57 protein-coding genes and 1 pseudogene (2 of these 58 running past the window's edge) are annotated in these 55,241 nt (G+C 66.0%); 15 read left to right on the top strand and 43 right to left on the bottom strand.

Annotated elements, in window-relative coordinates; all coding sequences use genetic code 11:
• Positions 1–435, bottom strand: partial view of a LysR family transcriptional regulator gene (locus tag BSL82_RS14685; protein ID WP_046193824.1) — the start only. The gene continues 459 nt to the left of window position 1, outside the view; 435 of the gene's 894 nt are visible here — the first part of the coding sequence; it begins with the start codon at positions 433–435; the stop codon falls past the left edge of the window.
• Between the two features lie 101 nt (positions 436–536).
• Here BSL82_RS14685 and BSL82_RS14680 point away from each other — a divergent pair, with 101 nt between their 5' ends.
• From BSL82_RS14680 to BSL82_RS14655, 5 genes are all read left to right on the top strand, one after another.
• Positions 537–2,168 carry an NADH-quinone oxidoreductase subunit L gene (locus BSL82_RS14680; RefSeq protein WP_072598057.1) on the top strand — a complete coding sequence of 544 codons (1,632 nt, stop codon included), beginning with the start codon at positions 537–539 and terminating at the stop codon, positions 2,166–2,168.
• Positions 2,165–4,732 (top strand): YbcC family protein, encoded by a 2,568-nt coding sequence (locus tag BSL82_RS14675; protein ID WP_072598056.1) that lies wholly within the window; start codon positions 2,165–2,167, stop codon positions 4,730–4,732. The genes BSL82_RS14680 and BSL82_RS14675 overlap by 4 nt, the downstream gene beginning before the upstream one ends.
• Complete coding sequence (gene cysD / locus BSL82_RS14670) at positions 4,729–5,634, top strand: sulfate adenylyltransferase subunit CysD (protein WP_072598815.1); 906 nt, start codon at positions 4,729–4,731, stop codon at positions 5,632–5,634. The genes BSL82_RS14675 and cysD overlap by 4 nt, the downstream gene beginning before the upstream one ends.
• A gap of 2 nt (positions 5,635–5,636) precedes the next feature.
• On the top strand, positions 5,637–6,500 hold the full coding sequence (locus BSL82_RS14665) for a DUF6671 family protein (RefSeq protein ID WP_046193822.1): 864 nt from the start codon (positions 5,637–5,639) through the stop codon (positions 6,498–6,500).
• A 350-nt stretch (positions 6,501–6,850) separates the two neighbouring features.
• Entirely contained in the window at positions 6,851–7,852 is a 1,002-nt protein-coding gene (locus tag BSL82_RS14655) for a LysR family transcriptional regulator (protein WP_226998483.1), read from the top strand.
• Here the strand turns inward: BSL82_RS14655 and BSL82_RS14650 are convergent.
• The 11 genes and pseudogenes from BSL82_RS14650 to BSL82_RS14600 all read right to left on the bottom strand — a co-directional run bounded on the left by BSL82_RS14650 (position 7,761) and on the right by BSL82_RS14600 (position 18,003).
• Positions 7,761–8,021 (bottom strand): DUF2274 domain-containing protein, encoded by a 261-nt coding sequence (locus BSL82_RS14650; RefSeq protein ID WP_072598055.1) that lies wholly within the window; start codon positions 8,019–8,021, stop codon positions 7,761–7,763. The two genes, BSL82_RS14655 and BSL82_RS14650, sit on opposite strands and share 92 nt — an antisense overlap.
• Before the next feature lie 3 nt (positions 8,022–8,024).
• On the bottom strand, positions 8,025–9,149 hold the full coding sequence (locus BSL82_RS14645; protein WP_200894509.1) for a TraB/TrbI/VirB10 family type IV secretion system protein: 1,125 nt from the start codon (positions 9,147–9,149) through the stop codon (positions 8,025–8,027).
• A 71-nt stretch (positions 9,150–9,220) separates the two neighbouring features.
• Positions 9,221–10,243: a P-type conjugative transfer protein TrbG gene (trbG, locus tag BSL82_RS14640; RefSeq protein WP_046193819.1), complete on the bottom strand. Its 1,023-nt coding sequence runs from the start codon at positions 10,241–10,243 to the stop codon at positions 9,221–9,223.
• Positions 10,240–10,923 (bottom strand): conjugal transfer protein TrbF, encoded by a 684-nt coding sequence (trbF, locus tag BSL82_RS14635; protein WP_024924691.1) that lies wholly within the window; start codon positions 10,921–10,923, stop codon positions 10,240–10,242. Before trbF ends, trbG begins: the two co-directional genes overlap by 4 nt.
• Complete coding sequence (gene trbL / locus BSL82_RS14630; protein ID WP_024924692.1) at positions 10,923–12,275, bottom strand: P-type conjugative transfer protein TrbL; 1,353 nt, start codon at positions 12,273–12,275, stop codon at positions 10,923–10,925. The genes trbF and trbL overlap by 1 nt, the downstream gene beginning before the upstream one ends.
• Before the next feature lie 3 nt (positions 12,276–12,278).
• Positions 12,279–12,575: a putative entry exclusion protein TrbK-alt gene (gene trbK-alt, locus BSL82_RS14625; RefSeq protein ID WP_024924693.1), complete on the bottom strand. Its 297-nt coding sequence runs from the start codon at positions 12,573–12,575 to the stop codon at positions 12,279–12,281.
• Positions 12,576–12,597: 22 nt separating this feature from the next.
• Entirely contained in the window at positions 12,598–13,359 is a 762-nt protein-coding gene (trbJ, locus tag BSL82_RS14620; protein WP_024924694.1) for a P-type conjugative transfer protein TrbJ, read from the bottom strand.
• Positions 13,356–14,633, bottom strand: a pseudogene (locus BSL82_RS14615) (TraG/VirB4 family ATPase); the annotation flags it as partial. The gene trbJ and the pseudogene BSL82_RS14615, both read right to left, overlap by 4 nt.
• Before the next feature lie 81 nt (positions 14,634–14,714).
• Positions 14,715–15,494, bottom strand: coding sequence for an IS21-like element helper ATPase IstB (istB, locus tag BSL82_RS14610; protein WP_072596180.1), 780 nt, complete (start codon positions 15,492–15,494; stop codon positions 14,715–14,717).
• On the bottom strand, positions 15,484–17,004 hold the full coding sequence (istA, locus tag BSL82_RS14605; protein ID WP_072598586.1) for an IS21 family transposase: 1,521 nt from the start codon (positions 17,002–17,004) through the stop codon (positions 15,484–15,486). Before istA ends, istB begins: the two co-directional genes overlap by 11 nt.
• A 300-nt stretch (positions 17,005–17,304) precedes the next feature.
• Positions 17,305–18,003, bottom strand: coding sequence for a class I SAM-dependent methyltransferase (locus BSL82_RS14600; protein ID WP_072598054.1), 699 nt, complete (start codon positions 18,001–18,003; stop codon positions 17,305–17,307).
• A 67-nt stretch (positions 18,004–18,070) separates the two neighbouring features.
• Between BSL82_RS14600 and BSL82_RS14595 the strand changes: the two genes are divergently transcribed.
• A complete protein-coding gene (locus tag BSL82_RS14595; protein WP_072598053.1) occupies positions 18,071–19,852 on the top strand; it encodes a hypothetical protein in 1,782 nt (593 codons plus the stop codon).
• On the opposite strand, the gene BSL82_RS14590 is transcribed toward BSL82_RS14595, so the two are convergent.
• The 12 genes from BSL82_RS14590 to gluQRS all read right to left on the bottom strand — a co-directional run bounded on the left by BSL82_RS14590 (position 19,839) and on the right by gluQRS (position 28,826).
• Positions 19,839–20,474 (bottom strand): MarC family protein, encoded by a 636-nt coding sequence (locus BSL82_RS14590; RefSeq protein ID WP_072598052.1) that lies wholly within the window; start codon positions 20,472–20,474, stop codon positions 19,839–19,841. The two genes, BSL82_RS14595 and BSL82_RS14590, sit on opposite strands and share 14 nt — an antisense overlap.
• A 10-nt stretch (positions 20,475–20,484) precedes the next feature.
• Complete coding sequence (gene folD / locus BSL82_RS14585; RefSeq protein ID WP_072598051.1) at positions 20,485–21,378, bottom strand: bifunctional methylenetetrahydrofolate dehydrogenase/methenyltetrahydrofolate cyclohydrolase FolD; 894 nt, start codon at positions 21,376–21,378, stop codon at positions 20,485–20,487.
• Entirely contained in the window at positions 21,375–21,695 is a 321-nt protein-coding gene (locus BSL82_RS14580) for a DUF167 family protein (RefSeq protein ID WP_072598050.1), read from the bottom strand. Before BSL82_RS14580 ends, folD begins: the two co-directional genes overlap by 4 nt.
• A complete protein-coding gene (locus BSL82_RS14575) occupies positions 21,692–21,994 on the bottom strand; it encodes a YggT family protein (protein WP_072598049.1) in 303 nt (100 codons plus the stop codon). Before BSL82_RS14575 ends, BSL82_RS14580 begins: the two co-directional genes overlap by 4 nt.
• Before the next feature lie 76 nt (positions 21,995–22,070).
• Entirely contained in the window at positions 22,071–22,982 is a 912-nt protein-coding gene (argB, locus tag BSL82_RS14570; protein WP_072598048.1) for an acetylglutamate kinase, read from the bottom strand.
• 86 nt (positions 22,983–23,068) lie between these two features.
• Positions 23,069–23,998 carry an electron transfer flavoprotein subunit alpha/FixB family protein gene (locus tag BSL82_RS14565; protein WP_072596889.1) on the bottom strand — a complete coding sequence of 310 codons (930 nt, stop codon included), beginning with the start codon at positions 23,996–23,998 and terminating at the stop codon, positions 23,069–23,071.
• Positions 23,995–24,744 (bottom strand): electron transfer flavoprotein subunit beta/FixA family protein, encoded by a 750-nt coding sequence (locus tag BSL82_RS14560; RefSeq protein WP_072596890.1) that lies wholly within the window; start codon positions 24,742–24,744, stop codon positions 23,995–23,997. Before BSL82_RS14560 ends, BSL82_RS14565 begins: the two co-directional genes overlap by 4 nt.
• A gap of 97 nt (positions 24,745–24,841) precedes the next feature.
• A complete protein-coding gene (gene egtD, locus BSL82_RS14555; protein ID WP_072598047.1) occupies positions 24,842–25,807 on the bottom strand; it encodes an L-histidine N(alpha)-methyltransferase in 966 nt (321 codons plus the stop codon).
• A complete protein-coding gene (egtB, locus tag BSL82_RS14550; RefSeq protein WP_072598046.1) occupies positions 25,804–27,072 on the bottom strand; it encodes an ergothioneine biosynthesis protein EgtB in 1,269 nt (422 codons plus the stop codon). The genes egtD and egtB overlap by 4 nt, the downstream gene beginning before the upstream one ends.
• Before the next feature lie 81 nt (positions 27,073–27,153).
• Positions 27,154–27,726, bottom strand: coding sequence for a cob(I)yrinic acid a,c-diamide adenosyltransferase (locus tag BSL82_RS14545; protein WP_072598045.1), 573 nt, complete (start codon positions 27,724–27,726; stop codon positions 27,154–27,156).
• Positions 27,727–27,733: 7 nt separating this feature from the next.
• Complete coding sequence (locus tag BSL82_RS14540) at positions 27,734–27,934, bottom strand: HIG1 domain-containing protein (RefSeq protein WP_072598044.1); 201 nt, start codon at positions 27,932–27,934, stop codon at positions 27,734–27,736.
• Between the two features lie 10 nt (positions 27,935–27,944).
• Complete coding sequence (gene gluQRS, locus BSL82_RS14535) at positions 27,945–28,826, bottom strand: tRNA glutamyl-Q(34) synthetase GluQRS (protein ID WP_158010918.1); 882 nt, start codon at positions 28,824–28,826, stop codon at positions 27,945–27,947.
• Between the two features lie 155 nt (positions 28,827–28,981).
• Between gluQRS and BSL82_RS14530 the strand changes: the two genes are divergently transcribed.
• The 3 genes from BSL82_RS14530 (at position 28,982) to BSL82_RS14520 (ending at position 32,999) form a co-directional block, all read left to right on the top strand.
• Entirely contained in the window at positions 28,982–29,548 is a 567-nt protein-coding gene (locus BSL82_RS14530; RefSeq protein ID WP_072598042.1) for an HNH endonuclease, read from the top strand.
• Between the two features lie 47 nt (positions 29,549–29,595).
• The gene (gene ppc / locus BSL82_RS14525; RefSeq protein ID WP_072598814.1) at positions 29,596–32,277 is read left to right on the top strand and encodes a phosphoenolpyruvate carboxylase; all 2,682 of its coding nucleotides are present in this window, start codon (positions 29,596–29,598) and stop codon (positions 32,275–32,277) included.
• Positions 32,278–32,366: 89 nt separating this feature from the next.
• On the top strand, positions 32,367–32,999 hold the full coding sequence (locus BSL82_RS14520) for a response regulator transcription factor (RefSeq protein ID WP_072598041.1): 633 nt from the start codon (positions 32,367–32,369) through the stop codon (positions 32,997–32,999).
• On the opposite strand, the gene BSL82_RS14515 is transcribed toward BSL82_RS14520, so the two are convergent.
• The gene (locus tag BSL82_RS14515) at positions 32,977–33,936 is read right to left on the bottom strand and encodes a zinc transporter ZntB (protein ID WP_226998482.1); all 960 of its coding nucleotides are present in this window, start codon (positions 33,934–33,936) and stop codon (positions 32,977–32,979) included. The genes BSL82_RS14520 and BSL82_RS14515 overlap by 23 nt on opposite strands.
• Positions 33,933–34,709: a precorrin-2 dehydrogenase/sirohydrochlorin ferrochelatase family protein gene (locus BSL82_RS14510; protein ID WP_072598813.1), complete on the bottom strand. Its 777-nt coding sequence runs from the start codon at positions 34,707–34,709 to the stop codon at positions 33,933–33,935. Before BSL82_RS14510 ends, BSL82_RS14515 begins: the two co-directional genes overlap by 4 nt.
• A gap of 63 nt (positions 34,710–34,772) precedes the next feature.
• On the opposite strand from BSL82_RS14510, the gene BSL82_RS14505 reads away from it, so the two are divergent.
• On the top strand, positions 34,773–35,090 hold the full coding sequence (locus BSL82_RS14505) for a hypothetical protein (RefSeq protein ID WP_072598039.1): 318 nt from the start codon (positions 34,773–34,775) through the stop codon (positions 35,088–35,090).
• Between the two features lie 44 nt (positions 35,091–35,134).
• Complete coding sequence (locus BSL82_RS14500) at positions 35,135–36,367, top strand: hypothetical protein (protein ID WP_226998481.1); 1,233 nt, start codon at positions 35,135–35,137, stop codon at positions 36,365–36,367.
• A gap of 3 nt (positions 36,368–36,370) precedes the next feature.
• Here BSL82_RS14500 and BSL82_RS14495 read toward each other — a convergent pair whose 3' ends face one another.
• From BSL82_RS14495 to serS, 8 genes are all read right to left on the bottom strand, one after another.
• On the bottom strand, positions 36,371–37,267 hold the full coding sequence (locus BSL82_RS14495; RefSeq protein ID WP_226998480.1) for a C40 family peptidase: 897 nt from the start codon (positions 37,265–37,267) through the stop codon (positions 36,371–36,373).
• On the bottom strand, positions 37,230–37,628 hold the full coding sequence (locus tag BSL82_RS14490; protein WP_418361258.1) for a MarR family winged helix-turn-helix transcriptional regulator: 399 nt from the start codon (positions 37,626–37,628) through the stop codon (positions 37,230–37,232). Before BSL82_RS14490 ends, BSL82_RS14495 begins: the two co-directional genes overlap by 38 nt.
• 110 nt (positions 37,629–37,738) lie before the next feature.
• Complete coding sequence (locus tag BSL82_RS14485) at positions 37,739–39,130, bottom strand: leucyl aminopeptidase family protein (protein WP_072598037.1); 1,392 nt, start codon at positions 39,128–39,130, stop codon at positions 37,739–37,741.
• 42 nt (positions 39,131–39,172) lie between these two features.
• Positions 39,173–40,507, bottom strand: coding sequence for a 30S ribosomal protein S12 methylthiotransferase RimO (gene rimO, locus BSL82_RS14480; protein ID WP_072598036.1), 1,335 nt, complete (start codon positions 40,505–40,507; stop codon positions 39,173–39,175).
• Positions 40,508–40,564: 57 nt separating this feature from the next.
• Positions 40,565–41,596 carry a potassium channel family protein gene (locus tag BSL82_RS14475; protein ID WP_072598035.1) on the bottom strand — a complete coding sequence of 344 codons (1,032 nt, stop codon included), beginning with the start codon at positions 41,594–41,596 and terminating at the stop codon, positions 40,565–40,567.
• Entirely contained in the window at positions 41,593–42,627 is a 1,035-nt protein-coding gene (locus BSL82_RS14470; RefSeq protein WP_072598810.1) for a M23 family metallopeptidase, read from the bottom strand. Before BSL82_RS14470 ends, BSL82_RS14475 begins: the two co-directional genes overlap by 4 nt.
• 78 nt (positions 42,628–42,705) lie before the next feature.
• Positions 42,706–43,470: a 5'/3'-nucleotidase SurE gene (gene surE, locus BSL82_RS14465; RefSeq protein ID WP_072598034.1), complete on the bottom strand. Its 765-nt coding sequence runs from the start codon at positions 43,468–43,470 to the stop codon at positions 42,706–42,708.
• The gene (gene serS / locus BSL82_RS14460) at positions 43,470–44,747 is read right to left on the bottom strand and encodes a serine--tRNA ligase (protein WP_072598033.1); all 1,278 of its coding nucleotides are present in this window, start codon (positions 44,745–44,747) and stop codon (positions 43,470–43,472) included. Before serS ends, surE begins: the two co-directional genes overlap by 1 nt.
• Positions 44,748–44,860: 113 nt before the next feature.
• Between serS and BSL82_RS14455 the strand changes: the two genes are divergently transcribed.
• Positions 44,861–45,304 carry a host attachment family protein gene (locus tag BSL82_RS14455; RefSeq protein WP_072598032.1) on the top strand — a complete coding sequence of 148 codons (444 nt, stop codon included), beginning with the start codon at positions 44,861–44,863 and terminating at the stop codon, positions 45,302–45,304.
• 101 nt (positions 45,305–45,405) lie between these two features.
• Complete coding sequence (gene wecB, locus BSL82_RS14450) at positions 45,406–46,497, top strand: non-hydrolyzing UDP-N-acetylglucosamine 2-epimerase (RefSeq protein WP_072598031.1); 1,092 nt, start codon at positions 45,406–45,408, stop codon at positions 46,495–46,497.
• Positions 46,498–46,621: 124 nt separating this feature from the next.
• On the opposite strand, the gene BSL82_RS14445 is transcribed toward wecB, so the two are convergent.
• From BSL82_RS14445 to BSL82_RS14420, 6 genes are read right to left on the bottom strand one after another with little or no spacing between them, the layout of a single operon-like run.
• The gene (locus tag BSL82_RS14445) at positions 46,622–47,962 is read right to left on the bottom strand and encodes an MFS transporter (protein ID WP_072598030.1); all 1,341 of its coding nucleotides are present in this window, start codon (positions 47,960–47,962) and stop codon (positions 46,622–46,624) included.
• A 28-nt stretch (positions 47,963–47,990) separates the two neighbouring features.
• On the bottom strand, positions 47,991–48,884 hold the full coding sequence (locus tag BSL82_RS14440; RefSeq protein ID WP_226998479.1) for a DMT family transporter: 894 nt from the start codon (positions 48,882–48,884) through the stop codon (positions 47,991–47,993).
• Positions 48,885–48,922: 38 nt separating this feature from the next.
• Positions 48,923–49,432, bottom strand: coding sequence for an NUDIX hydrolase (locus tag BSL82_RS14435; protein ID WP_072598029.1), 510 nt, complete (start codon positions 49,430–49,432; stop codon positions 48,923–48,925).
• On the bottom strand, positions 49,432–50,109 hold the full coding sequence (locus tag BSL82_RS14430) for a TPM domain-containing protein (RefSeq protein ID WP_335743895.1): 678 nt from the start codon (positions 50,107–50,109) through the stop codon (positions 49,432–49,434). The genes BSL82_RS14435 and BSL82_RS14430 overlap by 1 nt, the downstream gene beginning before the upstream one ends.
• A complete protein-coding gene (locus BSL82_RS14425; protein WP_083579230.1) occupies positions 50,109–50,882 on the bottom strand; it encodes a TPM domain-containing protein in 774 nt (257 codons plus the stop codon). Before BSL82_RS14425 ends, BSL82_RS14430 begins: the two co-directional genes overlap by 1 nt.
• Entirely contained in the window at positions 50,882–51,475 is a 594-nt protein-coding gene (locus BSL82_RS14420; RefSeq protein WP_072598026.1) for a LemA family protein, read from the bottom strand. Before BSL82_RS14420 ends, BSL82_RS14425 begins: the two co-directional genes overlap by 1 nt.
• Positions 51,476–51,624: 149 nt before the next feature.
• Here BSL82_RS14420 and mscL point away from each other — a divergent pair, with 149 nt between their 5' ends.
• Positions 51,625–52,053, top strand: a complete 429-nt coding sequence (gene mscL / locus BSL82_RS14415) for a large conductance mechanosensitive channel protein MscL (protein WP_072598808.1) — start codon at positions 51,625–51,627, stop codon at positions 52,051–52,053.
• 37 nt (positions 52,054–52,090) lie between these two features.
• Here mscL and BSL82_RS14410 read toward each other — a convergent pair whose 3' ends face one another.
• The 3 genes from BSL82_RS14410 to BSL82_RS14400 all read right to left on the bottom strand — a co-directional run bounded on the left by BSL82_RS14410 (position 52,091) and on the right by BSL82_RS14400 (position 55,012).
• Entirely contained in the window at positions 52,091–52,516 is a 426-nt protein-coding gene (locus tag BSL82_RS14410) for a VOC family protein (protein WP_072598025.1), read from the bottom strand.
• A 33-nt stretch (positions 52,517–52,549) separates the two neighbouring features.
• Positions 52,550–54,376: a DUF885 domain-containing protein gene (locus BSL82_RS14405; RefSeq protein WP_072598024.1), complete on the bottom strand. Its 1,827-nt coding sequence runs from the start codon at positions 54,374–54,376 to the stop codon at positions 52,550–52,552.
• Between the two features lie 96 nt (positions 54,377–54,472).
• Positions 54,473–55,012 carry an RcnB family protein gene (locus tag BSL82_RS14400; protein WP_072598807.1) on the bottom strand — a complete coding sequence of 180 codons (540 nt, stop codon included), beginning with the start codon at positions 55,010–55,012 and terminating at the stop codon, positions 54,473–54,475.
• Here BSL82_RS14400 and BSL82_RS21625 point away from each other — a divergent pair.
• A protein-coding gene (locus tag BSL82_RS21625) for a protein tyrosine phosphatase family protein (protein ID WP_335743894.1) crosses the window boundary here: on the top strand, positions 55,011–55,241 show its beginning. The gene runs 615 nt beyond the window's last position; the window shows 231 of its 846 coding nt (coding positions 1–231); the start codon lies at positions 55,011–55,013; its stop codon lies beyond the right edge, outside the window. The genes BSL82_RS14400 and BSL82_RS21625 overlap by 2 nt on opposite strands.

Here is a 55,241-nt window from a genome sequence, read left to right as displayed (position 1 = left end):
GACGTCGACCGTGTGCGCCTTAAGTTGGGCGAGTAGATCATACATCGTACCCGAGCGGACAATCAGCTCGACATCCGCGCGGCCGACCAGGGGACGGAGGAACTCCAGCTGGAAGTTGCGCGACAGGGTCGTCAACGCCCCGACCCGGAACGCCTGTCGCCGATCGAGCGGTCGTCCTTGCATAGTGCTGACGAGTTCATCGCCGGCCTGGAACACGGTGTCGGAGTAGTCGAGCGCGATGCGGCCCGCCTCTGTGAGCACGAGGCGCTTGCCTGTTCGCTCGAACAGCGGATGCCCGAGCTGCTGCTCGAGCTTTCCCAACTGCACCGAGAGCGCCGACTGAGACAGGTTGAGGCGTTCGGCGGCGCGCGTCAGGCTGCCCTCGTGGGCGATCGCCCAGAAGTATCGTAGATGGTGGTAATTGAGGCTGGCCATCGGCATAGTTTTATGGAAGCGAACGAATTCCCACAATCTTTATATTATCAAGAAGGGTGGATGGGCGCTAGGTAAGGGGTCGCTTCTCGCCGGAGACGACCATGACCTCAGCGCTGCCCTGGTGCCTTGCTCTCGGGCCCCTCGCACTCGTAGCGTCCGGCCTGGTGGCTGGTGCCGCCAAGCTGCCTCGCCGACAGGCCGGGACGAGCGCAGCCCTCGTGGCGGCGTTTGCACTGGCCGTGGCTGTCGCCGCGGGCGTTGCCGTCGCACTGCACGGTCCGTTCGCAACGGTCACCGTCGGGATCGAGGGCGTGGGGCTCGGCTTCTATGTCGATGCGCTGAGCGCGATCATGTTCGCGCTCGTCGCCTTCGTTGGCCTGATCGTGGTCGTCTACAGCCGAAACTATCTCGACGGCGATCCCGGCCAGGACCGTTTCACCCAGTGGCTGTGCCTGACGCTCGCGGCAGTGCTGCTGCTGATCGTCTCAGGCAATTTGTTCCAGTTCGCGCTCGCCTGGATCGCGACGAGCGTTGGTCTCAACAAGCTCCTGCTCTTCTATCCCGAACGACAGGCGGCCGTGCTCGCGGCACGTAAGAAGTTCATCGCCAGCCGTGTCGGCGATGTCTGTCTGGTCGCCGCGATGGTGTTGCTCCACCAGACGTTCGACAGCCTCGATTATGCGGTCCTGTTCGCCGGCGCCGAGGCGATGCGCGTCGCCGGAGTCGTTCCGGGCACAATCCACGCCGTCGCGGTGTTGCTGGTCATCGCCGCGCTGCTCAAATCGGCGCAGTTTCCGCTGCATGGCTGGCTGACCGAGGTGATGGAGACGCCGACGCCGGTGTCGGCGTTGCTTCACGCCGGCGTAATCAATGCCGGCGGCTTCCTGGTGCTGCGCTTCGCCGGCGTGATCTCGCTGTCGTCGCCCTCGCTGGAGGTCCTCGTCATCGTCGGCGGCTTCACGGCCTTGTTCGGCTCGACGGTAATGCTCACACAGACCAGCGTCAAAGTCTCGTTGGCCTATTCGACGATCGCGCAGATGGGTTTCATGATGCTGCAATGCGGGCTCGGCGCCTTCTCCGCCGCGCTGCTGCACATCGTCGCCCACTCACTCTACAAGGCGCACGCCTTCCTATCGTCGGGCAGCGTCATTGATCTGGCGCGGGCGTCGTGGTCACCGAGCCCTAGCGGGCGGCCGCACAGGGCGCGGATGGCGATGGTCGTTGGCCTCGTGCTGGCGGTGACGCTCGCGATCGGCACGTTGTTCGGCGCTACGATAACGCAGCAACCCGGCGTCTTCGCGCTCGGCGCGGTGGTGATGCTCGGCCTCGCTCATCTGGTCACGCAAGCGCTCGATGAACGGCCGAGCGTCTATGTCATCGGCCGCACGGTGGCGCTCGCAGTTGTAGTTGGGCTCGCCTATTTCTGGCTCCAGTTCGCGACCGAGCATCTACTGGCCGGCTCGCTGCCGCCGGTTCAGGCGCTACGCGGCCCCTTCGACCTCGCCATCGTCGCTCTGGTTGTGCTTGCCTTCGGCACGGTGACCGTTTTCCAGAGCCTGCTGCCGGGCCGAGCCGCCGCGCCGCGCTGGCAGGCGTTCTACGTCCACCTCGCCAACGGTCTCTACGTCAACACGCTCGCGAACCGGCTTGTGCTGCACTTCTGGCCCAGCCCGCCACCTGGTTACGGCGCACGATCCCCCTCCACTACGTCCGCCGGCGGGGTCCGCCCATGAGTATCGCCATCGCCTCCGAGACCGGTCCGCGAAGCCCCATCGCTGTAACCTGCGAAAGACCAGGCGCGAAGACAGCCTCGATCGAGGCGGCCATCGCCCAAGCGTGCGACAAGATCGCGCCGCTCTGGCCGCTCAAGCATTTCGTCGCGGTGAACCCATTCCTCGGCTTCAGTGACCAGAGCTTCGCTGCGACCTGCGCTACGCTTCGCCGGGTTGCCGGAGTCGATATGCTGATGCCGCGCGCCTTCTACCGCCAGGCGCTGGCGGCGGGGACCATCGAGGAGCACGACCTGGAGGCAGCCATGGCTGCTGCTACGTCCGGCCATCCGGCCTTCGCGCACGACGCCGCCTCGCTCCGCTTAGCCGCAGCGCGCGATCCCGTCTGGACCAGTCGGCCGGGCCCGGTCGTCGCGACCGTCGCCGAGGTCCTGGACGGCTTGGCGGCCGGCGACCGTCAGGCCTCGCGCACCGCGTTCATGGTCGACGAGATCTCGAAATGGTGCGCCGCCTATTTCGACGAAGGACAAGCCGCCTGGAAGCTGCCGTCGCGCGCGCTCCCGGCCTATACCGCGTGGCGTGCCGCGATGCGGTTCGACCGCAACCCGGAGACGATGGGCATCCGGGGCTTCCGCAAGGCCGTCGCCGCCATGCCCAAGGACCCACGCGAGGCGATCGCGGCGGTCGTCCTGGCGCTGGGCATCCCTGATCGCGCCATCGAGGATTATCTGCACCGGGCGCTGATCGATATCGGCGGCTGGGCGGCCTATGCACGCTATCTCGTCTGGGACAATGCACTTTACGGGCGCGACGACGATACGCTGGTGGAGTTGCTCGCGATCCGCGTCGTCTGGGGCTACGCGCTGTTCCTCGAACGCCCCGACACCGCGTTCACGGCGGCCTGGGCAAAGGCGATGGCCGACGCAGCGACACTGCCCAAAGACGAGCGGCTCGGCGACGATCCAGAGCTCGCGCTCGATCTCATCCTGCACGAAGCCTATGAAGCGGCCTACCGGCGTCGGCTGCTCGCGCGGCTGTCGCAGCATTTCGAGGCGCCCGTGTCAAAGCCCGCCGCCACGCGTAAGGCGTTCCAGGCGGCATTCTGCATCGACGTTCGCTCCGAAGTCTATCGACGCGCGCTCGAGACCGTCTGCCCCGACGCCGAGACGATCGGGTTCGCTGGCTTCTTCGGCTTCCCGATCGAATATGTGCCGATCGGCCGCGAGACCGGTGGGGCGCAGTGCCCGGTGCTGTTGAAGCCCGCCTTCGTGGTGTGCGAGGCAGTCGCCAATGCGTCGGAAGCCGAGGAGGCGGAGATCATGAACCTCCGCCTGCTGCGCCGCCGCGCGGCGAAGGCGTGGAAGGCGTTCAAGCTCTCGGCGGTGTCGTCGTTCACCTATGTCGAGACGGTGGGGTTGTTGTTTGCCGCCAAGCTCGTCGGTGACAGCGCGCGCCTGACGCGGACGGTCAGCGACCCCAATACCGATGGCCTCGACAAGGGTGTGATCGGCCGCATCGGACCGCGGCTCGAACCGGGCGCGGTGGGCGGTCGGGTCACCGGCTTCGACGACGGGCAGCGCGTCGCCATGGCCGAGGCGGTGCTGCGGGCGATGTCGATGACCCAAGACTTCGCGCGGCTGGTCCTGCTGACGGGACACGGCAGCACGACCGTCAACAATCCCCATGCTTCGGGGCTGGATTGCGGAGCGTGTGGCGGGCACACGGGCGAGGCGAACGCGCGGATCGCCGCCGCCATCCTCAACGATCCCGGCGTCCGGGTGGGGCTGGCCGCCAAGGGCATCGACATCCCGAAGGACAGCTGGTTCATCGGCTGCCTGCACGACACCACGACCGACGAGGTGCGCATCTTCGATGCCGATCGGCTGCCGGCGTCGCATGCCGGCGATCTCGCGCGGCTGCGCGAAGCGCTCGCCAAGGCCTCCTCGCTCGCCCGCGATGAGCGGGCACAGCTGCTCGGCATCGGCAAGAGCGAGGATGTCGATCGCGCGGTAAGGGCGCGCAGCCGCGACTGGGCGCAGGTGCGTCCCGAATGGGGCCTGGCAGGAAATGCCGCCTTCATCGCCGCGCCGCGCGAGCGCACGCGCGGGCTCGACCTCGCCGGCCGCGCCTTCCTGCACGATTACGACTGGCAGAAGGACGCCGGGTTCAGCGTGCTCGAACTCATCATGACTGCCCCCATGGTCGTCGCGAGCTGGATTAACCTGCAATATTACGCCTCGACCGTGAACAACCGCGCCTTTGGCAGCGGCAACAAGCTGCTCCACAACGTCGTCGGCCAGCTCGGCGTCCTCGAAGGCAATACCGGCGATCTGAAGGTCGGGCTGCCTTGGCAGTCGGTGCATGACGGGACACGCTTCGTCCACGAGCCGCTGCGGCTCACCGTCTTCATCGAGGCGCCCGAGGACGCGCTGAACCGTGTCATCGATGCGCACGCCAGCGTCCGGCAACTTATCGACAACGGCTGGGTCCACCTGTTCCGTCTCGGGGACGAGGGGTGGACAATCCGCCGCTATGCCGGCGATTTGCGATGGGAGGCCGCGACGTGACCGCCCGGCTCTCCCATCTCGCGCGACTGGAATCCGAAGCGATCCATATCCTACGAGAAGCGGTCGCCGAAGGACGCAAGCCGGTGATGCTGTTCTCGGCGGGCAAGGACTCGACGGTGCTGGCGCATCTCGCGCTGCGCGCCTTCTTTCCGGGCCGCCCGCCGTTCCCGCTGCTCCATATCGACTCCACCTGGGAGTTCCGGTCGCTCCTCGACTTCCGCGACGCGTTTGCGCGCGAGCATGGGTTCGAGCTCATCGTCCATGCCAATGAGGAGGGGCGAGCGGCCGGCCTCAATCCCTTCGACCATGGCGACCGCTACACGCTGGCGATGCGGACCGAACCGCTCAAGGACGCGCTCGACCAAGGCGGCTATGACATCGTCTTCGGCGGCGCCCGCCGCGACGAGGAGAAGTCGCGGGCGAAGGAGCGGATCTTCTCGGTCCGCTCTGCTGGCCACGCTTGGGATCCGCGCCAACAGCGCCCCGAGCTCTGGAGCCTCTATAATGCCCGTCTTGGCAAAGACCAGTCGGCGCGGGTGTTCCCGCTGTCGAACTGGACCGAAACCGACGTCTGGACCTACGCGCTTGCCCACGACATCGCGCTCGCCCCGCTCTACTTCGCGGCTCCGAGGCCGGTGGTTGAGCGGGGCGGGGGTTTGATCGTCATCGACGAAGAATCCCGCATGCCCCTCCGGACAGGGGAGACCGTCGAAACAAGGGCCGTGCGCTTCCGAACGCTAGGCTGTTGGCCGGTCACCGCGGCGATCGCGTCCGAGGCGACCGACCTCCCCTCCGTCGTCCAGGAAACCTTGGCGGCCTCGGGCTCCGAACGTCAGGGCCGGATCAGCGACGGCGAGGATGGCGGCTCGCTCGAGCAGAAGAAGCGCGAGGGGTATTTCTAGCGATGACCAGCGCGCCACGACCCTACGAGCGCACGGACGCCGTCCTCGCGACGATGCACGGCAAGGAGCGGGTAATCGCACCCCTCCTGGAGCGGGCACTGGGATTGCGGGTCGCCGCGACGACGAATGTCGACACCGACCGCTTTGGCACCTTCAGTCGTGACGTCGAACGAACCGGTTCGCAACTCGATGCGGCGCGGGCTAAGATCGCCGCAGCATTCGCGGCCGCGCCCGATGTCAACGTCGCGCTGGCCAGCGAAGGCAGCTTCGGGCCTCATCCCCAAATTCCCTTCGTCCCGCTCGGCCGCGAGCTCGTCGTAATGAGGGATCGCGTCAGCGGTCTCGAATTGATCGGTCATTATGCGGGCCTGTCGACGAATTTTGGCCACGCGGTCGTTACGGACCTGGCCGGCGCCAGTGCGTTCGCCGAACGCGCGCGATTTCCCGGACATGGGGTGATCGTCATGGGCTGCGTCGATCAGCAGCCGGCGCCCAGGCGCGCGCTGATCAAGGACATTGACGCTTGGGCCGAACTGCAAAGGGCGATTGAGGAGGTGATCACGATCTGCGGCGCCGCCTTCGTTGAGACCGATATGCGCGCCCATCGCAACCCCACCCGAATGCGCACCATCAAACGCGCGACGCTGGACCTTGTCCGCCGGTTTCGGAGCCCGTGCCCGATCTGCGCTCGACCCGGATTTGCCATCACCAAACGGCTATCCGGCCTGCCATGCTCATGGTGCGGAGGCCCAACGCTCGCGCTGAAAGCTGATGTCTATAGCTGTGAGGGTTGCGGTTACCGGGAAGAGCGCGCGGTGAAGGCGGCGACAGCGGACCCGGGGCAATGCGGGGAGTGCAACCCGTGACCAAGGGAACGAAGGGAGAGCAGAATGGCCGCTTCGCAATCGCCCGTTGAGCCTCTCCTCGAGGCCGAAAAGCAGATCGCGTGGGTGCTCGCCCATCCTGGCATGAGCGACTGGCTGAAGGACGCTCTTAGGACCGCAGTCGATCGCGATCCCGAGCACCTTCTGAATGACTTGGAGATACTATGTTTGCTTTTGAGAGCGAAGTCCCAAGCCGCCATAGATGAGCGGCTACGGTAGTCTCCAAGTCCGGTAGGTATCGGGGCGAATATTGAACTGCGTGAGGAGCGTCACAGAGATGATGAAATGCGTAGACGACGTCTACCGAGCGCTTCCGATGTATGCGGAACGCGGTGCGTTCTTCGACAGCGCTGTTTCCGCGCAGCGAGACGAGCGCTCTCGTGTCGATCGAGATTAAACATCTGCGATACGCTGAGGCGGCGGAACGCTGTGGCAGTTTTCGCAAGGCGGCAGATCTGCTCGCCCTCAAGCAGTCTAATCTCAGCCGACGAATCCGACATCTGGAGGAGCAACTCGGCGTAGCGTTGTTCGAACGAACGAATGGCGGCGTCAGGCCGACGGCGGCAGGCCGGGACTTTGTGAACGGCGTTCGCCGGGTTCTCAATGATTTGCAGATTGTCGTCGACGGAGCCAAGGCCGTCGGACGCGGCGAGGCCGGGTATTTGACGATCGGCTTCTACACGTCCCTCTCAGCCGGCAATCTCAGGGCAAGTCTTGTCGAGTACGGCCGTCGCTTTCCCCAGGTTGAGATCAAAACTATCGAAGGATCGCGAACGCGATTGTTCGACGGAATACAGAATAGCATGATCGACATTGCCATCGTCACCGGGGAGCCGGCTTCAGATTGCAATCGCTCGATGGTGCTCTGGAGCGAGCGCATCATCGTCGCTTTGCCCGAGGATCATCCGCTCGCAGCGAACGAAGTCATCTATTGGACAGACTTAAAGCATGAGCGCTTCTTGCTGAGCGAGCGCGATCCGGGACCGGAGATCCAAGACATCCTCGTTGCCAAGCTCAGTTCCCCTGGCGATCTGCCCGACGTCGTCCGGCACGATGTGAGCCCGGAAAACATCAAGAGCCTGGTTGGGGCCAACCGCGGCGTCAGCCTTATGTGTGAGGCGTGCATGGGAGCCAGCTATACCGGCGTCGTCTACCGCGAGGCGCGCGACGGCAACGGCTCGACCCGGATCGGGTATCGCGCCTATTGGCGAGACGGCAACGACAACCCAGCGCTCCGGAACTTCATTCGCCTCTTGGAGGAGCGCTTCCCGCCGGTTGCGAACGGGAACGGGCCGCGTGGCGCATCTTCGCGAATCCCCGATCCGTCGCCATAAAACGCTCAATCATTGGTGCGATCAGCTTAGCGGGCTCGACGGCTTGCCCGCTTTCTCGGCCAAGGATTTCTGCATATGCGATGAGATCGCGGTGAAGGGCGGCGGGCAGTTCCACCGAGATCTTCACCGGCTTGTCGTCTTCGAGCGGCCCGAGCTTCAGCTTGGCCATCGGCTAGCCTCCGTAAGGTTCGAGCACCAAATCCCGGGTGACAATCACGCGCACGGGAAAGCCCGGCCGGATCGTCAGCGTCGGCGCGACGTTAAGCTGACGGCGCACGATCTGCTGGCCGGCATCGTTGATAGTGTCCTGCCCGCCGTTGCGGATGGCCTGAATCAAGCGGTCATCGTCGTTGGCGGCGAGTTCGGCGCCGACGCTCAGCAGCGTGGAAAGCCCCGCTGCCTTGGCCAGCTCCCACCAGTGATAGTCGACGCCATCCTGAAGGCCGGCATAGCCCTCGGCATCGGCGCCGGGCTGACGCTCGAGAACGATCGAGCGTCCGTTCGGGAAGATCAGACGATTCCAGACCAAGAGGACGCGGCTTTGGCCGAACTGAACATTGTTGTCATACTGGCCAATGATCCGCGTGCCTTGCGGCACCAGGAGGATACGTCCCGTTGGGCTGTCATAGATGTTCTCCGTCACCTGCGCGGTGATCTGGCCGGGTAGGTCGGAGCGGATGCCGGTGATGAGCGCCGCCGCGATCACGGCGCCTGCCTGAAGGATGTAAGGCGACGCCGGTGCGGCGACGCGATCGGGTGCGACGGTGCGCCGATCGGCCGCCGCATTGAGAAATGCGAGCTGTCGATCCTGGGCCGATGGGGTGGCGGGTGGCGGCGCGAGGCCGAGGCCGGTGAGGTCCGGAGTGGGCGGCGGCGCGATCGTCGCGGCGCCGGGGCCCGTCGAGGCCATGGACCTGTTCTCGGCGCCGCTGAACAGCCTACTGACGCGGGCGGTCTCTATTTCCTGCAGCCGGCGTTGCTCCTCCGCGCTGAGGCCGGGCTGGTTTGGCAATGGCTGGCCACGATTTTGCGCGCCCAGAATGGGTCGCCCGAGGTCGCCCGGAAGCGGCGGACCCAATTGGGGAACACCGCTGTAATCGCGCGGCAATCCGGCCAGGCCATCGGCGGTCGACCGATTATCGGTCGAGTAAAGTTCGTCCGCCGGCCTCCCCGCGTCGCCGGTCTGGAGCGCATAGATCAACGCGGCGCCGATTCCGACGCTCGCCACGAGTCCGATGCCGGCGAGCACCTTTCGCGAGAGCCGTGTGACACGCGGCGCTTCCGCACGCAGCCGCATCGGGGCGGCCGCGTCGTCCGCCGACCCGGTCAGCGGCGCCTCGTCTTCTTCTTTCCGGGGTTCTGGCTCGCTCACGACGCCGGCCTCCCATCGGTGCGGACGATCCGGACGCGCTTCTGGCGGTCGCCAGCGCCGAAACGCAGCTCCGCGGCCGCGAACAGCCGGTCGACGATCATGTAGTTGGCACGGACGCGGTAGTTCACGAGCTCGGAGGTGTTGCCCTCCGGACCGACCACAAACAGCGGCGGCATCTCGCCCTGACCGATGCCACGCGGAAACTCGATGAAGACCTGGCGTCCATCATCGTAGGCGCGCAGTGGCCGCCACGGCGCACGATCGCCTTCGATGGCATAGCGGAAATTGATGTTGGCGAGGTCGACGCCGGTGGCGACGGGACTGCTGGCCTCGGCCTGCGCGTTCTGGCGGCGCAGCGCGATGAGCTGATCCTGCGGATACTGCCAGGACACCGAAGCCATATAGGTGCGTTCGGTCGAGCGCAGCTCCATGTGATAGGTGCGCAGATTGGTGTTGATGATGAGATTCGTCATCAAGTCGGCGCGGGTCGGCTTGACCAGGATGTGGACTTGTTGGGTGGCGCCCGAACCGCTCACCGTGTCGCCGATGATCCACCGCACGGTGTCGCCAGCGGCGACCGGGCCGGAGCCGACCAATTGTTCGCCCGGCTGGAGGGCGATGTCGGTGATCTGGCCGACGGCGGTGTAAACCTGATAGAGCGCGCCGCCCGTATAGGGATAAACCTGCATGGCGTTGATGAAGCCGTCGCGGACGGGCTGAACGCGCGCGGCGGCATTGGCCTGGTTGACGCGCGCTGTGGGCTCGGCCGGCTCCGGCGGTCGGCGCGTCGATTCAACGGGCTGCAGTTGCCCGGGCAGTGGGAGCGGCCTCGGGATTTCGACCACGCGCACGGGCGCCGGAGGATCAGCGCTTAGCGCCGCAGGGACGGCGTTGTCGTAGGAGATCTCCGGCGGCCTGTTCGCCGTGGCGCAGCCGGCGAGCGCCGACGTGCAGAGCAAAATCGCAAGTGTGGAAGTGCGGAAAGCCGGGTCGCCGGCTTTACGGAAAGACGGTTTCATTGCCCAAGCTCCCGTGACCAGTTGATGGCGTTGACGTAGATTCCGAGCGGGTTGGCGCGCAGCCGGTCGGCGTTGCGGGGCACCTGCACGACGATGGTGAGGATGGCGGTCCAGCGGGTCGTCTCGGCGAGCTGGCCATTCTCGTACCGGCGTTCGGCCCATGCGACGCGGAAGCTGTTGGGCGAAGCCCGGATGACGCTGGAGACGTCGACGGCGACCTGCTGCCGGCCGACCTTGGTGAAGGGGTCGTTCGATCGCGCGTAGTCGTTGAGCGCCATGGCGCCGCGATCCGTCGTGAAATCGTAGGCGCGCAGCCAGTTCTGCCGAACGATGATGGCGTCGGACGGAATCGAGCGCACCTGCTCGATGAAGCGTGCGAGATGAAAGGCGATCTGGGGATCGGTCGGACGATAGTCGGCGACCGCTGGCGCCACCGCCTGCGCCTGGCCGAGCCGGTCGACCTGCACAACCCATGGCACGATCGTGCCGCGGGCCGATTGCCAGACCAGCGCCGCCGCAAAGCTGGCGGACAGGACCAAAGAACCGAAGGCCATGAGCCGCCAATTCTTCGCCTGGACGCGCGCGGCGCCGATACGCTCGTCCCAGACCTGAGCGGCGCGCTGATATGGCGTCTCGGGTTCTGGTGCTTTGCCGTAGTGAGTAGAAGGTCTTTTGAACATCAGCGATCGCCTTGGGAGAGGTTGATGGAGGAGCCGCCGCCATGGCTGTCGCCGCTGCGAACGGCGTGGGCGGCGGCCGTCACACCGTGGCTCAGGGCTTGTGAGCGCTTCATGCGCTGGGCCCAGGCCGGCGGTCCGTCAGCCGCAACGGGTGACGCAGCCTCGGCCGCGCTTCCACCGATCGTGCCCATGGTCGACGTGCCGCCGGTGGCCGCGAACGCGGATTTGGCGCCCTCGGAGAAGCTCGACTTCATGCTGTCTGCTGCCTGGGAGGCCGCGCGACGCAGGGGTGACGTGGCGGCCGCGCCAGCGGCGCGAGCAACGCCACTGAGTCCAGACCCGACGGCAGACGCGCCCGACTGGCCAGCGGCGCCGAGGCTGTAGGCCGTCGAAGCGCCACCTGCCATCGCCGCGCCACCGCGCGCGGCCGCAGCGGTTCCGGAAAGAGCGGCGCCGCCGCCGCGCAGGGCCATTCCGCCCGCCGCGCCGGCCGCGACCAGAGCCCCGCCCGCCGCGAGTCCGGTTCCGACCGCGGCGCCCGCGCCCAGCTGCGGACCGCCGGAGACGAGGCCGTTGGCGATGCCAGGACCGAAGATGCCGAGTCCGAGCAGTGACAGCGCGGCGAGCACGATCGCCATGGCCTGGTCGATCGTCGGCGTCTGGCCAGCGAAACCGGCGGTGAACTGGGAGAACAAGGTTGAGCCGATGCCGATGATGACGGCGAGGACCAGCACCTTGATGCCGCTCGAGATGACGTTGCCGAGGACGCGTTCGGCCATGAACGCGGATTTGCCGAACAGGCCGAAGGGGATCAGCACGAAGCCGGCAAGCGTCGTCAGTTTGAACTCGATCAGAGTGACGAAGAGCTGGATGGCGAGAATGAAGAAGGCAAGCAGCACCAGGGCCCAGGCGAACAGCAGGCAGGCGATCTGGATGAAGTTCTCGAAGAAGGCGATCCAGCCCATCAGGTTGGAGATCGAATCGAGCAGCGGTCGGCCGGCATCGAGGCCAGTCTGCGCAACGCGGCCGGGGCGCATGAGATCTTCGACGGTGAATCCGGTGCCTGACGCTTTCAGGCCCAGCCCCGCGAAGCTCTCGAACACGATGCGCGCGAGGCTATTCCAGTTGCCGATGATGTAGGCGAAGACGCCGACGAACAGCGTCTTCTTGACCAGGCGCGCCATGATGTCGTCGTCGGCGCCCCAACTCCAAAACAGTGCGGCCAAGGTCACGTCGATGACGATCAGCGTCGTGGCGATGAACGCCACCTCGCCGCCGAGCAGGCCAAAGCCGCTATCGATATAGCGGGTGAAGACCTCCAGGAATTGGTCGATGACGCCGGTGCCGCCCATGGATCACCGCCCGTCGTCATGCTGCGGCGATGTCCGCGCTGGTGCGGGCGTAATGCCGAGGAATCGGTCGCGGGTTTCGGCCCAGGTGCGCAGGCATTCGGCATCGCGCGCGGCGGCCTCGCCAAGCAGTTGGCACCGCCGCTGCGCCTCGCGCAGAGGATCCGTCGGCGCGTCTTCGCTTGGCCGTGACGCTTGGCCGTGCGGTTGTTCCTCGTTCCGGGTCATCTCGATCGCCGTCGCGGTGATGGCGACGGCGACGAAGACGACGGCGCCGAGGCGCGCCAGGAGCTTGCCGTCCATGACCTGATCCTCGCGAGGGGCCTTAGTTGCCATTCGGGAACATGCGGGCGTTGCCGGGCTGATAGCCGCTGCCGGGGGTCAGGAAGCGGCGGCGCTGCTCGCGACCCTGCTCGGCAGCCGCCGCGCGCTCGGCTTCGGTCAGCGCCTGGGCCCGTCCGTTCGCAGCGACGACGGCCGTGAGATCGGCGAGCTGCTGGGCCTGGAGCGCGAGGAGCTGATTGCCGGCCTGCGCCGCCTGCAAGGCGCCGGTCGCGCCCTGGCTTTGGCCGATGAGCGCCGACATCTCGGCGCGGTTGGTATCGATGTTGCCGACGACGCCGGCCTGCACCCGCATGGCGTCCTGCAAGCCGCCGACCGTGTTCTGCCAGCGCTCGCGCGCTTGCGCGACGAGCTGCTGGTCGGACGCCGACATCGACGCATTGCCGTAAGTCGATGTGAACGCCTGGTCGATTTGCTGGACGTCGTAGGCGATGCGCTGCGTCTGGCCGAGGAGCTGTTGCGTCCGCTGCACGGACTGCTGCAGGCGTTGAAGCGAGGAGTAAGGCAGGCTTGCGAGGTTGCGCGCCTGGTTGATCAGCATCGTCGCTTCGTTCTGAAGCGAGCTGATCTGGTTGTTGATCTGCTCCAGCGCGCGAGCCGCTGAGAGCACATTCTGCACGTAGTTCGTTGGATCGTAGACGATCCATTGCGCGGACGCCGGCTGGACCATCACGGGCGACATCGCCACGGGAATGGAAAGGATCGACGCGGCAAGAAGCGCCGCGCGTGAGCGACGGAAGATCATGGCTGTGTCTCCAGGTTGTTAAGGTTGGGGATGAGGTCGGCGGCCCAGGCGACGCCACGCAGCCGCAGCCAGGCCGGCAGAAAGCCCTCGCGTCCATGTTCGGCGATGACGCGTTCGATGGCGGCTTGATCGGTCTTCGAGGAAGCGGCGCACAGCGCCAGCGCCACCTCGGACAGACCGAGCTCGAAGAGCCGGTTGCCCCGCCGGGATTGGCAGTAGTAGTCGCGCTTCGGCATCGCGCGGGCGAGGATCTCGATCTGGCGGTCGTTGAGTCCGAAGCGACGGTAGATCGCGGTGATCTGCGGCTCGATCGCGCGCTCGTTCGGCAGCAGCAGCCGGGTCTGGCAGCTTTCGACAATGGCGGGCGCGATCGCCGAGCTGTCGATGTCGGAAAGCGATTGGGTGGCGAAGACGACGGAGGCGTTCTTCTTGCGCAGTGTCTTCAGCCACTCGCGGAGCTGACCAGCGAAATCCTCGTCGTCGAGCGCCAGCCAGCCTTCATCGACGATGAGCAGCGTGGGGCTGCCGTCAAGGCGGTCCTCGATGCGGTGGAAGAGATAGGCGAGCACGGCCGGTGCGGCGCCGGTGCCAATCAGGCCCTCGGTCTCGAACGCCTGCACAGAGGCTTCGCCAAGATGCTCGTTCTCGGCGTCGAGCAGCCGGCCACAGGCGCCGCCGACGCAATAGGGCCGGAGCGCCTGTTTGAGATCGTTCGATTGAAGGAGGACGGCCAGTCCGGTGAGCGTGCGTTCGCCGACGGGCGCGCTCGCCAGCGAGGTCAGCGCAGTCCAGATGTATTCCTTCACCTCCGGCTCGATCGTCACGCCCTCGCGCTGCAGGATGGCGACGATCCAATCCGCCGCCCACGCGCGTTCCGGCACGTGGTGGATGCCGGAGAGCGGTTGCAGCGACACGCTGTCGGCCACGCCCTCGGTCAAACCGCCGCCGAGATCGTGCCAGTCACCGCCCATCGCGAGCGCCGCGGCTCGGATGCTTCCCCCGAAGTCGAAGGCGAAAACCTGTGAGTTGGGATAGCGCCGGAACTGGAGCGCCATCAGCGCCAGGAGCACGGATTTGCCGGCGCCCGTCGGTCCGACGACGAGCGTGTGACCGACATCGCCGACATGAAGGGAAAACCGGAACGGGGTCGAGCCTTCGGTCCTGCCATAAAGCAAGGGGGGTTGCCCGAAATGCTCGTCCCGCTCCGGCCCCGCCCACACCGCCGACAGCGGAATCATGTGGGCGAGATTGAGCGTCGAGATCGGCGGTTGTTGATTTCCGTTGAGAGTTGACCCGGGATTTTCATCGAGAAGTGACCCTGGTGGATGTGTGTCTCCCGCGTTGCGGGATGTGGGTCAAGCTGGTGATTTTTCCTTTCTGGTTTTGGGTGCGGCAGAACTCGCCCTGAACCGGAAGCTGTCGTTGCCGGTTTCCAGGATGTGGCAGTGGTGGGTGAGCCGGTCGAGCAGCGCGGTGGTCATCTTGGCATCGCCGAACACGCCAGCCCATTCGCTGAAGCTGAGGTTGGTGGTGATGATCACGCTGGTCTGCTCGTAGAGCTTGGAGAGCAAGTGGAACAGCAGGGCGCCGCCTGACGGGCTGAACGGCAGGTATCCAAGCTCATCGAGGATGACGAGGTCGAGGCGCAGCAGGCGCTCGGCAAGCTGGCCAGCCTTGTTCATGGCCTTTTCCTGTTCGAGCATGTTGACCAGGTCGACGGTGGAGAAGAACCGGGCCTTCCTGCGGTGGTGTTCCACGGCCTGGATACCGAGCGCGGTGGCCATGTGGGTCTTGCCCGTGCCGGGGCCGCCGATCAGCACGACATTATCGGCGCCGTCGATGAACTCGCCGCGATGGAGCTGGCGGACCAGGGCTTCATTGACCTCGCTGGAAGCAAAGTCGAACCCGGCGAGGTCCTTGTAGGCCGGGAACCGGGCCGCCTTGATCTGATAGGCGATGGATCGCACTTCGCGTTCCGCCATCTCGGCCTTGAGCAGCTGGGAGAGGATCGGCACGGCGTCATCGAAGGCCGGGGCGCCCTGGGCGATGAGATCGCTCACTGCCTGGGCCATGCCGTACATCTTGAGACCGCGCAGCATGACCTCGACGGCAGCGCTGGCGGGATCATGACGCACGGCGCAGCTCCCGCAGGTTATCATAGCGGCCGACGTCGGCGAGCGGTTCCTGGGCAAGGCGCAGGGCTTGCGGCGCATCGATCGGTGATGCTGGCGGCGCCTTGCCATCGGTCAGCCGATGCAGGATGTTGAGCACGTGGATCTTGGTCGGAACACCGCCCTCCAGCGCCAGCTCGACGGCGCCCAACACCGCCTGTTCGTCGTGGTGCAGCACAAGCGAGAGTATCTCGACCATCTCCCTATCGCCGCCCGGGCGCTTGAGAAGATGCCCCTGCAACTGGCGGAACGCATCGGGCATCTCGGTAAACGGCGCGCCGTTGCGCAAAGCACCGGGCTTACGCTGGATCACCGCCAGATAGTGCCGCCAGTCATAGACGATCCGTCCCGGCAGATGATGTGAGCGGGCGATGATCCGCCCATGCTCGCACAGGATCCGCCCCTCGGCGGCGATGACGATACGGTCCGGATAAACTCGCAGACTCACCGGGCGGTTGGCGAAGGAGGCCGGCACTGAGTACCGGTTGCGCTCGAAGTTTACGAGGCAGGTCGGCGATACCCGCTTGGTATGCTCGACGAAGCCGTCGAAGGGCCGCCCCAGCGGCATCAGGCTGGCGACCTCCGCGGCATGCATATCGGCGATGCTGCCGGGTAGCGCGCCGTGGGGGATATGGCTCCACTGGGCGATGCATTGCTCCTCGAGCCAGGCATTGAGCGCATCGATATCCGCAAAGCTGGGTATCGGCTGCCACAGCCGGCGACGGGCATCCTGGACGTTCTTCTCGACCTGCCCCTTCTCCCACCCCGAGGCCGGGTTACAGAACTCGGGCTCGAACAGGTAATGGCTGGCCAGCGCCGCGAACCGGGCGTTGACCTGCCGTGCCTTGCCACTGCCGATCCGATCAACCGCGGTCTTCATGTTATCAAAGATCCCGCGCTGCGGCACACCGCCCAGCACCCGGAACGCCTGCGTCAGCGCATCGAACAGCATCTCGTGGGTCTGGAGCAGATAGGCCCTGACGATGAACGCCCGGCTGTGCGACAGCTTGGTGTGCGCCACCTGTAGCTTGGTCTGCTTGCCGGCAATGATCGCCCAATCCTCGCTCCAGTCGAACTGGAACGCTTCGCCAGGCTGAAACACCAGCGGCACGAAGGTCCCGCGCCCGCTGGTCTGGGCATCACGCTGGCGGTCGGCCTTCCAACTGCGCGCAAAGGCCGCAACACGTCCGTAGGAGCCATCGAAGCCCAGGGCGACGAGATCGGCGTGCAGCTGCTTGACCGTGCGCCGCTGCTTGCGCGAGCGACCAGCCTCGATCCGCAGCCAACCCGCCAGCTTCCCTGCGAACGGGTCCAGCTTGCTTGGCCGTTCGGGAACCTTGAACCTGGGCTCAACCGTGCCCGCCCGAAGGTACTTGCGGATCGTGTTGCGCGACAGTCCGGTCCGTCGCTCAATCTCCCGGATCGGCATCCCCTCACGAAAATGCCAGCGCCGGATTACGCTCAGTAACGCCATGTCGATCACTCCAATGTCCCCCGACGCATCAGCCAGGGGGAAGGTCAGAACATGGGTCACTTCTCAGTGGAAATTTATGCCCCTCCCGGGTCAACTCTCAACGGAAATCAACATTCTTGAACATAAATGAATAGCTGGCTCCGAAACGGCGCGGAGTCAAAGCTGTTCACACACTTGTTCTGTATTGGTTCGCTAGAGAGCGTAGGGGCTCACCTCCCCGGCGCGGTTGGTACAGGGCAGACACAGCCGATGGTGGGCACCTGTAGCATCCGCCCGCCATGGCGGGGTCGCCCGGCAACGTCAGCCCATATCCTCGTGATAATAGATGTCGCGGCCCACGCTCTTGATCACATGGCGCGCTGGAACAGGCGTCGCATAGCGCAGGAAGCTGTGCGGATAGGGGAAGAAGTGCAGGTGCGGGTTGAAGGTGAAGCGATATTCGCGCTCCTGCGGCACCACGATGATGAGGCGCTTCGCCGCAACCCGGCGAAGTTCGGCCAGCGCACCCCGGAAATCCAGAATATGCTCCAGCACATGGGTGCAGATGACCGTGTCGAACGATTTGTCGGGGAACGGCAGCCGCTCGATGTTCGCCTCGTGGAAGCTGATGCCCTCGGCGCGCTTGCGGGTTTCGGAATCGATGATGAAATCGACGCCCGTCAGCTTCATTTCCGGCCTGCGTCCCGCCAGGACATGCAGCAGATAGCCGGTGCCGCACCCCACATCCAGCGCGGTTTCGCCCAGCATGTCGCGCGCGATCAGATCTATGCAGGCCCTGCTGTTGTCGGTCTCGCTTTGCACACGGGGCAGGCGCGCGTAGACATCGCGATATTCTTCGGGAGTGACGAACGGAATGCGCGCGCGAAAATCCTCAAGATCATCGACGAGACGCCCCCAATGACGCCGGAAAAGCCAGCGCATCGCCGCGGAATCGCGCACGAACGGGGGAAGCACCTCTTCCAGCAGGGTGCGGATGGCATTGGTCGTCTCGCGCCGCATTGCGCCTCTTTCCCTGAATCCGGCCGCCCGGCCAGTTTGTTTACCCCCGCGTGATAGCGAACCCCCAATGAATGACAAGAATGATGAAGCGCGGGATCGCCGCTGGCTGTTGCTGCTCGCCCTGTTCTGGCTGGCGGCGGCGATCTGGCTCGTCTCACAGAAATGGGCGGCGATAAAGGGGCTGGCGCTCCCCGACACCGACGACAACCTGCGCCTTCAACAGGTGCGGGACTGGCTGGGGGGCCAGGGCTGGTTCGATCTGCGCCAGCACCGCATGCTTCCTCCGGGAGGAGCGGACATCCACTGGTCGCGGCTCGTCGACCTGCCGCTGGCCGGGCTGATCCTGCTGTTCAAGCCGTTTCTCCCGATTTTCAGGGCAGAGCAGGTTGCGGTGACAATCGCGCCGCTCCTGCCGCTGGGCGTGATCGTCGCGTCGCTCGCCTTCATCAGCCGCCGCCTGATCGCACCCAATGCCTGGGCCATTGCGCCGGTGCTGCTCATGTTCGCCTGGTCCACGCTGGGCATGGTCGCCCCGCTCCGGATCGATCACCACGGCTGGCAGCTTGCGCTGATGATGGTGATGGTGTCGGGGCTCGTCATGCGAAGGCGGGCGGCAGGCGGGGCGGTGTCCGGGCTGGCGCTTGGGCTTTCGCTCGCCATTGGGATCGAGCTTCTCCCCTATCTGGGGCTGACGGCTGCGATCACGTCCCTGTTCTGGGTGGCGGACCGCGCCGAAGCGCCCCGAATGGCTGCCTTCGGCGCAGCTTCGGCGGGCGCGGCGGCCCTGTCGCTCATGCTGTTCATACCCCCTGACGCCAGATGGCTCGGCCTGTGCGATGCGCTGTCGCTCGCGCATGTGCAGGCGCTTGCCCTGGGCGGGGCCGGGCTGGTCCTGCTGGCGGCGCTGCCGCTCCCCAACTGGTGGGCGCGGCTTTCCGGCCTGCTGCTGCTGGGCGGCGTGGTGGCGGCCTCCACATGGGTCAGCCATCCTCAATGCCTTGGCGACCCGTCGGCGCTCATCGATGAGGACGCGCGGCGGCTGTGGCTGGGCAATGTCAGGGAGGCGCGACCGATCTACCGGCAGCCGATCCAGACGCTGATCGCCTCGATGTCCCTGCCGTTTCTAGGCCTGATCGGCTTCGGCCTGGCGATCTGGGAGAACCGGCGCAACCCGGCCCGCCTGCGCGGATGGCTGGCGGTGGCCACGCTTGCGGCATTTTCCTTCGCCTTCTGCTTGTTTCAGACGCGCGCCGCGCCCGCCGCCCAGGTTCTGGGCCTCAGCGGGGCCGCGATGCTCGCCTGGTCGCTCATCCGTCTCGCGCACCGGATGCGCCCGCCTTTCCGCGCCTTTGCGGTGGCTGGGGCATTTCTGCTTTCCTCCGGGCTGATGATCCAGCTTGCGGCCAAGGCGCTACCCGCCGACAAGCGGGGCAGGCTGGTGAGCAAGGCAGGCGTCGCGAACAAGCGCTGCGCCACGCTGGGCGCGCTGCGGCCGCTCAACCGCGTGCCGCCGGGCACGATGTTCACCTTTCTGGATCTGAGCCCGCGCCTGCTTGTCACCACCCATCATTCAGCGATCACCGGGCCATATCACCGCAACGGCAAGGCGATTGCCGATGTGATGAAGGCCTTCGGCGGCACGGCGGACGCGGCGCGGGCGATCGTCGGCCGGTATCATGCCGATTATGTGCTGATCTGCCCCGGCGTGGGGGAATCAACGATCTATGCCCGGCGCGCGCCAAACGGCTTTTATTCGGAACTCGCAGCCGGGCGCGCGCCCGATTGGCTGGAACCCATGCCGCTTGCGGGCGACACCCCCTATCGGCTGTGGAAGGTCAGGAAAAACTAGCGCGCAGGCCGTCGATCACGAACTGCGCGGCAAGCGCCGCCAGGATCACGCCCAATATGCGCGTGATCATCGCCTCCAGTCGCGGGCCGAGCAGCCGCATCAGCGGCGGCGCGGCGAGGAGAGCCACCAGCGACAGCAGCAGCACCGCCGCCAGCGCGCCCAGCACGGTCAGCCGTTCCGCGACATTGTCTGCGCGCGACATCAGCAGCATGGCGCTGGCGATGGAGCCCGGGCCCGCCAGCATCGGAATGCCCATGGGGAAGACGGAAATATCCTCCCACTCCCGCTGGCGCGCCTGTGCATCGCGGGCAACCGCCTCGGCCCGGTCTTCCCGCCGCTGGGTCCGCTTTTCGAACACCATTTCAAGTGCGATCAGGAAAAGCATGATTCCGCCGGCGATGCGGAAGGCGTCAAGGCTCACGCCAAGCGCGCCCAGAAACGCCTTGCCGAACAGCGCGAAGGCGAACAGCAGCGCCCCTGCGATTCCGACGGACCGCAACGCCATGGACCGGCGATGAGCGGCAGGGGCACCCGCCGTCAGGCTGGCGAATATGGGCGCGCAACCGGGTGGATCGATCACCACCAGAAAGGTGACGAGGGCGGAAATGAACAGTTCGGCCATGGCAGCCGCGTTAGATGCCTTCAGGCACGGGGAGGCCCTGCCGCAGGTGCGCGGCGACCAGCGTGTTGCGCAACAGCACCGCGATGGTCATTGGCCCCACCCCGCCCGGCACCGGAGTGATTGCGCCGACATGGCCCATCGCGTCGGCGAAATCGACGTCGCCGACCAGCCTTGTCTTGCCCGGTTCGGCGCCCGCAACGCGATTGATTCCCACGTCGATCACCACCGCGCCTTCCCTCAGCCAGCTTCCCTTCACCATTTCCGGCCGCCCGACGGCGGCGACGACAATGTCGGCGCGGCGCACCACATCCGACAGCGCCCGGGTGCGCGAATGGGCGATGGTGACGGTGCAGCTTTCCGCCAGCAGAAGCTGAGCCATCGGCTTGCCCACGATGTTTGACCTGCCGATCACCACCGCATCCAGCCCCGACAAATCGCCACGCTGCTCCTTCAGCAGCATCAGGCAGCCAAGCGGCGTGCAGGGCACCATGCCGCTCCGGTCGCCGACCGCCAGCTTGCCGGCGTTCACGACATGAAATCCGTCGACGTCCTTTGCCGGATCGATCGCGGCGATCACCGCCGCCTCATCGATGTGCGCTGGCAATGGAAGCTGCACCAATATGCCGTCCACCTGCGGATCGGCGTTCAGCAGGCGCACCACCTCCAGCAGTTCGTTTTCGGTCGCGCTGGCGGGCAGGCGATGCTCGAGGCTCAGCATGCCGGCAGCGGTGGTTGCCTTGCCCTTGGAGCGGACATAGACGCTGCTCGCCGGGTCTTCCCCCACCAGCACCACCGCAAGGCCCGGCGCGCGCCCTGCGGCGGCAGCAAAGCCCGGCACCGCATCGGCCACCCGCGCTCTCAGTTCCTCGGCGAACGCCTTGCCGTCGATGATTGCCGCCGTCATCTCTTCCCGCTCCCTGCAAGCGCTTCCAGCCGCGCCACGATCATCTCCGCCGGACCTTCCAGCCTCACCTGCTTGAGCCTGGCCGACGCACCCGAAACCAGCGAAGCCGAGCGCGGCGGCAGGTCAAGCGTCCGCGCGATCAGCTTCAAGACCGCCTCATTGGCCGCGCCTTCGCTTGGCGCGGCGCTGACCCGCACCGCAAGCGCCATCTTTCCTCCGCCGGTATCCGTCAGGCCTTCCACCGCTTCCCGGTTCGCGCGCGGCGTGACCTTCAAGGCCAGCTTCACGCCGCCATCGACAACGCGCCAGGCGGTCAAAGCGCTCCGGTGTCAAACAGGACGGCGGGCAGCAGCCGCTGCACCGCGATCAGGAGCAGGATCAGCACCATCGGCGAGAAATCGATCCCGCCCAGATCGGGCATGAATCGGCGGATCGGCCGCAGCAGCGGCTCGGTTATCCGCTCCAGCGCATGAAGCACGGTCCGCACGAACTGGTTGTGGACGTTGATGACGTTGAAGGCGACCAGCCATGACAGGATCGCCTGGATGACGATGATCCAGATCAATATCTGCAACAGCATCGTGATGATGCCGACCAGCGCGTAAAGCGTGTTCATCCTGCGGCCGCCCCTTTGAAATTCGTCCCCGACCTAGCGGTTTACGATCCGGCCGACAACCACCGGCGGCAGTGGTTCAATCCTTTGCGCGCACCAGCGTGCCCGCGCCCTGGCGGGTGAATATCTCGATCAGCATCGCGTGCGGCACCCGCCCGTCGAGGATGACGGCAGCGTCGACCCCGGCCTCCACCGCCGTCACGCAGGTCTCCAGCTTGGGGATCATGCCGCCGCTGATCGTGCCGTCGCTCCGCAAGACGGCGATGTCCGGCGGCGTGAGGTCGGTCAGCAGGTTCTTCTGCTTGTCCAGCACGCCCGCCACGTCCGTCAGCAGAAACAGCCGCGACGCGCCGACTGCGGCCGCCACCGCGCCCGCCATGGTATCCGCGTTGATATTGTAGGTCGCGCCATCCGTCCCGACGCCGATCGGCGCCACGACGGGAATCATGCCCGCCGCCGACAGCGTGTCGAGCAGGCTGCGGTCCACCTTCGACGGCTCTCCCACGAAACCGAGATCAACCGCCTGTTCGATGAGGCTGCCGGGGTCGCGGGTGGTGCGCTGCACCTTTGAAGCAGTGACGAAATTGGCGTCCTTGCCCGAAATGCCGACCGCGCGGCCGCCGGCCTGATTGATCCAGGAAACCAGTTCCTTGTTGATCGACCCGGCAAGCACCATTTCGGCGACCTGCGCGGTCGCGGCATCGGTGACGCGCAGCCCGTCGACGAAGCTGGATTCGATCTCCAGCTTCTTCAGCATCGCGCCGATCTGCGGGCCGCCGCCATGAACGACAATGGGGTTGATGCCGACCGCCTTCAGCAGCACCACATCCTCGGCGAAATCGCGGGCAAGTTCCGGATCGCCCATGGCATGGCCGCCATATTTCACCACGAACGTCCGCCCCGCATAGCGTTGCAGATAAGGCAGCGCTTCCACCAGGGTTTCCGCCTTGGCGAGCATTGCGGGCGTTGGCGTATGTTCGACCGGCGACATGGGCGTGCACCTGAAAGAGGCGAGGCCGGTCCCTGCGGCAACCGGCCCCTTGGATCAAGCGATGGATTTTCGGCCCCCGCCCTTTCTCACAATTTTTGTGTGAGTTCGGGGAGGATCTTGAAGAGGTCTCCGACGAGGCCGAGGTCGGCGACCTGGAAGATCGGGGCGTCCTCGTCCTTGTTGATGGCGATGATGGTCTTTGAGTCCTTCATGCCCGCAAGGTGCTGGATCGCCCCGGAGATGCCGACCGCGATATAGATTTCGGGCGCGACGATCTTGCCGGTCTGGCCGACCTGATAGTCATTGGGCGCATAGCCCGCGTCCACCGCCGCGCGGCTCGCGCCGACGCCCGCCTTCAGCTTGTCGGCCAAGGGATCGATCAGCGCATGGAACTGCTCGGACGAACCGAGCGCGCGTCCACCCGAGACGATGATTTTTGCGCTGGTCAGCTCCGGCCGCTCCGACTTTGCGATCTCGGCGCCCGCAAAGCTCGAAAGCCCCGCATCGCCCGCGCCCGACACGGCTTCCACCGTCGCGCTGCCGCCGGTCGCCGACGCCTTTTCGAACGCCGTGCCGCGCACCGTGATCACCTTCTTTGCATCCGACGTCTTCACCGTCGCAATCGCGTTGCCCGCATAGATCGGGCGGGTGAAGCTGTCCGGCCCCTCGACCGACAGAATGTCGGAGATCTGCGCCACATCGAGCAGCGCCGCCACGCGCGGGGCGATGTTCTTGCCCGTCGTCGTCGCAGGCACGACAAACGCATCATGGTGCGCCATCAGCCCCACCACCAGCGGCGCGACATTCTCGGCCAGCCCATGCTCATAGGCCGCGTCGTCTGCGACATGCACCTTGCCCACGCCCGCGATCTTCGCCGCAGCCTCCGCCACCGCGCCGCAGCCCTTGCCCGCAACCAGCAGATGCACTTCGCCCAGCTTGCCCGCCGCCGTCACTGCCGACAGCGTCGCGTCCTTCACCGAGGCATTGTCATGCTCAACCCAGACCAGCGTCTTCATGCGCCTACTCCCATTTCCTTAAGCTTGGCGACCAGCACGTCGACATCGGCCACCTTGATCCCGGCCTGCCGCTTGGGCGGCTCTTCCACCTTCAGCGTCGTCAGCCGGGGCGTCGCGTCGACGCCGTAATCCGCCGGCGTCTTGCTCGCCAGCGGCTTGGATTTCGCCTTCATGATGTTGGGAAGCGACGCATAGCGCGGCTCGTTGAGCCGCAGATCGGTCGTGACGATCGCCGGAAGCTTCAGGTCCACCGTCTCAAGGCCGCCGTCCACCTCGCGCGTCACCTTGGCGCGGCCGTCGGCAATCTCCACCTTCGACGCAAAGGTGCCCTGGCTCCAGCCGAGCAGCGCCGCCAGCATCTGCCCCGTCTGGTTCGAATCATCGTCGATCGCCTGCTTGCCAAGGATCACCATGCCCGGCTGCTCTTCCTCGGCGACCTTCGCCAGCAGCTTGGCGACCGCCAGCGGCTCCACCACGCCCTCGGCCTGGATCAGGATCGCACGGTCAGCGCCCATCGCAAGCGCCGTGCGCAGCGTCTCCTGCGCCTTCGCCTCGCCGATCGACACCACCACTATCTCCGACGCCGCACCCTTTTCCTTCAGCCGGATCGCCTCTTCCACCGCAATCTCGTCAAACGGGTTCATCGACATCTTCACATTCGCAAGATCGACACCCGTCCCGTCCGCCTTCACACGCGGCTTCACATTGTAATCCAGCACTCGCTTCACTGCCACCAACAGCTTCATGCGCGGCGTTCCTTTCTGCTTCCCCGCAGGGGGGTCCATCATTCAAAATTGGGAGCAGGGCTATACGTGCGCAGCCGCGCACGTCAACACGCGCAGGTCAGTCCTGTAACGACTTTTTGGTGCGCGACGCCAGATAAAGCGTGAACAGTCCAGCCTCGTCGCTCCAGTCCCGCAGGGGAGTCCAGCCGCCCGCGCGAAGCAGTAATCGTGCCTCGTCGACATTGTATTTATGACTGTTTTCAGTGTGAATCGTCTCACCCTCGGCAATGGCGAACGCTTCACCCGCGACGTGAAAACGCATGTTCCGCTCGGCCCGCAGATGCATTTCGATCCGATTATGATCCGTGTTCCATCGCACCTCGTGCCGGAATCCCTCGACCGGAATATCGCCGTCGAGCTCGCGGTTCATCCGCTCCAGCAGGTTCAGGTTGAAAGCGGCCGTCAGCCCCTGCGAATCGTCATAGGCCCGAATCAGCCGCTCCACCGGCTTCTTCCGATCGATGCCGATCAGCAGCATCGCGTCTTCGCCCAGCGTCTCGCCGATGGTCTGCAGCAGCGCCACGGCGCGGGGCGCGGCGAAATTGCCGATCGTCGATCCGGGGAAAAAGCCAAGCGCCGGCGACTGCGCGACTTCGCTAGGCAGGTCCAGCCTGTGCGTGAAATCCCCTTCCTGCGGGATGACGTTCACGCCCGGCATCGCCTCCGCCAGCGCCCGCGCCGATGCGCGCAGGAACTCGCCGGAAATATCGATCGGCACATAGACGCTCACGTCCATCGCGCCCAGGAGCAGCGGCGTCTTTCGCGACGAGCCGGAGCCGAACTCCACCACCGCCCGCCGCCCGGCAAGCTCCGCCACTTCGGCTGCGTGGCGCTTGAGCAGGCCGATCTCGGTCCGCGTCGGATAATATTCGGGAAGCCGCGTGATCTCCTCGAACAGTTCCGACCCCCGATGATCGTAGAACCACCGCGCCGGCACCGTCTTTTGCGGCCGGGAAAGGCCGGTCAGCACATCGGCGGCGAAGGCGGGGTCGCCGGACCGCGCCCGGACCGCAACCGCGCTCACAGGCTTTTCGCCAGCCGCAGGCCGGTGAACTGCCAGCGCTGATGCGGATAGAAGAAGTTGCGGTAGCTGGCCCGTGCATGGCCCCGGGGCGTGGCGCACGACCCACCCTTCAGCACGAACTGGCCGCACATGAACTTGCCATTATATTCGCCGACGGCGCCTTCGGCCGGAGCGAAGCCGGGATAGGGCAGATAGGCGGAGCCGGTCCATTCCCAGACATTGCCGAACATGTCGCGCAGCCCGTCTCCCGGGCCGGTCGCGCGCGGTCGGACCGGGCCGGCGTCATCGAGAAAATGCCCCGCGTCCGGCGTCAGGCCGGAGCCTGCGTGTTCCCATTCGGCCTCTGTGGGCAGCCGCGCCCCGGCCCAGCGGGCATAGGCGTCCGCCTCGTAATAATTGATATGCGTGACGGCGGCCGCCGGTTCGATCGGATGCAGCCCGTCCAGCCCAAAGCGCAGCCAGCGGCCCTTTTCAGCCGCCGGTGTCCAATAGAGCGGCGCTTCCGCGCCTTCTGCCTGAACCCAGGTCCAGCCGTCCGACAGCCAAAGCTCGGGCCGCCGGTATCCGCCGTCATCGATGAAGCTGCGCCATTCGGCATTGGTGACCGGCCTGTCGGCAAGCGCATAGGGCGCGAGCAGCGCGTCGTGCGCGGGCGCTTCACAGTCAAAGGCAAAGCCATCGCCTTCATGGCCGGCGCGGACGATGCCGCCGTCGAATGCGACCCAGTCCAGCGGCTCCGGAACCCCGTCCAGCCGATGCTCGGGCGCGGCATAGGCCGGGTGAAGCGGATTCTGCGCGAACAGGTGCAGCAGGTCCGTCAGCATCAGTTCCTGATGCTGCTGTTCGTGATTGACGCCCAATTCGGCGAGTTCGGCCTGTCGCGGCGATGGCGTCTGGAGCACGGCTTCCATCGCCGCATCGACATGGCGGCGATAGTCCAGCACCCGGTCCAGCGAAGGCCGGGTCAGCATGCCGCGCAGGGGCCGGGGCTGGCGCGCGCCTTCGCTCTCATAATAGCTGTTGAACAGATAGGCATAGCTCGGATCGAACGGCTCATAGCCGGCGACGTCGCGCAGGATGAACGCCTCGAAAAACCAGCTTGTGTGGGCAAGGTGCCATTTGGCGGGCGATGCGTCCGGCATCGACTGCACCGTCGCATCCGCGTCTGAAAGCGGCGCTGCAAGCGCGCAGCTTAACCGCCTGGTATCGTGGAAGCGGTGCGCAAGTGCTTCCTCACTCGCAGCGGCGCGTACAGTCCTGTGCATGTCCAGCGCTCTCCCCGCATCTTCGATGCCCTGTAACGGGCAGAAAACGGATTTGGTTGCGCGGGTGGGCGATAAAAGCCGTCAGCCGCGCGTCGCGCCGGGCTGCCAGAGTATGTCGCCGCCGGCGTCGGCATTTATGGCGCGCCCCAGCACGAATAGATGGTCGGAGAGGCGGTTCAGATAGACGAGCGCCGCAGGATTGAGGCCGCGCTCCGCGTTCGCGGCCACCGCGAGCCGCTCCGCCCGCCGCGCCACGGTACGCGCCTGGTGAAGTGCCGCCGCTGCCCGCAGGCCGCCCGGAAGGATGAAGGAACGGAGCGGCTCCAGATGTTCGTTCATCTCGTCCATCTCGGTCTCAAGACGCGTCGACTGGGCGGAAGTGATGCGCAGCGCGGCGCCTTCCGCCTCGCCCGCCACATAGGGAGTGGCAAGGTCTGCCCCGAGATCGAACAATTCGTTCTGGATGCGGCTCACCATCGCGCGGTGCCCATCGCTTTCGATGTCGAGCAGCGCAAGGCCAAGCACGGCATTGGCTTCCTCCACCGTGCCGATCGCGGCCATCAGCGGATCGGCCTTCGACACGCGCGAGCCGTCCACCAGGCCGGTCGTGCCATTGTCGCCGGTGCGGGTGTAGATGCGGTTGAGCTTGACCATCTGCCGCTCAGCGTCCGGAAGCGAACATCAGAAAGACGACCACGATCAATATCGTCACCGCCTGCAATATCACGCGGTTGACCATCAGCTTGTTCTGGCGCTTGCCGCCGACATCCTTGCCGGACGCCATCAGCACGATCCCGCGCACCAGTACGAAAAGTGTGGCAAGCGCCCCGAGCGCGATCAGAATGAAGAAGAAGCTATTCACGCCTTGGGGACTACGCTTTCTGGTACAGCCTGCCAACCGTCAAATCGCCGCTTCTGAGCCGTGCGAGCAACGCCGCCGGGTCGGCGTCCGCCCGCCGCATCTCCTCAAGCGTCAGCGCGCGATCTCTCTTCGCCAGGCGGCGGCCAGCGGCGTCCGTCACCAGCGGATGGTGGTGGTAGCGGGGTGTCGGCAGGCCCAGCAGCGCCTGCAGCAACCGGTGGACGTGGGTTGCGGCGAACAGATCCTGGCCCCTCACCACATCGGTTATCCCTTGTGCGGCGTCGTCCACCGTCACCGCCAGATGATAGGACGCGGGCGCATCTTTTCGTGCAAGGACGACGTCGCCGAACATCTCGGGACGCGCCGCGACCGTTCCCGCCCGGTCGTCATGCCAGTGGAGCGGCGCGGCCAGGGCGACCGCCGCCGTCATATCCAGCCGCAGGGCGTGGGGCGTATCCGGCAAAAGCCGCGCCCGTTCCTCCGTCGACAGCATGCGGCATGTGCCGGGATAGAGCGGCCCGTCCGGCCCATGCGGCGCGGCCCCGCTCGCCGCGATTTCCGCCACGATTTCGCTTCTTGTGCAAAAGCAGGGGTAAATGAGGCCCATGTCGCGCAACCGGGCGAGCGCATCCGAATAGAGATGCATCCGCGCCGACTGGCGGACGACTTCACCGTCCCAGCCGAGCCCGAGCCATCGAAGATCCTCGAATATGCCCTCGACAAAGGCCTCACGGCACCGGCCGGGGTCGATATCTTCTATCCTGAGTATAAAGCGCCCGCCGTCCGCGCTCGCCAGATCATGCGACAACACCGCAGACAGCGCATGGCCCAGATGCAGCCGCCCGGTGGGCGACGGCGCGAAACGGGTGACCGCAACTGGAGCTTGACGCATGACTCTTCCCCGTGCTGTCATGCGGATGTCACGTGGTTTAGGCAGTAGCGGCGTGACGAAAGTCGAGACGGCGGCCCGCGGCGGCTCCGGCTCTGGGTGCGACAGGCGCGGGGGTTGGACGGCGGTGAGCCTGACAACGGAGTAGTGCCCGCCCTATGTACCACCCCGACCTTATCCGGCATCCCGACAGCTGCCCCGCGCTTGTGCTGAACGCCGATTACACGCCGCTCAGCTATTACCCCTTGAGCCTGTGGCCCTGGCAGACCGCCATCAAGGCCGCGTTCCTGGAACGTGTCGATATCATCGCGGAATATGAGCGGGAAATCCACAGCCCCAGCCGCACCATGCGGTTGCCGTCGGTCATCGCGCTTCGCCAATATGTCCGTCCCGCCACGCATCCCGCCTTCACCCGGTTCAACCTCTTCCTTCGCGACCGCTTCCGCTGCCAATATTGCGGATCGCACGACGACCTCACCTTCGATCACGTCATCCCGCGCGCGCTTGGCGGCCGCACGACATGGGAAAATGTGGCGACGGCCTGCGCGCCCTGCAACCTGCGCAAGGGCGGCCGCACGCCGGCCCAGGCCCATATGGCGCTCGCCGCGCGTCCGGAACGGCCGTCGAGCTGGGAACTACAGGAAAACGGCCGCGGCTTTCCGCCGAACTTCCTGCACGAGACATGGCGTGATTACCTCTACTGGGATACCGAACTGCTTGCATGATCGGCCAAAGGGTCCGATGCTGTTGCGACGCAGCATTCGAGGAGCCGATGGTAAAAGCCCGGTCGCAGCATCTCAGCCAGAACGAGGACGTCCGTTATCTGGGGCGGCTGCTCGGCGACGTCATCCGCGCCTATGGCGGCGAAGAGTTATTCCGCCGCACGGAATATATCCGCCGCGCATCGGTTGACCGCCATCGCGGGATCAGCGGGGCGGACGCCGTCGACACCGGGCTGGACCGGCTGTCGCTGGACGACACGCTTTCCTTCGTGCGCGGCTTCATGCTGTTTTCGATGCTCGCCAACCTGGCCGAGGATCGGCATTCGCGCGCTTCGCAGCACTGGCCCAGTCTTGCCTCAGCGCTCGACATTCTGGACAAGCAGGGCGTCGCGCGCGCCGAGGTTATCCGGCTGCTCGACAACGGGCTGATCCGGCCGGTGCTCACCGCCCATCCCACCGAGGTGCGGCGCAAGAGCCTGATCGACCATCGCGCCCGGATCGAGGCGTTGATGACGCTGCGCGACAATGGCGCGTCGACGACGCCCGAAGGCGATGATCTGGAAGAGGCGATCAGCCGCCAGATCGCGCTGCTCTGGCAGACGCGGGCGCTCCGGACCGACCGGCTCTTCGTCACCGACGAGGTGGAAAACGCCGTTTCCTTCATGCGGGAAAGCTTCCTGCCGGCCATGCCGCGCCTCTATGCGGCGTGGGACAAGCTCCTCGAACACAGGCCAAAGAGCTTTCTTACGCTTGGCAACTGGATCGGCGGCGACCGCGACGGCAACCCCTATGTCACTGCCGATGCGCTTCGGCTCGCGCTCCGGCGGCAGGCCGAGGCGGTGCTGCAATTCTATCTCGATCAGGTCCATGCGCTTGGCGCGGAGCTTTCGATCGCCGTCGGGCTTGCGCCAGTGGACGAGGAGCTGCTCGCACTGGCCGAAGCGAGCGGCGACACCGCGCCCGCCCGGCTGGATGAGCCCTACCGCCGCGCGCTCTCGGGCATCTACGCGCGCCTCGCCACGACATATGAGCGGCTGACCGGCCATGCCCCGCCCCGCCGCTCTTCCTTGAAGGGCGAGGCTTATGCAGGGCCGGATGCGCTGCGCGGGGATCTGACCGTGATCGCCCATTCGCTGGGGCACAGCGGGGAGGGCCTGCTGGCGACCGGAGGCGCGCTGGGGCGGCTGATCCGCGCGGTCGAGACCTTCGGCTTTCATCTCGCCACGCTCGACCTCCGGCAGAATGCCGACGTGCACGAGCGGACCGTCGCCGCCTTGCTGGCCGCCGCCGGGGTGGAGCAGGACTATCTCGCGCTTGACGAGCCCGGGCGGGTGGCGCTGCTGCGCCGGGAGCTTGCGTCGCCGCGCCCGCTCACCGTGCCCTATGCCGATTATGACGAGGAGACGGCGGGCGAGCTTGAGATATTCAGGGCCGCCGCCAGCGCCCATGCGCTCTACGGCCAGGGCGCGATCACCGTCGCGATCATTTCAAAGGCGGCTTCCGTCTCCGATCTGCTCGAACTGCTGGTTCTGCTGAAGGAAGCCGGGCTTTATCGCCCGGGGCCTGAGCCAGGCGCGACGATCATGCCGGTGCCGCTGTTCGAGACGATCGACGATCTGGAAGCCGCGCCGCAGGTGATGGACGAGTGGCTTTCCATTCCCGAGGTCGCCGCGCTGGCCAAGGCGCGCGGCTATCAGGAAGTGATGATCGGCTATTCCGACAGCAACAAGGACGGGGGCTATCTCACCTCCAACTGGTCGCTCGCGCTGGGCAGCGAGGCGCTGGCCCGGGTCTTCGCCGAAAAGGGCATCGCGCTTCAGCTTTTCCACGGCCGCGGCGGCGCGGTGGGACGCGGCGGCGGATCGGCTTTCGACGCCATTCGCGCGCAGCCGGCGGGCACGGTCAACGGCCGCATCCGCGTGACCGAACAGGGCGAGGTGATCGCCGCGAAATATGGCGACGCCGAGCACGCCGCCGCCAATCTGGAGGCAATGGTCGCGGCAACCGCCCTTGCCTCGCTCGCGCCGCCCGTGCTCGCCAAAAAGGACGACGAGCGGTTCCGCGCGGCCATGGAAACGCTGTCCGCATCGGCGCGGAACGCCTATCGCGCGCTGGTGTACGAGACGCCCCACTTCCCGGAGTTCTTTCGGCAGGCCACGCCGATCCGCGAGATTTCGGGCCTGAAAATCGGCAGCCGCCCGGCTTCGCGCACGAAATCGACGCGCATAGAGGATCTGCGCGCCATACCCTGGGTGTTCAGCTGGGCGCAGGCGCGGATCATGCTGCCCGGCTGGTATGGCGTGGGCCGCGCCCTTTCCTCGTTCGACGACAAGGGCCTGCTGCGCGAAATGGCCGCAGGCTGGCCGTTCTTCAAGACGACGCTCGACAATATGGAGATGGTGCTCGCCAAGACCGATCTCGCCATCGCCCGCCGCTATGCCGGGCTGGTGGAGGACCGGGCGCTGTCCGAAAGCATCTTCGGGACGATCAGCGAAGGCTGGGCGTTGACGCGCGACTCGCTGCTGGACGCGACGGGACAAAGCCGCCTGCTTGCGCATTCGCCTGCGCTCGATGCCTCCATCCGGCTGCGCCTACCCTATATCGAGCCGCTGAACCTGCTGCAGGTGGACCTTATCCGCCGCCTTCGCGGCGGCGACAGCGACGAAAAAGTGGTCACCGGCATCCAGCTCACCATCAACGCCATCGCCACCGCGCTCAAGAACAGCGGCTGACGATAATTGCGCCGGACGGCGCAGCGTTAAGCAAGCGTTGACCCTGTTGTCCTAAGCTCAGGCCAGCTGGGAAAGGACGTCAGGGCCTGATGGACATGAAACACAACGGTTCAACCGCGCAATCCGATGCGGCCGGGGCCTATGCTTCAGGCGGCCCGCTGATTCTGATCGCCGACGCTTCACCTTCCAGCAGGGATACGCTCTCGGCCGACCTCGGCCACCTGGCCTATCGGGTTTCGGCCGTCGAAAGCGGCAGCGCGGCGCTGATGATGCTTCGGTCGGAACGCCCGGCCCTGCTGCTTCTGGACCAGAACATGCCGGGGCTGACCGGGATCGACCTGCTGCGCGAAATGCGCGGCAGCAGGGAAAACGCCCAGCTGCCGGTCATCATCGTCGCCCATTCCGCCGACGCCGCCTCCGCCGTGGCCGCGCTGAACGCGGGCGCCGACGATCACATCCTGCTGCCCTGCGCGCCTCCGGTGCTCGCCGCCCGGATCGAACGCCAGCTCGACCGTGCGCGGGAAGCCGCGACGCTCCGACAGGCGGTCGGGGCGCTTGACGCGCGGCTCGTCCGCCGCACGCTGGAGATCGAGGAGCTTCAGACGCGGATCGAAGCGCTTCTGGCCGAAAAGGCGGCACTCAATGCCCGGCTGGCAAGCCGCGACCGGACGCCGGATGAAGCGACCAGATCGTCGCCGGTCAAATCCATCGCCGCCATCTGACGATCAGCCACAGCGCCGCGCCGAAGACGCAGCTTCCGATTGCGATCCACCAGAAGGCCATGCCGTCGCTGCGGATTGGAATACCTTCGACGTTCATCCCGAACAGGCCGGTCACAAAGGTGAGCGGCAGGAAGATGAGCGCGATCAGCGCGACGATCAGCGAGCGCTGGTCGATCTGCTCGGTCCTGAGATCGGTGAGCTGCTCGTGGAGCAGGGCGGATCGCTCGCGCACCGCCTCAAGCTCTTCGGCCATGCGTGCGGCGCGATTGGCTGCTTCGCGCAGGTGCAGCCGGTCTTCCTCGGTCACCCATTCGGCGGTCGTCAGCGACAGCCGCTCCAGTGCATCGCGCTGCGGCTGAAGGAAACGGCGAAAGTCGATCGACCGCGACCGGACGCCCGCAATGCGGCTGCGCGCGCCCGCCACCGCCCTCTCGCCGATATGGCCTTCCAGATCGTCTATGAGATCGCCGAGGACCGCCACTTCCGGGTCCAGCCGCGCGGTGATGGCGTCGGCAAGATCGACGATCAGGTCGCCCGGGTCCAGAATGCGCCCGGCGCGCGTCTTCTCGCAGACCTGCTCGATCGCTGAAATGGTGCGATAGCTGATCGAGATCACGAAGCCCGCCTCCGCCCAGAGCCGGATGGAAACCAGCGTATCGGGATCATCATGGGGCGTCGCGCCAAGTCCGCGCAGGTTTATGATCGCGCCGCTATCCAGAAAATCGGCGCGGGGCCGGGTCTCCACCGCCGTCAGCGCGAGAAAGGCCGGATAGGGGATGCCGCACCGGTCGCGAAGCCATTCCAGCGAGCCGCTGTCGCGGCCGTTCAGGTGAATCCAGACGAGCGACGCGTGCCCGTGGCGCGCCACCGCCTCCTCGCGCGGCACGGCGCTCGCCTTGCCCGCGTCTTCGACGACATAGGCCCATTCGCGGTTCACGCCCCGCTCCATCCGATGAACACGGACCGTCCCGGCGGTACGTCCGAAGGGGGGGCGGACGCAGCGATCCGCTCCGCATCGGCGCGCGCGCGGTCGAGGATCGCGGGCGGGACGTCGGGCAGGTGATAGACCCGGTCCGCGCCGGCCAGCAGCCGGGCGGCGCGCAATGTCAACTCGTCGGGATCGGTGCTGGTCAGCGCGACATGTTCCAGACCGCCCGCTTCCACCCCGCCGCCAAGCGCCGTCTTGATCGTCTCATCAGCGTCCGCATGGCGCGCGAGCGGGTCCAGCGGGCCGCCGCGCATCAGCAGGCCGTCCAGAAAGGCGCGCCGCTCGCCCGCATCGGCAAACCGCGCCTTCACCTTCGCCCGCGCCGTCTTCAGCGCTTCGGCAAGGCCGCCGAGCGAGGCGGGAAGCATCGCCTCCAGCCACTGGCGCAGCGCCTTTGCAAGGCTGGCCGAAGCGCCCCCGGTGGCGATGGCGATGATGACCGGCGACCGGTCGACAATCGCGGGCAACGTAAAGTCGCACAGCGCGGGTCGATCCATCGCGTTCACCAAAATGCCCCGCGCCTTCAGCCGCCCGGCTGCAGCCGTGGCGGCCGCATCATCCTCTATCGCAACGATAGCGATAGCGGCGTCCGCCATTTCATCCCGAATGATCCGGGCGCCCGCGCGGTCCAGCAGCCGCGCCTTGGCGGCAGCGGCGGCGCCTTCGCCAAGAAGGATGACGGGACGGCCTTTCAGGCTCAGGAAGACGGGCAGGCTTTCCACAACCCTCTTGTTGCGCGGCGGGGCGACATTGCCAAGCCTCCACCGCATTCCTATTCATTGGAAATGCTCTGGATACGCACAGCAGCGCTGGCTCTTGTCATTCTGGTCGCCATCGCCGGCGGCTGGAGCATGGCTGACGCTGCGGCACAGAACCAGCATGTCACCGGCTCGTGCCATGAGGAGGCCGCAAAGCACTCTACAGACGACCGGGCGGTTCAGGCGGGGCATGTCTGCATCGGCTGCGCCGTCACAATGCCCCGGACGGCGCTGGCGATCCGCGGTGCTGCTCCCAGGTCCGCCGTGACGCCCTCGGCAACGGCGACCGCGCTTCATGCCCAGACGGTTGCGCCCGACACGCCGCCGCCGCGCCTGACCTGCTGATCCATCGCGGGCAACCGCTCATCACGATCAGACAGGAAACACAGATGTTGAAACTCATTCTGCTTGGCGGGGCCATTGCCTCCGCCGGTCCAGCCGTTGGGCAGGACATGGACCATTCCGCGTACGCCATGCACGGCAGCGACAGCACAGCGCCGTGGCAACCCGGCTCCGGCACCAGCCGACAGCCGGGCTTCGAGCCGATGACCGGTGCGCACATCATCTCGGGCGACTGGATGCTGATGGCGCACGGCTATGCCTGGGGCGTCTATTCCGACCAGGGCGGCCCCCGCGGCAGCGAAAAGGCCTTTGTCCAGAGCATGGCGATGCTGGACGCCAGCCGTCCGCTGGGCGACGGAGCGGGGCTCCAGCTTCGCGCCATGGCGTCGCTGGATCCGCTGATGGGAAAGCGCGGCTACCCCATCCTTTTCGCAAGCGGGGAGACGGCGAATGGCGAACCGCTCATCGATCGGCAGCATCCGCACGACTTCCTGATGGAAATGTCGGCCCGGCTCGACTTCGACCTTGGCGGCAATGCCAGCGCGTTCCTCTACGGGGGTCTTCCGGGCGAGCCCGCGATCGGCCCGGCGGCGTTCATGCACAGGGGTTCGGCCCGCTTCAACCCGGAAGCGCCCGTCACTCACCACTGGTTCGATTCCACCCACATCACCTTCGGCGTGCTGACGGCGGGAATCGGGACCGACCACTGGCAGGTGGAAGCATCTGCCTTCAACGGGACTGAACCGAACGAGGAACGCTGGGGCATCGACACGCCCCGGCTCGACAGCTGGGCCGTGCGCGCCAGCTGGACTCCATCGCCGCACTGGTCAGCGCAGATTTCCTATGCCGGGATCAAGGAACCCGAAGCGCTTCATCCGGGCGAGGACGTCGGGCGTCTCACCGCAAGCATCAGCTATGCGAGCAGCCGCCTGTCGGTGACCGGGGCCTATGCGCGGAAAGACCTGAAACCCGGACCGGTGCTGGACGCATGGCTGATCGAGGCGAACTGGAAGGCGGCCGAGCGGCACAATATCTTCGCCCGGGCCGAACGGGTGGAGAATAATGAACTGTTCGATCATCACTCGCCGCTGCATGGCGTGCCGCTTACCGTCAGCAAGCTGAGCCTGGGCTATGCGTGGCAGCTTCCGCTCGGCGGCGAGTGGAATCTGGCGCTGGGCGGGCTTGTCAGCGCCTATGACAAGCCGGCACGGATCGATTTCGCCTATGGCGACGATCCCCGGTCCTTCATGCTCTTCGCCAAATTGTCGTTGGGCGATTGAGCGTTATAGCCGCTTCACGATCGGTGTCGGAGGGTCGCGCTCCGTTGAAAGGAGCGCGACCACATCGGCCAGCGGCTCGACCGCAACCCGCATCCAATGGGCGCTGGCGTGGATCAGCCTTTCCCCATCCGCCATCAAGCCGACATGGCCCGGAAAGAAGACGAGGTCGCCGCGCCTGAGATCGCCCGCCGCCACTTGCTTTCCAAGCGCCGCCGCCTGCTGGTCGCTGTCGCGCGGCGCAAAGATTCCGCACAGGCCGAGCGAAAGCTGGACAAGGCCGGAGCAGTCCAGCCCGTCGCCCGCGCGGCCGCCCCACAGATAGGGCGCGCCCGTCAGTTGCTCGGCAATTGCGACAGGATCGGCCCGGGCTTCGCCGCTGGGCATGATGTGGCGGGGGTGCAGCCATCCCCGTGCCGTGCGGATGAAGCCCTCCTCATTCGTCTCCATCGCCGCAACGCGCGCGCCCATCGGCAGCCGACCGGTGATTCCGGATTTTATGTCGGGGTTGTCGAAGATCAGCGCCAGCGGCGTCGCAATGACATGGGTGGGGGTCGGTCCACCTCTTCCGAGCGCGGCCGACGGGACATAGCCGACATAATGGTCGTGCCGGCAAAAGCCCCAGGCCCATTCGCCGCCGACGTCGAGAACGGCGAACTCCTCGCCCAGCAAAAGCTGGCTGATCGCCTCGTCCGTCTTTTCGGGCGAACGCCGCACCATCACGGACGGGCCAACGCACCGCCATGTCTCGGGCTTTACATAGTGAGTTGCGAAAACCTGCCCGGCGAGCGCCAGATCGGCGATATCGGGGCGGAAGGCGTGAATGCGCGGATCAAGGGCTATCGACGGGCCTTCCAGCCTGAAGCTATTGCGTCCCGGCGGCCGCGCGCCGGGGCTCGTCATTGGTTGCGCCGTCATTCGCCCGTTCGATCAGCTTTGCAAACGCCTTGAGAAAATCGTTACCATCTGGCGTCTGTTCGACAAGCACATTCCTCAAGTCGCTCTCGTCGCGCTGCCGCCGGAGATAGCCGAGCGCGGAAAGCGAGTTCAGCGCGCGGGTGATGACGGGCTTTGACACATGGAGCCGGGCGGCAAGGCCACGCACCGTGTGGGGGCCGGGCAGAAGATAGACGATCAGCAGCAGCGCAAGCTGGCGGTTGGTGAGATCGGGCTGGTTCGACTGCACGTACCGGACGAGAGCGCTCATCCAGGGCGCGAGCCGGGCCCCGGTTTCCGTTGCTGCCAAGTCGCCGTTGCTGGTCATCTTTCCCATACTCGAAACGCGGGATCAGGTCATGAAACGCGCGTTGGGAATAATCGTTGCATGGCAAGAACATTAGCGGCGGTGCGGCTGGCCCGGACGGCCGGAGAACTTCAGCCGAAGCGGCGGCGCAGCATCGCCCAGCCCGCCCGGAGGCCAAGCGCTTCCCCGCCCCTGGGGCGGCCCGGCTTTGCCGCAGGCATCCATGCGAAACTATCCAGATGCGCCCAGGCGAGCCCGTCGGGCACGAATTTCTGGAGGAACAGCGCCGCCGTCACCGCGCCCGCCATGCCGCCCTCGCCCGCGTTGTTGACGTCGGCGATCTCGGATTTCAGCATCTCGGCATAGTTGCTCCAGAGCGGCAGCCGCCAGAGCGGATCGGTCACCTCGCTGCCGCCTTCCAGCAGATCTTCGGCAAGCGCATCGTCATTGCTGAACAGGGCGGGAAGCTCTGGACCCAGCGCAACACGCGCGGCTCCGGTAAGCGTTGCATAATCGATCATCAACTCCGGCTTGTGCTCGGCGGCAAGCGCAAGCGCATCGGCCAGGATCAGCCGCCCTTCGGCATCGGTGTTGCCGATCTCCACCGTCAGCCCCTGGCGCGACGTCAGCACGTCGCCGGGGCGGAAGGCAGCGCTGCCGACAGCGTTTTCGACGATCGGGATCACCAGATGCAGCCGCACCGGCAGGGCCGACGCCATCACCAGCCGCGCCAGCGCCAGCGCATGCGCCGCGCCGCCCATATCCTTCTTCATCAGCAGCATCGCCGAGCTTGGCTTGATGTCCAGCCCGCCGGAATCAAAGCAGACGCCCTTGCCGATGACGGCGATGCGGGGGTGTGATTCATCACCCCATTCCGCCTCCAGCACGCACGGTTCGCGGCCCGGCGCGGCGGCGCGGCCGACGGCTGCGACGAGGGGGAAATGCGTCTCGACCTCGCTTCCTGAATGGACGGTCAAGGCCGGACGGAACGGCTTCAGCGCCTCTTCAGCGGCCGAGGCGAGTTCTGCCGGGCCAAGATCGCCCGCAGGCGTGTTCACCAGATCGCGGACCAGCCCCACGGCTTCGGCGAGCCGCACCGCCTCATCGATCCGCGCGGGGTCGCTCGTCAGGAGCACGCGCGGTCCGGCAGCGTCCTGCGCCTTTTTGTATTTTTCAAAGCGGTATTGCGCCAGCATCCAGCCGAGCGCCGCCGCGCCGGAGCTGCCTTCGGCAAGCCTGTACGCGCCTTCGGGCAGGCGTTCCGCCGCCTTGGCGAGGCACCACGGGCTCAATTCCTCCACATTGGCGACGCCGAGCACGACGGACCAATCGTCCGCGTCCCTGTCGCCGGGAAGAATCGCCAGCTCATAGCCTTTCCCGGCAAAGCGCTGGGCCTCGACCGCCGCCGCCACCCTTTGCGGCTGCGCCTTCAGCCAGCCATCGAAGGTCTTTGCATCGACAAGCCTGAGCGTGTGTGCGGGCTCGCCGCGATCGGGCTGGAGAAGGGGCGCGAAATCGGTCATCGCCCAACCATGCCGCCATGGATTAACCGTGTCGAGAGCCGTTCAGCGCGCCACCGGAACGCCGTACAGGTCGTGCTCGTCGGCGTCCTCGACCAGAACCGGGATGATGTCGCCCGGCGCATGGCCCGCCGCGTCGCGAAGCAGCACATTGCCGTCGATCTCGGGCGCGTCGGCCTTCGATCGCCCGGTCGCGCCGCCGTCCTCGTCCACCGCGTCGAGGATCACGTCCAGCGTGCGACCGATCTTCGCCCGAAGCTTGGCGGCGGAGATGTCGGCGCATTTCGCCATGATGCGCTCATAGCGGTCCTGCTTCACCTCTTCGGGAACCGGATCGGGCAGCGCATTGGCGGCAGCCCCTGCGACGGGTTCGAACTTGAACGCGCCGACGCGATCGAGCTGCGCTTCGTCCAGCCAGTCGAGCAGATACTGGAAATCGGCCTCGCTCTCGCCGGGAAAGCCGACGACGAAGGACGACCGGACCGCAATGTCGGGGCAGATATCCCGCCAACCCCGAAGCCGCTCCAGCACCTTGGCCTCGTTGGCCGGGCGCTTCATCGCTTTGAGGACCGACGGCGATGCATGCTGGAAGGGAATGTCCAGATAGGGCGTCACCAGCCCTTCGGCCATCAGCGGAATCACCTGATCGACGTGCGGATAGGGATAGACATAGTGCAGCCGCACCCACGCCCCCAGCCGCCCCAGCTCGCGGGCGAGGTCGGTCATGTGCGTGCGCACTTCGCCGCCCTTCCACGGGAAGGCCCTGTGCTTCAGGTCTACCCCATAGGCAGAGGTGTCCTGGCTGATGACGAGCAGTTCCTTCGTCCCGGCGGCGACCAGCCTTTCGGCCTCCCGCAGCACCGCATCCACCCGGCGGCTCGCGAGATCGCCCCGGATCGAGGGGATGATGCAAAAGGCGCAGCGGTGATTGCAGCCTTCGGAAATCTTCAGATAGCTGTAGTGGCGCGGCGTCAGCTTCAGCCCCGCTTCGGGCACAAGGTCCAGATAGGGCGAATGCTGCCAGGGCGCCGCCTCGTGCACCGCGCCCACCACCGCTTCATACTGGTGCGGCCCCGTGACAGCGAGCACATCGGGAAAGCGCGCGCGGATGACGTCGGCCTCATTGCCCATGCAGCCGGTCACGATGACGCGGCCGTTCTCGGCAATCGCCTCGCCGATTGCTTCCAGCGACTCGGCCTTGGCCGAATCGAGGAAGCCGCAGGTGTTCACCAGCACCACATCGGCCTGGTCGTAATCGGGCGACAGCGCATAGCCGTCTGCCCGCAATTTGGTGAGAATCCGTTCGGAATCGACCAATGCCTTGGGGCAGCCGAGCGAAACCATGCCCACCTTGGGCGGATTGGGAAGTTGCTTTTCCATGAGCCTGGCGCGCCAGATAGGCGTTCCCGCGCCATTTGGCGAGAGGGGAGCGGTACTTCAGCGCGATCCGGGCACGATCTCGATGATGACGTCGCCCGCCTGCAGGGCGTTTGCCTCCGCCTCCCAGAAGCCGAAACAGTCGCTTCCCCGATAGATGCGAACGCCGACACCGGTGGTGATCGCCGACAGCGGCTGGCCGATTTCGTGCGCCTCGACGATGCGCTCTTTGAGCGCGACCCGGCCCTCGGCGGTGGCGAGATCGCGCATATATTCGGGCAGGTGGCTGCCATGCGTCGCGCCCGCCACCAGCAGCCCGGCAAAGCTCACCGGGTTGATGACGCTGGTCGCGCCCGCCTGTTTGGCGAGGTCTTCATTCTCCTCCGACCGGATCACGACGGTGATGACTGCGTCTGGCGAGAGCTTGCGCGCCGTCAGCACGATCAGGATCGACGTGTCGTCACGCCCGGCGGAAATCACCACCGCGCGCGCGCGCTTGATCGCCGCCGCCTCCAGCACGGCGTTGTGCGATGCGTCGCCGCACAGATAATTGACGCCCAGTGCCTCGGCTGTCTCAAGCACGGTCTGGCGGCTGTCGATGACGACGATGTCGTCGGGCGACGTCCCCCGCCTCAGCAATTCCGCCACCGCCTCTCCGCCACTGGTGCCGAAGCCCGCGACCACCACATGATCGTGCAACCGGTCCTGGATCAGTTTCATGCGCCAGCGGTTCCATGCCCGTTTGAAGATGAAGTCATAAGCCGTCCCCAGAAAGATGAGCCAGACGAAAAGACGGATCGGCGTGACCGCAAAGGTGTCGAACATCCGCGCCCTGGGCGTCACCGGCACGATGTCGCCATAGCCGACCGTGGTGATCGTGATCATCGTGAAATAGAGCACGTCGCCAAAGCTGATATGCCCATCCACCTGATCCACCAGCCCACCCCGGTCGAACCAGTGGATCGCGATCGCCGTTCCGATCAGCGCCAGCACGATCGTCGCCCTCAGCAGCAGCGACCCGAGCGGCGTCAGCTTCGCCTGGCGCTGCAGCGCCAGCCGTTCGTCCCGCCGGTCGACGAGCTTGATGCTCATCCGCTTTTGGGCAGCAGGGTGAGGGGGTCCAGCGGCTTGCGCCCTTCGCGGATCTCGAAATGCACCTGCGGCTCGTCGACCGAGCCGGTCTGGCCCGCCCGGGCGATGACATCGCCCCTCTTCACGATCTGCCCGCGACCGACGAGCAGCGCATCGGCGTGCGCATAGGCCGTCACCCAGTTGCCGCCGTGCTTGATGAGGATCAGATTGCCGAAGCCCGGCAGCGTGTCGCCCGCATAGGCGATCACGCCATCGGCGGCCGCGCGCACCGGCGATCCGGCCGCCGCGCGGATATTGATGCCGTCGTTGAAGCGGCCGCCGGGCTTTGCGCCATAGCGGGAAAGGATGGTTCCCCTCGCCGGCCAGTCGAACGTGCCCGCAAAACTGGAAGGCGCGACCACCGGCCCTTGATCGGGCGTCGCCGGCCTCGGCGCGGTCGCGGCGCTCTCCTCGGCCGCCGGTTCGCCCCCGGTGATCAGATCGCCAATGTCGATGGTGAAGGCGCGCGCCCGGTCTTCCAGCGACATCGCCGCCACCTGCCGCGCGCTGGGCAGCAGCAGCTTTTGCCCGACGCGAAGGACATAGGGCTCCTCCAGCGCATTGCCGTCGACCACCTTCGACCATGAGACGCCATAGGCGCGGGCGATGGCGATCCCGGTCTCCCCGGATTTCACGCGGTGGTAGCGCCCGCCCGGTATGCTCAGCCGTTCGCCGACGCGGATGATGAAGGGCGGCGGGATGTTGTTGGCCCTGGCGATCGCTTCGGAGGATGCGCCGAGCCGGTCGGAGATGCGCCGCAATGTATCGCCCGGCCGCACGACATAGGTTTGCGCGGGGACTTCCACCGCGTCCGGCGTCACCTCGCGCGCCACCCATTGCGGTTTTGGCGGCGGCAGCGGCTGGGCCGGCGGCAGCCGCTGGACACGCTTGTTGACCGGCCAGTCTTCCGCGCCCCGGGGCACGCGGGACTGGTGCGGAGCGCAGGCCGCCAGCATCAGCACCAGAGCAAGAAACAGACCCCCCTTCGACATGGCGGCCATTTGTAGCGTCTTGTCAGCGCATTGCCAGAGCGGGAGCGGCAAATGGTTGGCTTTTCGGAGTCGGACCGATCAGCGATAGCGTTCGCGCAGCGGTTCCAGCGATGCGTGATGGGTCATGTCGAGGTGCAGCGGCGTCACGCTGACGAAGCCGTCCTGCACCGCCTCCAGATCGGTATGGTGTCCGGGGGTGGAAACCGCCTCGCCCAGGCCGAACCAGTAATAATCATAGCCGCGCGGGTCGGTGCCCTTGATGATCCGCAGCCTGCCATAGTCGCGCAGACCCTGATCCACCACTTTCACGCCCTTCACCTCGTCGGCGGGCAGCGCCGGAAAGTTTATGTTCACCAGCGTGCGCGGCGACCATGGCGCGCCGATCAGCCGCTTCAGCACCCGCTCGCCCCAGGCGGCGGCGGCGTCGAACGGCATGGCGTCGCCCATCGCCTCGCGGGAATGGACCTGGCTGAGCGCAATGGAAGGGATGCCCGCCAACGCGCCTTCCATCGCGGCCGAGACCGTCCCGGAATAGGTGACGTCCTCGGCCAGATTGGCGCCGCGATTGACGCCGGACAGGATCAGGTCGGGCGGATTGTCCTTCAGGACATGGGCAACCGCCATCATCACCGCATCGGTCGGCGTTCCCGTCACGCAGAAGCGTCGTTCGCCAAGGCGGCGCAGGCGGACGGGCTGGGTGAGCGTAAGCGAGTGCCCGGCCCCGGATTTCTCCTCTGCGGGGGCGACGATCCAGATATCGTCCGAAAGGGTGCGGGCGATCGTTTCCAGCACCTTGAGGCCGGTTGCGTTCACCCCATCGTCGTTGGTGAGAAGAATCCGCATCAGCTTGCCATCAGCCGGTCGGCGCCGCCCATATAGGGGCGCAGCGGTTCGGGCACGACGACCGATCCGTCCTCGCGCTGGCAATTCTCGATCACGGCCACCAGCGCCCGTCCGACCGCAAGGCCGGAGCCATTGAGCGTATGCACGAAGCTTGTCCCCTTCTCGCCGGCTGCGCGGCAACGGGCGTCCATACGTCGCGCCTGGAAATCGCCGCAGTTGGAAATGGAGCTGATCTCGCGATAGCGCCCCTGTCCCGGCAGCCAGACCTCCAGATCATAGGTCTTGCGCGCTGAAAAGCCCATGTCGCCGGTGCACAGCAGCATCCGTCTGTAATGCAGCCCCAGCCTGTCGAGGATCGCCTCCGCGCAGGCCGTCATCCGCTCATGCTCGGCTTCGGACTGGTCGGCGGTGGTGATCGACACCATTTCCACCTTGTCGAACTGATGCTGGCGAATAAGCCCGCGTGTGTCGCGCCCGGCGGCACCTGCTTCCGACCGGAAACAGGGGGTCAGCGCCGCAAGCCTCAGCGGCAGCGAGGCCCCGTCCACTATCTGCTCGCGGACGAGATTGGTGAGCGACACTTCCGCCGTAGGGATAAGCCAGCGGCCGTCGGTGGTGCGGAACAGATCGTCGGCGAACTTCGGAAGCTGGCCGGTGCCGAACACCGCCTCGTCGCGCACCAGGAGCGGCGGGTTGATCTCGGTATAGCCATGCTCCCCGGTCTGCACATCGAGCATGAACTGGGCGAGCGCGCGATGCAGCCGCGCCATCGGCCCCTTCAGAACCGCAAAGCGCGCGCCGGAAATCGCGGCCGCCGCCTCGAAATCGAGGCCGAGCCTGGCTCCGATCTCGTCATGCTCCAGCGGCCGAAAATCAAAGTGCGGCATCTTGCCACGCACATGGACGACGACATTGGCTTCCTCGTCCGCGCCATCGGGCACATCGGCGGCGGGAATGTTCGGGATCGCCGCGAGGCGGGTGTCAAGCTCCTCGCCCAGCCGCCGTTCCTCGGCCTCCAGCTCCGGAAGACGCGCCTTCAGTGCCGAGACTTCTTCCATCAGCGCGCCTGCCGTGGCTTCATCGCCCTTCGCCTTGGCCTGGCCGATCGCCTTGGAAGCCTCGTTCCGCCGGGCCAGCCCCGCCTGCACCTCGGTCTGGATCGCGCGCCGCGCGCTGTCGAGATCGAGGATGGATTGCGCTATACTGGCCACGCCCCGCCGCGCGAGCGCGGAGTCGAATGCAAGCGGGTCGGACCGTATGGCGCGTATGTCGTGCATGGCCGATGCCTATGGCCCGAGGCAGGGCCGGGATGCAAGGTGCAACGCGCCCCACGCCAAAGCGTTGTGAGAAGAGGGGCTTTCAATAGCGAACCAATAATGAGGAGCAAGCGATGCGGGTACCCCGTGGCACGACCGTTCTGGTTGCCGATGGCGGCAAGATGCTTTTGCTGGAAAATCGCGGCGAGGCGTTCAATCTCCGGCTGGAAGTGATCGAGCAGCAAGCGCAGAACATCCCGCCCGACCGCGAGCTTGGGACCGACCGTCCCGGACGCAGCCATTCCAGCGTGGGACCGGGACGCAGCGCAATGCAGGAAACCGATTTTCACGAACAGGCGGAGGACCGCTTCATTGCCGAAGTCGCCGGCTTTCTGGGCGATCACAGCCGGATCAACGGCAACAACGTCGTCGTCATCGCGCCGCCGCGCACGCTGGGCCGGCTGCGCCAGCATTATCCAAACGGCACGGCCGATCGCGTGATCGCCGAAATCCCGAAGGACCTGACGGGCCATCCGGTGAACGACATCGCGCGGCTGCTTTCGGACTATGAGGTCTGATCCACAAGGGGGACCTCCAAGGGGGCGTTGACGAAGGAACCGCTTATCGTCAGGCTTGAACAGCCTAACGATTTCAATGGATTGGCGGACCCGTTCAGAAAATGCTGCCGACCATTGCCGTAATTGCCGGAACGCGTCCCGAAGCGCTGAAACTGTTGCCGGTCATCGATGCGCTTCGGCATGGCGGCGTTGGGGCCGTTCGCCTGATCGCCTCCGGTCAACACCAGACGCTGTTCGACCAGATGCTGCCGGACATCGCGCCCGACATGGAACTCGGGCTGATGCAGGAGGGCGACCCGCCCGGCCGTTTCCTGGCGCGCGCCGCGGCTGTCCTTGCCGAGGCGTTGGGGCACGTCGACCCGGCGCTTGCCATCGTGCAGGGCGACACGGCGACCGCCTATGCCGGGGCGCTGGCCGCGTTTCGCCTGGGAATCCCCATCGCCCATGTGGAAGCCGGGCTTCGCACCGCCTCGATAGCCGAGCCGTTTCCCGAAGAGCTGTTCCGCCGCGCCATCGCCCGTCTGGCAACACTCCATTTCGCGCCGACGCCCCGCGCGCGCGACAATCTGCTGGCCGAAGGCGTGGCGAGCGGCGCTGTCCATCTCACCGGCAACACCGGCATAGACCGGCTGATGAGCGCGCTGGAAGACCCTAGGCCAAGCCCGGCGGCAGAGGCCCTGCTGTCCGGCATCGGCGACGGCCGCTTCGCCCTGACGACCGTCCACCGGCGCGAGAACCGGGGCAAGGCGCTGGAAGGCGTCGCACGGGGCATCAGCAAGGTCGCACACGCGCATGCGCTGCCGGTCATCCTGCCGCTGCACCCCGCGCCTGATCTCCAGCCACTGGCGGATATGCTTTGCGGCGATCCGCTCATCCAGCTGTCCGCGCCGATAGACCACGCCGCGATCGTGCGGTTGCTGGTGCGCGCTGCGCTGGTCGTCACCGATTCCGGCGGCCTTCAGGAAGAAGCCGCCACACTGGGCATACCCGTTGTGGTGCTCCGGACCCGGACCGAACGGATGGAAGCGGTTGAAGACGGCAGGGCAATGCTTGCCGGAAGCGACCCGGAGGCGATCCTTTCGGCGGCGGGCGAAATGCTGGAGAAGGGCCGCTTCCCCCGCTCCACCCTGTTCGGGGACGGAGCCGCCGCGCCGCGTATCGCCGCGCGGATCGCGGAATGGCTGCGGCGGTAGGACCCGCCCGGGCTTCAAACATGGTTAACAAAATGTTAGCGTCGGCTTCCGGGAATGGAGCAGGCGCATGCGGCAATGGCTGGATAGTTTCGACCTTTCATCGGCGGCGGCGATACCGCAGCTGTCAGACGATGTCCGCGCCTTTGCCTTCACCTTTACGGGCGGCTTCGTCTTTTTCTCGTTCTTCTTCGCATAGCGCCGTCTCGCACACGCGGTGGAGCCGCCAGGCGATGAACGACGCCAGGATTCCGCCCACCGCCACCAGCAGCAATATCTGCGGCACCGAGAAGTTCAGCATCGCCAGCAGCGCGGCCAACAGCGCCGCGATGACCATGAAGGCCGAATTGACGATGTTGTTGGCAGCGATCGTCCGCGCCGTATCCGTCGGCGGCACGGTGATCTGGAGAAAGGCGTAGAGCGGGACGACGAACATCCCGCCCGCCACGGCAACCCCGAACAGATCGAACATCACCCGGATCGCCTCTGGATGGCGGATGAACTGGCGCAGGTTGAGCGTGCCGTCGCCGCCATGCGTCCAGTGCGACGCCGCCCAGAACAGATCGATGATGAAAGCGCTCATCACAAGCGCCGAAACCGGCGAGAAGCGGGCCGAAACCTCGCCCTTCAGCAGCCGGTTGATCGCGATCGATCCGACCGCGACCCCGACCGAGAACAAGGCGAGGAACAGCGTCGCCACCTGCTGGTTGGCGTTGAACTCGTTCTTCACCAGCGGCGGGAACTGGCTCGCCAATATGGTGCCCACGGCCCAGAAGAAGGAGATGCACAATATCGCTAGGTCCAGCCGGCGCACCCGCATTGCGTCGCGCACCAGCCGGATGGAGGCGCGGACGATGTGCCAGTCGCAGCGATGGTCCTCCACGACAGGAGGCGCGGGCGGCACCTGACGCCCGGCAAGCCACCCGGCGGCCGCAACCATCAGCACCATGCCGGCCGCCGCCGCCGGTGGAATGATTCCGCCGACGATCGTCCCTCCGAGGATCGCCGCATAGGTCCCCGCCTCCACCAGTCCGGTCCCGCCCAGCACCTCCTTCTCGCGCAGATGCTGCGGCAGGATCGCGTATTTGATGGGGCCGAAGAAGGCGGAGTGCACGCCCATGGCGAACAGTGCCGCAAGCAGCAGCGTGACGGACGGCAGCAGCAGCCCCACCGCGCCGAACAGCATGATCGCAATCTCGGCCGTCTTGACGATGCGGATGATCCGCGCCTTGTCGTTACCGTCGGCAAGCTGCCCGGCAAGCGCCGAAAACAGGAAGAACGGCAGGATGAACAGCCCGCCCGCAATTGCGTTGAATGCCGCTTCCTTCGCCGCATCGCTATAGATGTGGAAGGTGACGAGCAGCACCAGCGCCGTCTTGAACAGGTTGTCGTTAAACGCGCCGAGGAATTGCGTGACGAACAGCGGCAGGAACCGGCGCTTGCCAAGAAGTGATATGGATGCCTGCATACGCTCTTACCGCCGATCTTATGCGCGCTTAGCCGATTGGGGCGGGCGGTGGAACAGCCCGGTTCGGCCTGCGGATCAGGACCAGCGCCGTGCCGATCATCGCCGCTCCCATAAACTCCACCGGCCCCAGCCTTTCGCCATAGACGATCCAGCCGACTGTGCCGGAGATGACGGGCTGGACGAGCAGACAAAGCCCCGCCACGACCGGCTCCAGATGGCCCAGCGCATAGACCAGCAGCCCCTGTCCGACGACCTGGCTTGACACGGCGAGCATCAGCAAAGGCCCCCAGCTTCCGGGCAGGATACTGGCCTCGCCATATGACGACACGATGAACGCGACCGCCGCGCCGGCTACGGTTGCAAGCGCAAGCGTCGGCATCGGCTGAAGACGCCCGCGTAACGTCCCGATCGCGATCAGATAAATTGTGTAGAACAGCGCAGCCACCAGGCACAGCAGGTCGCCATAGAGATTGTCCGCGCTGATCTGGTACGACCGGCTCATCAGCAGCACCAGCCCAAGGAACGCCAGTGTCAGCGCCATGGCGGCGGTTCTGCTGGGGAGACGGCGAGCGATAATATAGCCCCATCCCGCAAAGGCGAAGCTGGTGGCGTTGCCGACAAGCGTCGAATTGGCGAGCCGGGTACGCAAGATGCCCTCGTGCCAGAAGGCCAGATCAAGCGCAAAGGCAGCGCCCGCGATCCAGATGATCGCGACCAGCCGCCGGTCCAGCCGCGGCAACGCCTGCCCCGTCATCGGCGCAAGCAGCAGCAGAAGCGGGGCGGCCAGCGCCAGCCGCCAGAAGCCGGAGGCGAGGGGCCCGACATCGGCCACCCGGACCATCCAGGGTCCGAGCGCAAGGCATGACGAGCCGAGGATCATCGCTGGAAAGGCGAAGCGCCCGGCTGTTTTGCTCGATTGCACGAATCTCTCCTGACCACCGTTGCAGGCCGCCCCCGCGCTCAAACCGCCTGTAACAGGCCCAGCAGCGGCAGCAGCTTGGCGTCGGCCGCGCATCCGTCCGCCCGCCTTGAAGCGATGAAGGCCGCGACTTCGCCCAGCGGCACGCGATGGACTGTGATGTTCTCGCCGTCCACGCCACCGCCGTCGCCGGTTTTCTGAAGCCCCGTTGCGCGCACCAGATGAAAGGTCTCCGACGTCATGCCCGGCGAGGAGGCGAACTCCCCCAGCACCTCGACGGACCCGGCCCTGTAGCCGGTTTCCTCCTCCAGCTCGCGCGCGGCGGAGGATTCCACGCTCTCGCTTTCGTCCTCGTCGCCCACCAGCCCGGCCGGAAGCTCGATGCAGTTGCGGCCCAGCGGCACGCGATACTGCTCCACCAGCAGGACATGCCCGTCGTCCACGGCCAGAATCACCGCTGCGGTGATCGAGCCGGTGCGGACGACATATTCCCAGCTTTCATCCACGCGCGCTTCAAGGAAGCGACCGCTCCACACCGTCTTTGCCGTCATCACTGTCCTGTTTCGATCAGCCTGTCCGGCAGCTCATTAGGGTTGCGGACGTCTGGTGGGAAGTGCCGGGCGAGCAGTTCGCCCGATTGCTCCACCGCAGCGACCAGACCGTCGCCCGGCCGCCCGTCCTTCAGCGCATCGACCAGGCCGGCGGCGATCCGTCCCCACTCCTCCGGCTCCACCCTGGAATGAATCGCGCGGTCGGCGACGATTTCCACCTGATGCTCGGCAAGCGAAACGTAGATCAGCACGGCGGTTCGCCCCACGGTGCGCCATTCCGCGCCGACGCGGAAACAGTCGATCGCCCGCGCCCGCACGCGCCGGGCCTTGATCGCGCGCGGCGTGAGCGCCAGCCGCACCGGGCGAAGCGACACGATCCAGCACACCGCGCCAAACTTCACGGCCAGCAGCAGGATCAGCGCTGCCAGCGCCTCGCCATGGGAAAGTTGCGCCTGCCAGCCAAGCGCCGCCCCATGCAGCCGCTCGACCATCGGCGGCGGCAATGCGGCCAAAGTCGCAAGCGCAAGGAACACCGCCAGCACGCCCCATGCCAGCACCATGTCGAGATAATGGTCGCTCGACCGCGCGGCGATGGTCACGATCTCCCCGCTCGTCCGCGTTTCCACCTCGCGCACGGCAGCGGTGACGCGCTGGTGGTCGCCGGGATCGACCGTCATCACCATCCGCCCGATGCGCCTCCGCCGCCAAAGCTGCCGCCGCCACCCGAAAATCCGCCACCGCCGAAGCCGCCGCGCCCGCCGCCCCAGCCGCCGCCGAGCCCCGGCCCCCAGAGCACCACGGGAGCCCGCCCGCCCCGGAAGCGGCGGCCCACGCCGCGATTGCTGAAGATCACGATGAGGATGACCGCCACGACGATGATCCAGAAAAACCCGGCAGGGCCCGTGCCCCGGTCGCGCTCCGCCAGAAGCCGTGCGGCCTCGGCGTGGCGGGCCTGCGCCTCTTCATCGGGGAGCTGGAGCTGCGCGATCAGCGCGTCCGCGCCCGCCAGGATTCCTTCCGCCATCCGGCCTTCACGGAAATGCGGCAATATCGCCTGCTGAATGATGACGCTTGAAAGCGCGTCGGTCAGCACCGGCTCCAGCCCGTAGCCGACCTCTATTCTGACCTTCTTTTCATTGGGCGCCACGATCAGCAGCACCCCGTCGTTCACGTCCTTGCGGCCGATCCCCCAGGCGCGGCCAAGCTGATAGCCGTAATCCTCGATAGCATGGCCCTGCAGATCGGGAATGGTTGCGACCACAAGCTGGCGTCCGGTCTGCTTTTCCAGCGATTCCAGCTTTGCCCCAAGCGCCTGCTCCTGCGCCGGGTCGAGCAGATCGGAGGCGTCCGTCACGCGGCCGGAAAGCGGCGGAAATTGAGGCGCGGCCAGTGCCGCCGCACCCCACAGGCAAAGCAGCAGGGCCGCCGCGACGGCCCGGATGCGGGTCATCAGAACTCGACCTTCGGCGCTTGTTCCGCCCCTGGCGAAGTCGCCTGGAACGGCACCATCGGCTTTGCGCCATAGATCAGCCTTGCGCCCACGATCGACGGAAAGGTGCGGATTTCGGTGTTATAGTCCTGCACCGCGCGATTATAGTCCAACCGCGCGATGGCGATGCGGTTCTCGGTGCCTTCGATCTGGCTCTGCAACGCAAGGAAGTTCTGGTTGGACTTCAAATCCGGATAGCGCTCCACCACCAGCAGCAGCCTGCCGAGCGACTGGCTGAGCGCGCCTTGCGCCTGGGAGAATTGTTCCACCGCCGCGGGATCGGTCAACTGTTCGGGCGAGACATTGACCGAGGTGGCGCGCGCCCGCGCGTTCGTCACCTCCACCAGCACCTCGCGCTCCTGCTCGGCATAGCCCCGCACGGTTGCGACCAGATTGGGGATCAGGTCGGCGCGGCGCTGATACTGGTTCTGCACATCGGCCCATTTCGCCTTGGCGTTTTCCTCCGCCGTGGGAATGGCGTTGATGCCGCAGGCGGTCAGCCACAGCGCAAGCATTGCAGGCAGCATGATCTTGCCGAAGCGACGGAGAGACATGGATTTTCCTTTTCACCGGCCGTGCTGGAAGCGCAACGATCTTAGGGCGTAGCCGTTGCATCGGCAATCGGGCTTTGTTTCGCAAAAGACTTGCATTCCAAGGCAAAGAACGGTTCGTTACGGGCGATGTCGAATAGACGGGGATGAAAATGCTCAGCGAGTTCAAGGCGTTCATCGCGCGCGGCAATGTGCTGGATCTGGCGGTCGCGGTCATTATCGGCGGCGCATTCGGCAAGATCGTCACATCGCTGACCGATGATGTGATCATGCCCGTGGTCGCCCGCGTTTTCGGCGGGCTCAACTTCTCCAGCAAGTTCTTCCTGCTTGCGGATGTACCTGAAGCCTATGAGGGCTCGTTGAGCGACTATGCCGCCCTGAAGGCGGCGGGCGTGCCCGTGCTGGGCTATGGTGAGTTCATCACCCAGACGGTCAATTTCATCATTCTCGCCTTCATCATCTTCCTGATGGTGAAGCTCGCCAACCGGCTGATCGAAAGGAAGCCGGCAACGCCTGCCGCAACGCCGGAAGACGTGCTGCTGCTCCGCGAGATCAGGGACGAGCTGAAGAAGCGGCCCTAGCCGACTACGCACGGAACGAATGGCCGGGCGTGGCTGCTCAACCCGGCCGGTTTTCCACGGTCAGCTCCACCTGCTGGCCGTGCGAAATCTCCAGCACATTGCCGTCAGGGTCGGCGATATAGGCCCAATAGCCAACCGGCGCGCCCCAGTCTTCGGGGCCTTTCAGCAGGATACCCGCCTCCGCCGCGCGCGCGGCCAGCCGGTCGATGTCTTCGCGGCTGGCGCAAGCCACCCCCAGATGGCCGATCGGCCCGAGCGGACGATCCTTCAGCCCCGGCTGCTGGATCAGCACGATGACGAAAGGCCGCGTTCCGTCGCTGATCCACGCGACCACATCGCCCCGGCCCTGGCCGTTGCGGCGGTGGACGACATGCATGTTCGCATAATCGGCATAGAAGGCGAGGCTCGCCTCCATGTCCGCGACCACCAGTGCGATATGGGTGAAGCCCAGATCAGCCGGCATTCATCCTCCCTGTCAGGCGGGTCGCGCCTGCGTTCAGCCCTTTTGCGATGCGATCCAGTTGTCGATCTTGGCTTCAAGAATCTCCATCGGCAAGGCGCCCGTCGTCAGCACCTGGTCATGGAAGGCGCGGATGTCGAACCGGGCTCCAAGCGCCGCTTCGGCCCTGTCGCGCAGCCGCCGGATCGTGATCTGCCCCACCTTGTAGGACAGCGCCTGCCCCGGATAGGCGATATAGCGCTCCACCTCGGCGGTCGCATCGGTCCTGCCCATCGATGAATTGGCGAGCATGTAGGCGATCGCCTGATCGCGGGTCCAGCCCTTGGCGTGGATGCCGGTGTCGACGACCAGCCGCATCGCCCGCATCATCTCGTCGTCATAGGAGCCGAAGCGCTGATAGGGATCGGTCAGCAGCCCAAGCTCCCGCCCCAGGCTTTCGGAATAGAGCGCCCAGCCTTCGACATAGGCGGTATTGCCGTCGAAACGCAGGAAATTGGGCAGCTCATCATTTTCCTGCGCGAGGCTGATCTGGAAATGATGCCCCGGCACGGCTTCGTGCAGATAGAGCGTTTCCATGCCCGGCGTGGTGCGCGACGGCAGGTCGTAGCTGTTGTAATAGAATATGCCCGGCCGCGATCCGTCGGGCGTGCCGGCCATGTAATAGGCCCCGGCCGATGTCTTTTCGATATAGGACGGCACCGGCCTGATCTCGAGCGGCGCTTCGGGGACGGTGGAGAACAGCTTCGGCACGGCGGCGGCCACACGCTCCCCAATCGCTCGGTAGCCGTCGCCCAGCGCCTTGGCGCTTTCCGGTTTGAACTTGGGATCGGTGCGGATGTAGTCGAAGAACTTGGCCAGCGGCTCCTTGAAGCCGACCTGGTTCTTGATCTCCTCCATGCCCTTCTTGATCCGGGCGACTTCGCTCAAGCCAAGCTGGTGAATCTCGTCAGGCGTCATCTCGGTGGTCGTCTGCCGCTCCACCAGATAGGCGTAATAGTCCGCGCCGCCCGGCATCTGGCTCAACCCGACGCTCGCCCGCGCCCGCGGCAGATATTCGGTCTTCAGGAAATCGCGAAGGCGCTTGTAGGCTGGATCGATCTTCCCGGAAATCGCCTCGCGATAGGCCTGCGTCAGCCGCGCCTTTTCAGCGTCGGTAAAGCCCTCCGGCATGTTGCGGATCGGACCGTAGAAGGTGGACTTGTCCACGCCCTGCGCGATCAGCGTGTCGAGCTGCCCGATCATGTTTTCAACAACGAGCCTGGGCTGGGTGACACCGCGCGCGGCGCCTTCGCGCATGCGCACGGCCGCCGCGTCCAGAAAGGCGACAAATCCGTCGATCCGCGACAGCCCGTGGTCGTAATCGGCGACGGTCTTGTAGGGCGCTGCGCCCTCCCCCGACGAAAGATCGGGAAAGTAGATGTGCATCCCGTTGAAATGATCAATCGGCAGCTGCACGCCGATGAGCGCGAAATCGGGCTGGAGACCGCGCAGGTCCAGCGTCCGCTGCCATTTGAACGTGTCGTGGATCACCTGATCGGTGGGCGAAAGCCGGCTGCGGTCAACCTCGGCGAGCCGCCTCAGATCTTCCTCGGCGGCCGCGCGTTCGGCCGCCAGATAGGCGTCGGACAGATGATCGCCGAACTGCCCGGCATAGCGCATGTCGCCCCGGTAGAGCGCGTTCAGCGGATTGCGCTTCAGATCGGCCTCATCGCTTTGCGCCAGAAGTGCGCGAAGCTGCCCGGCCGCGCTGGCGGCGGGTGCGATCGCAGGTGCGCTGCTCACAGCGGGCGGCTGAGACTGCTGCGCGCAGGCGGAAAGCAGGGCGAGGCCGGCGGCCGCGCACAGGATCGAAGATTTTGACATCGGGGGGAAATCCTTAGGGGGACCATGACCCGATGCTAATGAGGCGGCTGATAGCAGGCAAGGGCGGCCGAGACGCCGGCCACCCCGCCCCGACAGTTACCAGAAGAAGTCCCGGATCACCTCGCGGATCATGCCGTTCCGGACGTCCACCAGAAGCACGTCATCGCCATAGCGGACCCAGCGCAGATGGCCCGACGCGGGCCGATGAAGCCGATAATGCCAGGGATCGGCGATGATGTAGCGCGGGCCGTAATAGGCGGACGGTATACGCCAGCCGGGCTGCCAGGCACGATAGCGATAGCCCGATGGCCCCATGTAGCGCGGCTGGTGAAAGACGTGACGGTTGCGGCTGCGATAGTCGCGCCAGGCGTCGCGCCGGTCCTCGCGATAGTCGCGGCGGTCTTCTCTCAGCTCCCGCCGGTCCTCGCGCAGTTCGCGACGATCCTCGCGGGCCTCCCGCCAATCGCCCCGACGCATGTCGCGCTGCACCTCATGCCGGCCCTGATGCACTTCGCGCATCCCCTGTCGGATTTCCCTCCGGTCGTGCCGCGTCTCGGCCCGCGATGGCGAATCGGCGTAAGCAACGGCGGGCATCGCGGTCGCCGCCATCAGACCGGCTAATATAAATGATCGCATGTTCAACCTCCTGCTGCCGGGCCAGGCGGCTCCGGCCGTGATCGAACCATCGCGATTCCCGGCTGAACGGAGCCGGAATGACGCAGTCAGCATCTGTAAAGCAGGGAAGGCGGGTAGCGATCAGCGGATTGCAATTTTCGCAATCAGCGATGAGCTTTTCGCACTTGCGGAATCTCTTTGTGCGGTGCACAAAGACCATGCCTTTCAGGCATCCTCTCCTAAACTTAAA

Source organism: Tardibacter chloracetimidivorans (genome assembly GCF_001890385.1).
GTDB lineage: Bacteria > Pseudomonadota > Alphaproteobacteria > Sphingomonadales > Sphingomonadaceae > Tardibacter > Tardibacter chloracetimidivorans.
Note: the sequence above shows the minus strand (reverse complement) of the source record. Positions and strands in the feature narration are given on the sequence as shown.

Excerpts from the sequence above, each read along its gene's own strand:
- BSL82_RS14680 (WP_072598057.1), top strand. The coding sequence starts at position 537 with ATGACCTCAGCGCTGCCCTGGTGCCTTGCTCTCGGGCCCCTCGCACTC.
- BSL82_RS14675 (WP_072598056.1), top strand. The coding sequence starts at position 2,165 with ATGAGTATCGCCATCGCCTCCGAGACCGGTCCGCGAAGCCCCATCGCT.
- BSL82_RS14665 (WP_046193822.1), top strand. The coding sequence starts at position 5,637 with ATGACCAGCGCGCCACGACCCTACGAGCGCACGGACGCCGTCCTCGCG.
- BSL82_RS14650 (WP_072598055.1), bottom strand. The coding sequence starts at position 8,021 with ATGGCCAAGCTGAAGCTCGGGCCGCTCGAAGACGACAAGCCGGTGAAG.
- BSL82_RS14645 (WP_200894509.1), bottom strand. The coding sequence starts at position 9,149 with ATGCGGCTGCGTGCGGAAGCGCCGCGTGTCACACGGCTCTCGCGAAAG.
- trbG (WP_046193819.1), bottom strand. The coding sequence starts at position 10,243 with ATGAAACCGTCTTTCCGTAAAGCCGGCGACCCGGCTTTCCGCACTTCC.
- trbF (WP_024924691.1), bottom strand. The coding sequence starts at position 10,923 with ATGTTCAAAAGACCTTCTACTCACTACGGCAAAGCACCAGAACCCGAG.
- trbL (WP_024924692.1), bottom strand. The coding sequence starts at position 12,275 with ATGGGCGGCACCGGCGTCATCGACCAATTCCTGGAGGTCTTCACCCGC.
- trbK-alt (WP_024924693.1), bottom strand. The coding sequence starts at position 12,575 with ATGGACGGCAAGCTCCTGGCGCGCCTCGGCGCCGTCGTCTTCGTCGCC.
- trbJ (WP_024924694.1), bottom strand. The coding sequence starts at position 13,359 with ATGATCTTCCGTCGCTCACGCGCGGCGCTTCTTGCCGCGTCGATCCTT.
- istA (WP_072598586.1), bottom strand. The coding sequence starts at position 17,004 with ATGGCGTTACTGAGCGTAATCCGGCGCTGGCATTTTCGTGAGGGGATG.
- BSL82_RS14600 (WP_072598054.1), bottom strand. The coding sequence starts at position 18,003 with ATGCGGCGCGAGACGACCAATGCCATCCGCACCCTGCTGGAAGAGGTG.
- BSL82_RS14595 (WP_072598053.1), top strand. The coding sequence starts at position 18,071 with ATGAATGACAAGAATGATGAAGCGCGGGATCGCCGCTGGCTGTTGCTG.
- BSL82_RS14590 (WP_072598052.1), bottom strand. The coding sequence starts at position 20,474 with ATGGCCGAACTGTTCATTTCCGCCCTCGTCACCTTTCTGGTGGTGATC.
- folD (WP_072598051.1), bottom strand. The coding sequence starts at position 21,378 with ATGACGGCGGCAATCATCGACGGCAAGGCGTTCGCCGAGGAACTGAGA.
- BSL82_RS14575 (WP_072598049.1), bottom strand. The coding sequence starts at position 21,994 with ATGAACACGCTTTACGCGCTGGTCGGCATCATCACGATGCTGTTGCAG.
- argB (WP_072598048.1), bottom strand. The coding sequence starts at position 22,982 with ATGTCGCCGGTCGAACATACGCCAACGCCCGCAATGCTCGCCAAGGCG.
- BSL82_RS14565 (WP_072596889.1), bottom strand. The coding sequence starts at position 23,998 with ATGAAGACGCTGGTCTGGGTTGAGCATGACAATGCCTCGGTGAAGGAC.
- BSL82_RS14560 (WP_072596890.1), bottom strand. The coding sequence starts at position 24,744 with ATGAAGCTGTTGGTGGCAGTGAAGCGAGTGCTGGATTACAATGTGAAG.
- egtB (WP_072598046.1), bottom strand. The coding sequence starts at position 27,072 with ATGCACAGGACTGTACGCGCCGCTGCGAGTGAGGAAGCACTTGCGCAC.
- BSL82_RS14545 (WP_072598045.1), bottom strand. The coding sequence starts at position 27,726 with ATGGTCAAGCTCAACCGCATCTACACCCGCACCGGCGACAATGGCACG.
- gluQRS (WP_158010918.1), bottom strand. The coding sequence starts at position 28,826 with ATGCGTCAAGCTCCAGTTGCGGTCACCCGTTTCGCGCCGTCGCCCACC.
- BSL82_RS14530 (WP_072598042.1), top strand. The coding sequence starts at position 28,982 with ATGTACCACCCCGACCTTATCCGGCATCCCGACAGCTGCCCCGCGCTT.
- ppc (WP_072598814.1), top strand. The coding sequence starts at position 29,596 with ATGGTAAAAGCCCGGTCGCAGCATCTCAGCCAGAACGAGGACGTCCGT.
- BSL82_RS14520 (WP_072598041.1), top strand. The coding sequence starts at position 32,367 with ATGGACATGAAACACAACGGTTCAACCGCGCAATCCGATGCGGCCGGG.
- BSL82_RS14505 (WP_072598039.1), top strand. The coding sequence starts at position 34,773 with ATGCTCTGGATACGCACAGCAGCGCTGGCTCTTGTCATTCTGGTCGCC.
- BSL82_RS14500 (WP_226998481.1), top strand. The coding sequence starts at position 35,135 with ATGTTGAAACTCATTCTGCTTGGCGGGGCCATTGCCTCCGCCGGTCCA.
- BSL82_RS14495 (WP_226998480.1), bottom strand. The coding sequence starts at position 37,267 with ATGACGAGCCCCGGCGCGCGGCCGCCGGGACGCAATAGCTTCAGGCTG.
- BSL82_RS14490 (WP_418361258.1), bottom strand. The coding sequence starts at position 37,628 with ATGACCAGCAACGGCGACTTGGCAGCAACGGAAACCGGGGCCCGGCTC.
- BSL82_RS14485 (WP_072598037.1), bottom strand. The coding sequence starts at position 39,130 with ATGACCGATTTCGCGCCCCTTCTCCAGCCCGATCGCGGCGAGCCCGCA.
- rimO (WP_072598036.1), bottom strand. The coding sequence starts at position 40,507 with ATGGAAAAGCAACTTCCCAATCCGCCCAAGGTGGGCATGGTTTCGCTC.
- BSL82_RS14475 (WP_072598035.1), bottom strand. The coding sequence starts at position 41,596 with ATGAGCATCAAGCTCGTCGACCGGCGGGACGAACGGCTGGCGCTGCAG.
- BSL82_RS14470 (WP_072598810.1), bottom strand. The coding sequence starts at position 42,627 with ATGTCGAAGGGGGGTCTGTTTCTTGCTCTGGTGCTGATGCTGGCGGCC.
- surE (WP_072598034.1), bottom strand. The coding sequence starts at position 43,470 with ATGCGGATTCTTCTCACCAACGACGATGGGGTGAACGCAACCGGCCTC.
- serS (WP_072598033.1), bottom strand. The coding sequence starts at position 44,747 with ATGCACGACATACGCGCCATACGGTCCGACCCGCTTGCATTCGACTCC.
- BSL82_RS14455 (WP_072598032.1), top strand. The coding sequence starts at position 44,861 with ATGCGGGTACCCCGTGGCACGACCGTTCTGGTTGCCGATGGCGGCAAG.
- wecB (WP_072598031.1), top strand. The coding sequence starts at position 45,406 with ATGCTGCCGACCATTGCCGTAATTGCCGGAACGCGTCCCGAAGCGCTG.
- BSL82_RS14445 (WP_072598030.1), bottom strand. The coding sequence starts at position 47,962 with ATGCAGGCATCCATATCACTTCTTGGCAAGCGCCGGTTCCTGCCGCTG.
- BSL82_RS14435 (WP_072598029.1), bottom strand. The coding sequence starts at position 49,432 with ATGACGGCAAAGACGGTGTGGAGCGGTCGCTTCCTTGAAGCGCGCGTG.
- BSL82_RS14430 (WP_335743895.1), bottom strand. The coding sequence starts at position 50,109 with ATGACGGTCGATCCCGGCGACCACCAGCGCGTCACCGCTGCCGTGCGC.
- BSL82_RS14425 (WP_083579230.1), bottom strand. The coding sequence starts at position 50,882 with ATGACCCGCATCCGGGCCGTCGCGGCGGCCCTGCTGCTTTGCCTGTGG.
- BSL82_RS14420 (WP_072598026.1), bottom strand. The coding sequence starts at position 51,475 with ATGTCTCTCCGTCGCTTCGGCAAGATCATGCTGCCTGCAATGCTTGCG.
- mscL (WP_072598808.1), top strand. The coding sequence starts at position 51,625 with ATGCTCAGCGAGTTCAAGGCGTTCATCGCGCGCGGCAATGTGCTGGAT.
- BSL82_RS14410 (WP_072598025.1), bottom strand. The coding sequence starts at position 52,516 with ATGCCGGCTGATCTGGGCTTCACCCATATCGCACTGGTGGTCGCGGAC.
- BSL82_RS14405 (WP_072598024.1), bottom strand. The coding sequence starts at position 54,376 with ATGTCAAAATCTTCGATCCTGTGCGCGGCCGCCGGCCTCGCCCTGCTT.
- BSL82_RS14400 (WP_072598807.1), bottom strand. The coding sequence starts at position 55,012 with ATGCGATCATTTATATTAGCCGGTCTGATGGCGGCGACCGCGATGCCC.